This is a genomic window from Escherichia sp. WS3063 (assembly GCF_046486595.1).
GTDB lineage: Bacteria > Pseudomonadota > Gammaproteobacteria > Enterobacterales > Enterobacteriaceae > Escherichia > Escherichia coli.
The window spans coordinates 57672-106538 of the sequence record NZ_JBJQKY010000017.1; the positions used below are offsets into that span (position 1 = coordinate 57672).

At 51.7% G+C, this 48867-nt stretch carries 49 protein-coding genes (1 of these 49 cut by a window edge); 24 read left to right on the forward strand and 25 right to left on the reverse strand.

Going from position 1 to position 48867, the window contains the following annotated elements; all coding sequences use genetic code 11:
• Nucleotides 1-143 carry the start of a phosphodiester glycosidase family protein gene (locus tag ACJHYW_RS16540; RefSeq protein ID WP_000951190.1) on the reverse strand. 622 nt of this gene lie to the left of the window's left edge, so the window shows 143 of its 765 coding nt (coding positions 1-143); its start codon is at nt 141-143; the stop codon falls past the left edge of the window.
• A 161-nt stretch (nt 144-304) separates the two neighbouring features.
• On the opposite strand from ACJHYW_RS16540, the gene ysgD reads away from it, so the two are divergent.
• Nucleotides 305-361 carry a protein YsgD gene (gene ysgD / locus ACJHYW_RS16545; RefSeq protein ID WP_211180520.1) on the forward strand — a complete coding sequence of 19 codons (57 nt, stop codon included), beginning with the start codon at nt 305-307 and terminating at the stop codon, nt 359-361.
• A gap of 151 nt (nt 362-512) precedes the next feature.
• Nucleotides 513-1463 (forward strand): magnesium/cobalt transporter CorA, encoded by a 951-nt coding sequence (gene corA, locus ACJHYW_RS16550; RefSeq protein WP_000947159.1) that lies wholly within the window; start codon nt 513-515, stop codon nt 1461-1463.
• Nucleotides 1464-1498: 35 nt separating this feature from the next.
• On the opposite strand, the gene ACJHYW_RS16555 is transcribed toward corA, so the two are convergent.
• From ACJHYW_RS16555 to yigI, 4 genes are all read right to left on the reverse strand, one after another.
• Entirely contained in the window at nt 1499-1996 is a 498-nt protein-coding gene (locus ACJHYW_RS16555; RefSeq protein WP_000823792.1) for a DUF943 family protein, read from the reverse strand.
• The gene (locus ACJHYW_RS16560; protein ID WP_001059676.1) at nt 1993-2841 is read right to left on the reverse strand and encodes a YPO3983 family protein; all 849 of its coding nucleotides are present in this window, start codon (nt 2839-2841) and stop codon (nt 1993-1995) included. The genes ACJHYW_RS16555 and ACJHYW_RS16560 overlap by 4 nt, the downstream gene beginning before the upstream one ends.
• A 310-nt stretch (nt 2842-3151) precedes the next feature.
• Nucleotides 3152-4042 carry an EamA family transporter RarD gene (rarD, locus tag ACJHYW_RS16565; RefSeq protein ID WP_000339104.1) on the reverse strand — a complete coding sequence of 297 codons (891 nt, stop codon included), beginning with the start codon at nt 4040-4042 and terminating at the stop codon, nt 3152-3154.
• A 51-nt stretch (nt 4043-4093) separates the two neighbouring features.
• A complete protein-coding gene (yigI, locus tag ACJHYW_RS16570; protein WP_001277142.1) occupies nt 4094-4561 on the reverse strand; it encodes an acyl-CoA thioesterase YigI in 468 nt (155 codons plus the stop codon).
• A gap of 164 nt (nt 4562-4725) precedes the next feature.
• Here yigI and pldA point away from each other — a divergent pair, with 164 nt between their 5' ends.
• The 3 genes from pldA to rhtC all read left to right on the forward strand — a co-directional run bounded on the left by pldA (nt 4726) and on the right by rhtC (nt 8233).
• Nucleotides 4726-5595 (forward strand): phospholipase A, encoded by an 870-nt coding sequence (gene pldA / locus ACJHYW_RS16575; protein WP_001259693.1) that lies wholly within the window; start codon nt 4726-4728, stop codon nt 5593-5595.
• A 124-nt stretch (nt 5596-5719) separates the two neighbouring features.
• Nucleotides 5720-7549 (forward strand): ATP-dependent DNA helicase RecQ, encoded by a 1830-nt coding sequence (recQ, locus tag ACJHYW_RS16580; RefSeq protein ID WP_024179510.1) that lies wholly within the window; start codon nt 5720-5722, stop codon nt 7547-7549.
• Nucleotides 7550-7612: 63 nt separating this feature from the next.
• The gene (gene rhtC, locus ACJHYW_RS16585; protein WP_000928839.1) at nt 7613-8233 is read left to right on the forward strand and encodes a threonine export protein RhtC; all 621 of its coding nucleotides are present in this window, start codon (nt 7613-7615) and stop codon (nt 8231-8233) included.
• Nucleotides 8234-8294: 61 nt separating this feature from the next.
• On the opposite strand, the gene rhtB is transcribed toward rhtC, so the two are convergent.
• The gene (gene rhtB / locus ACJHYW_RS16590) at nt 8295-8915 is read right to left on the reverse strand and encodes a homoserine/homoserine lactone efflux protein (protein WP_061093014.1); all 621 of its coding nucleotides are present in this window, start codon (nt 8913-8915) and stop codon (nt 8295-8297) included.
• A gap of 110 nt (nt 8916-9025) precedes the next feature.
• Between rhtB and pldB the strand changes: the two genes are divergently transcribed.
• From pldB to bioP, 3 genes are all read left to right on the forward strand, one after another.
• Nucleotides 9026-10048, forward strand: coding sequence for a lysophospholipase L2 (gene pldB, locus ACJHYW_RS16595; protein WP_000487672.1), 1023 nt, complete (start codon nt 9026-9028; stop codon nt 10046-10048).
• A gap of 7 nt (nt 10049-10055) precedes the next feature.
• Entirely contained in the window at nt 10056-10856 is an 801-nt protein-coding gene (gene yigL, locus ACJHYW_RS16600; RefSeq protein ID WP_000285353.1) for a sugar/pyridoxal phosphate phosphatase YigL, read from the forward strand.
• A 75-nt stretch (nt 10857-10931) separates the two neighbouring features.
• Complete coding sequence (bioP, locus tag ACJHYW_RS16605; RefSeq protein WP_001196248.1) at nt 10932-11831, forward strand: biotin transporter; 900 nt, start codon at nt 10932-10934, stop codon at nt 11829-11831.
• Here the strand turns inward: bioP and metR are convergent.
• A complete protein-coding gene (gene metR, locus ACJHYW_RS16610) occupies nt 11719-12672 on the reverse strand; it encodes an HTH-type transcriptional regulator MetR (protein WP_000573618.1) in 954 nt (317 codons plus the stop codon). The two genes, bioP and metR, sit on opposite strands and share 113 nt — an antisense overlap.
• Nucleotides 12673-12789: 117 nt before the next feature.
• Between metR and metE the strand changes: the two genes are divergently transcribed.
• Nucleotides 12790-15051 (forward strand): 5-methyltetrahydropteroyltriglutamate--homocysteine S-methyltransferase, encoded by a 2262-nt coding sequence (metE, locus tag ACJHYW_RS16615; protein ID WP_000153930.1) that lies wholly within the window; start codon nt 12790-12792, stop codon nt 15049-15051.
• A gap of 93 nt (nt 15052-15144) precedes the next feature.
• Here metE and ACJHYW_RS16620 read toward each other — a convergent pair whose 3' ends face one another.
• The 9 genes from ACJHYW_RS16620 to ACJHYW_RS16660 all read right to left on the reverse strand — a co-directional run bounded on the left by ACJHYW_RS16620 (nt 15145) and on the right by ACJHYW_RS16660 (nt 24398).
• Nucleotides 15145-16041 (reverse strand): LysR substrate-binding domain-containing protein, encoded by an 897-nt coding sequence (locus tag ACJHYW_RS16620; RefSeq protein WP_000470717.1) that lies wholly within the window; start codon nt 16039-16041, stop codon nt 15145-15147.
• Nucleotides 16042-16118: 77 nt separating this feature from the next.
• Entirely contained in the window at nt 16119-17342 is a 1224-nt protein-coding gene (locus ACJHYW_RS16625; protein WP_001227354.1) for a cytosine permease, read from the reverse strand.
• Nucleotides 17343-17367: 25 nt separating this feature from the next.
• On the reverse strand, nt 17368-17757 hold the full coding sequence (locus tag ACJHYW_RS16630; RefSeq protein WP_000214035.1) for a glutamyl-tRNA amidotransferase: 390 nt from the start codon (nt 17755-17757) through the stop codon (nt 17368-17370).
• A gap of 16 nt (nt 17758-17773) precedes the next feature.
• Complete coding sequence (gene arcC, locus ACJHYW_RS16635) at nt 17774-18730, reverse strand: carbamate kinase (RefSeq protein ID WP_000240549.1); 957 nt, start codon at nt 18728-18730, stop codon at nt 17774-17776.
• Nucleotides 18723-20147 (reverse strand): DUF1116 domain-containing protein, encoded by a 1425-nt coding sequence (locus ACJHYW_RS16640; protein WP_001093945.1) that lies wholly within the window; start codon nt 20145-20147, stop codon nt 18723-18725. The genes arcC and ACJHYW_RS16640 overlap by 8 nt, the downstream gene beginning before the upstream one ends.
• Nucleotides 20144-21703 carry an acyl-CoA synthetase FdrA gene (gene fdrA, locus ACJHYW_RS16645; protein WP_000865650.1) on the reverse strand — a complete coding sequence of 520 codons (1560 nt, stop codon included), beginning with the start codon at nt 21701-21703 and terminating at the stop codon, nt 20144-20146. The genes ACJHYW_RS16640 and fdrA overlap by 4 nt, the downstream gene beginning before the upstream one ends.
• A gap of 94 nt (nt 21704-21797) precedes the next feature.
• Nucleotides 21798-22658 carry a DUF2877 domain-containing protein gene (locus ACJHYW_RS16650; protein WP_001361787.1) on the reverse strand — a complete coding sequence of 287 codons (861 nt, stop codon included), beginning with the start codon at nt 22656-22658 and terminating at the stop codon, nt 21798-21800.
• Between the two features lie 5 nt (nt 22659-22663).
• Nucleotides 22664-23332: a cysteine hydrolase family protein gene (locus tag ACJHYW_RS16655; RefSeq protein ID WP_000194414.1), complete on the reverse strand. Its 669-nt coding sequence runs from the start codon at nt 23330-23332 to the stop codon at nt 22664-22666.
• A gap of 256 nt (nt 23333-23588) precedes the next feature.
• The gene (locus tag ACJHYW_RS16660) at nt 23589-24398 is read right to left on the reverse strand and encodes a dienelactone hydrolase family protein (protein ID WP_001361789.1); all 810 of its coding nucleotides are present in this window, start codon (nt 24396-24398) and stop codon (nt 23589-23591) included.
• Nucleotides 24399-24659: 261 nt separating this feature from the next.
• Between ACJHYW_RS16660 and udp the strand changes: the two genes are divergently transcribed.
• The gene (gene udp / locus ACJHYW_RS16665; RefSeq protein ID WP_000045178.1) at nt 24660-25424 is read left to right on the forward strand and encodes a uridine phosphorylase; all 765 of its coding nucleotides are present in this window, start codon (nt 24660-24662) and stop codon (nt 25422-25424) included.
• A gap of 34 nt (nt 25425-25458) precedes the next feature.
• On the opposite strand, the gene ACJHYW_RS16670 is transcribed toward udp, so the two are convergent.
• From ACJHYW_RS16670 to ACJHYW_RS16695, 6 genes are read right to left on the reverse strand one after another with little or no spacing between them, the layout of a single operon-like run.
• Nucleotides 25459-26949, reverse strand: a complete 1491-nt coding sequence (locus ACJHYW_RS16670) for a tripartite tricarboxylate transporter permease (RefSeq protein WP_000463028.1) — start codon at nt 26947-26949, stop codon at nt 25459-25461.
• A 12-nt stretch (nt 26950-26961) separates the two neighbouring features.
• On the reverse strand, nt 26962-27468 hold the full coding sequence (locus ACJHYW_RS16675; protein ID WP_001093393.1) for a tripartite tricarboxylate transporter TctB family protein: 507 nt from the start codon (nt 27466-27468) through the stop codon (nt 26962-26964).
• A gap of 16 nt (nt 27469-27484) precedes the next feature.
• On the reverse strand, nt 27485-28459 hold the full coding sequence (locus ACJHYW_RS16680; RefSeq protein WP_000589800.1) for a Bug family tripartite tricarboxylate transporter substrate binding protein: 975 nt from the start codon (nt 28457-28459) through the stop codon (nt 27485-27487).
• A 24-nt stretch (nt 28460-28483) separates the two neighbouring features.
• Complete coding sequence (locus ACJHYW_RS16685) at nt 28484-29113, reverse strand: 2-dehydro-3-deoxy-6-phosphogalactonate aldolase (RefSeq protein WP_001116471.1); 630 nt, start codon at nt 29111-29113, stop codon at nt 28484-28486.
• Nucleotides 29103-30107 carry a 2-dehydro-3-deoxygalactonokinase gene (locus ACJHYW_RS16690; protein WP_001117528.1) on the reverse strand — a complete coding sequence of 335 codons (1005 nt, stop codon included), beginning with the start codon at nt 30105-30107 and terminating at the stop codon, nt 29103-29105. Before ACJHYW_RS16690 ends, ACJHYW_RS16685 begins: the two co-directional genes overlap by 11 nt.
• A gap of 23 nt (nt 30108-30130) precedes the next feature.
• Nucleotides 30131-30898: an IclR family transcriptional regulator gene (locus ACJHYW_RS16695; protein ID WP_000852398.1), complete on the reverse strand. Its 768-nt coding sequence runs from the start codon at nt 30896-30898 to the stop codon at nt 30131-30133.
• Between the two features lie 216 nt (nt 30899-31114).
• On the opposite strand from ACJHYW_RS16695, the gene rmuC reads away from it, so the two are divergent.
• The 8 genes from rmuC to tatD all read left to right on the forward strand — a co-directional run bounded on the left by rmuC (nt 31115) and on the right by tatD (nt 38118).
• The gene (gene rmuC / locus ACJHYW_RS16700; RefSeq protein WP_000347717.1) at nt 31115-32542 is read left to right on the forward strand and encodes a DNA recombination protein RmuC; all 1428 of its coding nucleotides are present in this window, start codon (nt 31115-31117) and stop codon (nt 32540-32542) included.
• Nucleotides 32543-32636: 94 nt separating this feature from the next.
• Complete coding sequence (gene ubiE, locus ACJHYW_RS16705) at nt 32637-33392, forward strand: bifunctional demethylmenaquinone methyltransferase/2-methoxy-6-polyprenyl-1,4-benzoquinol methylase UbiE (RefSeq protein ID WP_000227958.1); 756 nt, start codon at nt 32637-32639, stop codon at nt 33390-33392.
• Nucleotides 33393-33405: 13 nt separating this feature from the next.
• A complete protein-coding gene (gene ubiJ, locus ACJHYW_RS16710; protein ID WP_001309097.1) occupies nt 33406-34011 on the forward strand; it encodes a ubiquinone biosynthesis protein UbiJ in 606 nt (201 codons plus the stop codon).
• Nucleotides 34008-35648, forward strand: coding sequence for a ubiquinone biosynthesis regulatory protein kinase UbiB (gene ubiB, locus ACJHYW_RS16715; protein WP_000187542.1), 1641 nt, complete (start codon nt 34008-34010; stop codon nt 35646-35648). Before ubiJ ends, ubiB begins: the two co-directional genes overlap by 4 nt.
• A 78-nt stretch (nt 35649-35726) precedes the next feature.
• Complete coding sequence (gene tatA / locus ACJHYW_RS16720) at nt 35727-35996, forward strand: Sec-independent protein translocase subunit TatA (RefSeq protein ID WP_001295260.1); 270 nt, start codon at nt 35727-35729, stop codon at nt 35994-35996.
• Between the two features lie 3 nt (nt 35997-35999).
• Nucleotides 36000-36515, forward strand: a complete 516-nt coding sequence (gene tatB, locus ACJHYW_RS16725; RefSeq protein WP_000459594.1) for a Sec-independent protein translocase protein TatB — start codon at nt 36000-36002, stop codon at nt 36513-36515.
• Between the two features lie 2 nt (nt 36516-36517).
• A complete protein-coding gene (gene tatC / locus ACJHYW_RS16730; RefSeq protein WP_000109943.1) occupies nt 36518-37294 on the forward strand; it encodes a Sec-independent protein translocase subunit TatC in 777 nt (258 codons plus the stop codon).
• A 41-nt stretch (nt 37295-37335) separates the two neighbouring features.
• Nucleotides 37336-38118, forward strand: coding sequence for a 3'-5' ssDNA/RNA exonuclease TatD (gene tatD / locus ACJHYW_RS16735; protein WP_001361790.1), 783 nt, complete (start codon nt 37336-37338; stop codon nt 38116-38118).
• Here tatD and rfaH read toward each other — a convergent pair.
• Entirely contained in the window at nt 38115-38603 is a 489-nt protein-coding gene (gene rfaH, locus ACJHYW_RS16740) for a transcription/translation regulatory transformer protein RfaH (protein ID WP_001192399.1), read from the reverse strand. The two genes, tatD and rfaH, sit on opposite strands and share 4 nt — an antisense overlap.
• Nucleotides 38604-38769: 166 nt before the next feature.
• On the opposite strand from rfaH, the gene ubiD reads away from it, so the two are divergent.
• Nucleotides 38770-40263: a 4-hydroxy-3-polyprenylbenzoate decarboxylase gene (ubiD, locus tag ACJHYW_RS16745; protein ID WP_000339804.1), complete on the forward strand. Its 1494-nt coding sequence runs from the start codon at nt 38770-38772 to the stop codon at nt 40261-40263.
• A 45-nt stretch (nt 40264-40308) separates the two neighbouring features.
• On the forward strand, nt 40309-41010 hold the full coding sequence (fre, locus tag ACJHYW_RS16750; protein WP_000209826.1) for an NAD(P)H-flavin reductase: 702 nt from the start codon (nt 40309-40311) through the stop codon (nt 41008-41010).
• Between the two features lie 190 nt (nt 41011-41200).
• On the opposite strand, the gene fadA is transcribed toward fre, so the two are convergent.
• On the reverse strand, nt 41201-42364 hold the full coding sequence (gene fadA / locus ACJHYW_RS16755; RefSeq protein WP_000438699.1) for an acetyl-CoA C-acyltransferase FadA: 1164 nt from the start codon (nt 42362-42364) through the stop codon (nt 41201-41203).
• A gap of 9 nt (nt 42365-42373) precedes the next feature.
• Entirely contained in the window at nt 42374-44563 is a 2190-nt protein-coding gene (gene fadB, locus ACJHYW_RS16760; RefSeq protein ID WP_000965915.1) for a fatty acid oxidation complex subunit alpha FadB, read from the reverse strand.
• Between the two features lie 189 nt (nt 44564-44752).
• On the opposite strand from fadB, the gene pepQ reads away from it, so the two are divergent.
• Genes pepQ through hemG form a run of 4 tightly spaced genes read left to right on the forward strand, consistent with a single transcriptional unit; the run spans nt 44753 to nt 48745 of the window.
• Entirely contained in the window at nt 44753-46084 is a 1332-nt protein-coding gene (pepQ, locus tag ACJHYW_RS16765; RefSeq protein ID WP_000444544.1) for a Xaa-Pro dipeptidase, read from the forward strand.
• A complete protein-coding gene (locus ACJHYW_RS16770) occupies nt 46084-46698 on the forward strand; it encodes an IMPACT family protein (protein WP_001296979.1) in 615 nt (204 codons plus the stop codon). Before pepQ ends, ACJHYW_RS16770 begins: the two co-directional genes overlap by 1 nt.
• Nucleotides 46699-46736: 38 nt before the next feature.
• The gene (trkH, locus tag ACJHYW_RS16775) at nt 46737-48188 is read left to right on the forward strand and encodes a Trk system potassium transporter TrkH (RefSeq protein ID WP_000545665.1); all 1452 of its coding nucleotides are present in this window, start codon (nt 46737-46739) and stop codon (nt 48186-48188) included.
• Between the two features lie 11 nt (nt 48189-48199).
• Nucleotides 48200-48745, forward strand: coding sequence for a menaquinone-dependent protoporphyrinogen IX dehydrogenase (gene hemG / locus ACJHYW_RS16780; protein ID WP_000853963.1), 546 nt, complete (start codon nt 48200-48202; stop codon nt 48743-48745).
• The last annotated feature ends 122 nt before the right edge of the window (nt 48746-48867 follow it).

Below are 48867 nucleotides of genomic sequence, written 5' to 3' on the forward strand. Positions count from 1 at the left end.
TACGCCTGTACGGTCAGCGTCGGATCTGAGGGTGCGCAATCATCAGCGGCAACAGCAAACAAGGGAAGTAAGGTGAGGGTGAGAAAAATCCGTTTGAGATTCAAGGTGATCATTCCTTTACCAATGAGTAGCCGATGCGCCATTATAGGTCCTGGATGTGGGATTTTTTTATCCTGTTAGCGACCTTGACGAGTACCAAAAAGCGCGAAGTTCAACTATTGTTCTGTGGTGTTCTGTTGCGTGTTGACGGCAAAATTTTGCTGGCGTAACATGCGCGCACGATCACTCTAAGAGGACATTCGCCTTGGACACACCCAGTAGATACTGGCTCACTATCCTGTCATCCAGGATCAACTCCTAAGGCTATCCCTTTTTGCTGATAGCCTTAGCGGTTGTCAGCGACCTCAATTTTTCCCGTCGCGCTGAGTCAGGCTGTTTAATGGTCTGAAACCCAATTTGTTTCTGTGTGCCCACCGAACTGTCCGATATTTTAAGCATTGGGAGTCCCGGTCATGCTGAGCGCATTTCAACTGGAAAATAACCGACTGACCCGGCTGGAAGTCGAAGAGTCACAACCCCTTGTAAATGCAGTATGGATTGATCTTGTCGAACCGGACGACGACGAGCGACTGCGCGTACAATCTGAACTCGGCCAGAGCCTGGCAACCCGCCCGGAACTGGAAGACATCGAAGCATCGGCACGTTTCTTTGAAGACGATGACGGCCTGCATATTCACTCCTTCTTCTTCTTTGAAGATGCGGAAGATCACGCCGGTAACTCCACTGTGGCATTTACCATCCGTGATGGTCGTCTGTTTACTCTGCGTGAGCGTGAACTGCCTGCATTCCGTCTGTATCGTATGCGTGCCCGTAGCCAGTCGATGGTGGACGGTAATGCCTACGAGCTGCTGCTGGATCTGTTCGAAACTAAAATCGAACAGTTGGCAGATGAAATTGAAAATATCTACAGTGACCTGGAGCAGTTGAGCCGGGTAATTATGGAAGGGCATCAGGGCGATGAGTACGACGAGGCGCTCTCCACGCTGGCGGAACTGGAAGATATCGGCTGGAAAGTTCGCCTGTGTCTGATGGATACCCAGCGTGCGCTGAACTTCCTGGTGCGTAAGGCGCGTTTACCGGGCGGGCAACTGGAGCAGGCGCGTGAAATCCTGCGAGATATCGAATCCCTGCTGCCACATAACGAATCTCTATTCCAGAAGGTGAACTTCCTGATGCAGGCGGCGATGGGTTTTATCAACATCGAGCAGAACCGCATCATCAAAATCTTCTCGGTGGTATCCGTCGTGTTCCTGCCACCGACGCTGGTGGCTTCCAGCTACGGGATGAACTTTGAGTTTATGCCAGAACTGAAGTGGAGCTTCGGCTACCCAGGCGCGATTATCTTTATGATCCTCGCGGGCCTGGCACCGTATCTGTACTTTAAGCGGAAGAACTGGTTGTAATATAAATGCCGGGTAAAGATTGTTCTTTATCCGGCTTATTGCTGAAAATTGTCTTTTTCAAAGTCATGCGGGTTGAACACTCGCTCTATCTTATTTTCCTGGGTTAGTTGATACTCATTGTTATCAGCAATAAAAAAATGAGTATTACGGTAAGGATATTCATTAATAACCATTAAATAGTTTTTTACGATGCAATTATCATTGCTCTTAATCGTTGGGAAACAGTAGAGATCTTCATACGGCCCTTCGATATATTTTTTATAGTCAGTGAAGCCATTACCGATATCAATAACATACCAGGTATGCCAACTACCTTCTGGTAGGGGATGTTGATTTTTAATTTCATTCTGATGCTTCAGATACCAATTTATTTTATCGCTGTCAGTCCATGGCAGATGATCAACGACCAGAAAGACTGAATTGCCAGCATCAGAGTATGTATACAAAATCTGTACAGGACGCAATGTCCATAAATTATAGATGCAGCATAGAAGAAATAAATATAATATAATTTTCTGGAGTTTTCTTTTCATAGATAATTTTCGATTCTTTCGATAGTGTTAAAATTGGTGAAAAAAGGTTTGAAAGCAAAGTCTTTATGCCGTTGTAAAAAGAACCATATGCGAAAAAATCTATACTTGTTGTAAATCTTGTTTTTTATATCAGTCACATCCAAACCAAAGTGGTCTTGTGCTATGAAATGAATGGTAGCGCTCCAGCCCATAGGATATTTTTGAAAATTTAAAAGAGATATTTTTTGAGCTGAGATATCATGAATGCTGATTCCCAGGCCATTAAAATTATCTTTAAAATCATTGAATTTATTTAGTCTTGATGAAAGTAATTCGGTCTTAATCTTTTGTAGGAGAAGAGGCCGGTATCCTATCGTAGGCGTTGAAGAAATATCATTTTCGATACATTCTTTGATTACACGTATTGGGCTATTATAATCATATTTGTTTATTCGTTCATGAAAAGATAAGTTCAATTCCTGGCTATGGAAACTGTTGCCATTTCCATATCTAAAATGATCAATCAGATCCTGGATGAGTGTTTTGTATTGTCCAAAAAAGGAAAACATTTTTGCCAGATCTTTCATTTCTGCAAATAAAATATCAATACATTCACTTTGTGATATTTTTGTTCCAGAAGTTGGAACACTAAAAGCACCATAAGTAGAATTCGGCCCAGGAAAATGGTATTTAATGAGGCGGTAAGGATCAACTTTTGCAGAGATGTCGCTTAAGCCGAGTGAGAGAAAATCTTGTTCTTCCATATCCCCATACTGCATATCATCAGCAGAAAAATCATCGAATAAAGTAATAGTTTCGAAAAGTGTACAGGGCATATTAATTGATGAGCCTAATATGTTGTTCATTTATATTCTCCTTTCTTATAATTAAGGGCAACGTTAATTTGATAAGAAATAATAGGGTAAAAAAATTTTAAAAAAGAAATGCACTTCACATTTTTCATTACATTCTGAAGAGAACTTGGTTAATGATTGGTCTTGCTCATCGCTAATAACATAATGCTGAATTTACCAAAAATGAAATTTATTAAAGCAAATGAAAATATACAACGACGTCTGGAAATTCTGCCTTTCCTTATGTGAGTCTCCTGTCAGCATGGCAATATGCCCACTCTCATGCAAGAGTCGGCATATTTTTTCAGAATATATTTATTTTTTATTTGGACGTTCTACGCTGCGTATAAATCGCATCCATCACAAAAATTGCCAGCGCCACCCAAATAAAGGCGAAGGTCACCATCTTATCGGCACCCGGTTTTTCACCATAAAACGTCACAGCCAGCAGGAACATCAGCGTCGGGCCAATGTACTGAAAAAAGCCTAACGTTGAGAGACGCAGGCGTGTCGCAGCCGCAGTAAAACACAACAGCGGTACGGTAGTGACAATACCGGCGGCGATCAGCAGTAAATTCAGCGACATCGGGTTTTGCCCCATATGGCTGGTTGAGCTGTCGGCAATAGCAAACAGGTAAATCGCCGCCACGGGCAGCAACCACATAGTTTCGATTAACATGCCGGTTTGCGCTTCAACAGCAATCTTCTTGCGTACCAGGCCGTAGAAGGCAAAACTAAACGCCAGCCCCAGCGCGATAATCGGCAGTGAACCAAAAGTCCACAACTGAACCAACACGCCACATATCGCCAGAATCACCGCCAGCCATTGCATCCGGCGGAATCGCTCGCCGAGGAAAATCATCCCCAACACAATGTTCACCAGCGGGTTAATAAAGTAACCAAGGCTCGCTTCCAGCATATGGTGATTGTTCACCGCCCAGATAAACAGTAGCCAGTTGCCACCAATCAGCACGGCAGAGACTGCCAGCATAAAAATTTTCTGTGGCGTCTGAATCAGCGTTTTTAAATAGGACCACTGGCGGCAAATGCTCATCAGCACCACCATAAAGAAAAACGACCAGATCACGCGATGCGTCAGGATCTCATCGGCGGGCACGTAGTAAATCAGTTTGAAGTACGCTGGCGCAATACCCCAAATAAAATAAGCGGCAAGAGCGAGTAATACGCCCTGCCGCGTTTGTTTTGCATCCATCGGGAATACTCATTTTTAATTGGTAACAGCAGTTTACCTGCTTTTACGTTATCAACCTACCATATAGGTGGCGGTAGCGCTGGCAATATAAAGCTGTTCTTCATTGTGTAATTCAACGCGGGCGACGGCGACTTTATTGCCTGCCCGCAACAGGCTACTGGTAGCAGTAAAACGCTCGCCTCTGCCTGGGCGCAGATAATCGACGCGAAGATCAATGGTCCCCATCCGCGATAGCCGCTGGCGTAGTTCATCTTCACTGATGGTTTCGTGGCGGGTTAAGGTACTTCCCACGCACACCAGACCGGCGGCGACATCCAGCGCCGACGCAATGACCCCGCCGTGCAAAATGCTTTGCGCCCAGTTACCCACCATCATTGGCTGATTTTTAAAGGCCAGCTGTGCGAACTCTTTTTCGTAACGCTCCAGTTCCATCCCCAATGCGCGGTTAAATGGCATGTGATAAACAAACATCTCACCCACTAATTTCAGGGCTTGTTCAGCGGTCAGTACGGCAGACATATCATCCTTACACTTCATTGGTTAATGAAATGTTGATTTTATGCTTCTTTGTTGTTGGTTTCTACTTTAGGAAGGGATAACTAACGGCTATGGAGTTAAGTATGTAAAATAGCCCGCAGAAAAATATTCCTCTAATCAATAATTCGTTACGGAGAACACGACCGATGCGGACTCTGCAGGGCTGGTTGTTGCCGGTGTTTATGTTGCCTATGGCAGTATATGCACAAGAGGCAACGGTGAAAGAGGTGCATGACGCGCCAGCGGTGCGTGGCAGTATTATCGCCAATATGCTGCAGGAGCATGACAATCCGTTCACCCTTTATCCTTATGACACCAACTACATCATCTATACCCAAACCAGCGATCTGAATAAAGAAGCGATTGCCAGTTACGACTGGGCGGAAAATGCGCGTAAGGATGAAGTAAAGTTTCAGTTGAGCCTGGCGTTTCCGCTGTGGCGTGGGATTTTAGGCCCGAACTCGGTGTTGGGTGCGTCTTATACGCAAAAATCCTGGTGGCAACTGTCCAATAGCGAAGAGTCTTCACCGTTTCGTGAAACTAACTACGAACCGCAATTGTTCCTCGGTTTTGCCACGGATTACAACTTTGCTGGCTGGACGCTGCGCGATGTGGAAATGGGCTACAACCACGACTCAAACGGGCGTTCAGACCCGACTTCCCGCAGCTGGAACCGCCTTTATACCCGCCTGATGGCAGAAAACGGTAACTGGCTGGTAGAGGTGAAGCCGTGGTATGTGGTGGGGAATACGGACGATAACCCGGACATCACCAAATATATGGGCTATTACCAGCTTAAAATCGGCTATCACCTCGGTGATGCGGTACTGAGCGCGAAAGGGCAGTACAACTGGAACACCGGTTACGGTGGTGCGGAGTTAGGCTTAAGTTACCCGATCACCAAACATGTGCGCCTTTATACTCAGGTTTACAGTGGTTACGGCGAATCGCTCATCGACTATAACTTCAACCAGACCCGCGTTGGTGTGGGAGTTATGCTAAACGACCTGTTTTGATGAATGGTTGGCAAATCTGGAATCCAGCATCCAGGATTACCCTCTCAGAGACTAAAAGCATTGCAGTTTCTCGCGCAGGCGCTGAAAATAGCGCCTGTTTTTATTTCAGGCAATCGGGGTGAATGTGGCGCAGGCGGAAGTGTTGAATCTGGAGTCCGGAGCTAAACAGGTTTTACAAGAAACCTTTGGCTACCAACAGTTTCGCCCCGGCCAGGAAGAAATTATCGACACTGTGCTTTCCGGCCGCGATTGCCTCGTCGTCATGCCCACTGGTGGCGGAAAATCCCTTTGCTATCAAATCCCTGCCTTATTGCTAAACGGCCTTACCGTGGTTGTTTCACCGCTGATTTCGTTGATGAAAGATCAGGTGGATCAACTGCAAGCCAACGGCGTGGCGGCGGCGTGCCTTAACTCGACGCAAACCCGCGAGCAGCAACTTGACGTGATGACAGGCTGTCGCACCGGGCAAATCCGCCTGCTGTATATCGCGCCGGAACGCCTGATGCTGGATAACTTCCTTGAGCATCTGGCGCACTGGAATCCGGTGTTATTAGCCGTTGATGAAGCGCACTGTATCTCCCAATGGGGGCACGATTTCCGCCCGGAATACGCCGCGCTCGGTCAGCTGCGTCAGCGTTTTCCTACTCTGCCGTTTATGGCGCTAACCGCCACCGCCGACGACACCACGCGGCAGGATATCGTGCGCCTGCTGGGGCTGAACGATCCGCTGATTCAAATCAGCAGTTTTGATCGCCCGAACATTCGCTACATGCTGATGGAGAAATTCAAACCGCTCGATCAGTTGATGCGCTACGTGCAGGAACAACGCGGTAAGTCGGGGATTATTTACTGCAACAGCCGGGCGAAAGTAGAAGACACCGCTGCGCGCCTGCAAAGCAAGGGAATTAGCGCGGCGGCCTATCATGCCGGGCTGGAAAATAATATTCGCGTCGACGTGCAGGAAAAATTTCAGCGCGATGACCTGCAAATTGTGGTGGCGACCGTGGCGTTTGGCATGGGCATCAACAAGCCTAACGTCCGCTTCGTGGTCCACTTTGATATTCCGCGCAATATCGAATCCTATTATCAGGAAACCGGTCGCGCCGGGCGTGATGGCCTGCCCGCGGAAGCGATGCTGTTTTACGATCCGGCCGATATGGCGTGGCTACGCCGTTGTCTGGAAGAGAAGCCGCAGGGGCAATTGCAGGATATCGAGCGCCATAAACTCAATGCGATGGGCGCGTTTGCCGAAGCGCAAACTTGCCGTCGTCTGGTGCTGCTGAACTACTTTGGCGAAGGGCGGCAGGAGCCGTGCGGGAACTGCGATATCTGCCTCGATCCGCCGAAACAATACGATGGTTCAACCGATGCTCAGATTGCCCTTTCCACCATTGGTCGTGTGAATCAGCGGTTTGGGATGGGTTATGTGGTGGAAGTGATTCGTGGCGCTAATAACCAGCGTATCCGCGACTATGGTCATGACAAACTGAAAGTCTATGGCATGGGCCGTGATAAAAGCCATGAACATTGGGTGAGCGTGATCCGCCAGCTGATTCACCTCGGCCTGGTGACGCAAAATATTGCCCAGCATTCTGCCCTACAACTGACAGAGGCTGCGCGTCCGGTGCTGCGCGGCGAATCCTCTTTGCAACTTGCCGTGCCGCGTATCGTGGCGCTCAAACCGAAAGCGATGCAGAAATCGTTCGGCGGCAACTATGATCGCAAACTGTTCGCCAAATTACGCAAACTGCGTAAATCGATTGCCGATGAAAGCAATGTCCCGCCGTACGTGGTGTTTAACGACGCAACCTTGATTGAGATGGCTGAACAGATGCCGATCACCGCCAGCGAAATGCTCAGCGTTAACGGCGTTGGGATGCGCAAGCTGGAACGCTTTGGTAAACCGTTTATGGCGCTTATCCGCGCGCATGTCGATGGTGACGACGAAGAGTAGTCAGCAGCATAAAAAAGTGCCAGGATGAAGACTCCGTAAACGTTTCCCCCGCGAGTCTAATGTATGTTGATGTTATTCCTCACCGTCGCCATGGTGCACATTGTGGCGCTTATGAGCCCCGGTCCCGATTTCTTTTTTGTCTCTCAGACCGCTGTCAGTCGTTCCCGTAAAGAAGCGATGATGGGCGTGCTGGGCATTACCTGCGGCGTAATGGTTTGGGCTGGGATTGCGTTGCTTGGCCTGCATTTGATTATCGAAAAAATGGCCTGGCTGCATACGCTGATTATGGTGGGCGGTGGCCTGTATCTCTGCTGGATGGGTTACCAGATGCTACGCGGTGCACTGAAAAAAGAGGTTGTTTCTGCCCCTGCGCCACAAGTCGAACTGGCGAAAAGCGGGCGCAGTTTTCTTAAGGGCTTACTGACCAATCTCGCGAACCCTAAAGCGATTATCTATTTTGGTTCGGTATTCTCATTGTTTGTCGGCGATAACGTCGGCACCACTGAGCGCTGGGGCATTTTCGCGTTGATTATTGTCGAAACACTGGCGTGGTTTACCGTCGTTGCCAGCCTGTTTGCCCTGCCGCAAATGCGCCGTGGTTATCAACGTCTGGCGAAGTGGATTGATGGTTTTGCCGGGGCGTTATTTGCCGGATTTGGCATTCATTTGATTATTTCGCGTTAATGCCAGACGCGTCATCAGAGTAAGTCGGATAAGGCGTTTACGCCGCATCCGACATTATTTTTCACGCATGCCTCGCCGATGCCAACAGCGCTCCCACCAGCATAAATAACGAGCCGAAAATCTTATTCAGCGCCTTCATCTGCTTTGGTCCTTTAATCCATAGAGCAATCCGTTGAGCAAGGGTGGCGTAACCGATCATCACAATAATATCGACCACAATAGTGGTGACGCCGAGCAAGATATACTGCATCAGCTGCGGCTGTTGCGGCATGATGAATTGCGGAAATAGCGCCGCCAGAAACACAATACTTTTGGGATTGGTGAGATTCACAAAAACTGCGCGCTGGAACAAATGTCGGCGCGATTGAGTAGAGGCTAGCGATTTAAGGTCAATTGCACCAGCGGCGCGCCATTGCTGTATTCCCAGCCAAATCAAGTAAGCTGCGCCTGCCCACTTCAACACTTCAAACGCAATCACTGAGCGGGAAAATAGCGTCCCCAACCCCACGCCAACCAGCACAATATGAATCGCCAGTCCGGTCTGAAGCCCAGCAATAGACGCCACCGCGCCGTGATAACCATGGTTGAGCGAGGTGGTCATGGTGTTGATTGCGCCAGAGCCTGGCGACAGGCTTAAAATGATCGATGTCAGCAGGTAGGCAAACCACCATTCTAAGGTCATGATGAACTCCCGGTGTGTCTATTTTTGTGCCACAATACGCTACTGTCGCAGCGTTGTGTCAGGCACGCTTAAAAAAACGATTTTACGTGGTTTAAGAGGCAGATTACCTGATGTTTCAGCAGCAAAAAGACTGGGAAACAAGAGAAAACGCGTTTGCTGCTTTTACCATGGGACCGCTGACTGATTTCTGGCGTCAGCGTGATGAAGCAGAATTTACTGGTGTGGATGACATTCCGGTGCGCTTTGTCCGTTTTAGCGCAAAGCACCATGACCGGGTGGTAGTCATCTGCCCGGGGCGTATTGAGAGCTACGTAAAATATGCGGAACTGGCCTACGATCTGTTCCATTTGGGGTTTGATGTTTTAATCATCGACCATCGCGGGCAGGGACGTTCCGGTCGCCTGTTAGCCGATCCGCATCTCGGGCATGTTAATCGCTTTAATGATTATGTTGATGATCTGGCGGCATTTTGGCAACAGGAGGTTCAGCCCGGTCCGTGGCGTAAACGTTATATACTGGCACATTCGATGGGCGGTGCGATCTCCACATTATTTCTGCAACGTCATCCAGGTGTATGTGACGCCATTGCGCTAACTGCGCCAATGTTTGGGATCGTGATTCGTATGCCGTCATTTATGGCACGGCAGATCCTCAACTGGGCCGAAGCGCATCCACGTTTCCGTGATGGCTATGCAATAGGCACCGGGCGCTGGCGCGCGTTGCCGTTTGCTATCAACGTACTGACCCACAGCAGACAGCGATATCGACGTAACTTACGCTTTTATGCTGATGACCCAACGATTCGCGTCGGTGGGCCGACCTACCATTGGGTACGCGAAAGTATTCTGGCTGGCGAACAGGTGTTAGCCGGTGCGGGTGATGACGCCACGCCAACGCTTCTCTTACAAGCTGAAGAGGAACGCGTGGTGGATAACCGCATGCATGACCGTTTTTGTGAACTCCGCACCGCTGCGGGCCATCCTGTCGAAGGAGGACGGCCGTTGGTAATTAAAGGTGCGTACCATGAGATCCTTTTTGAAAAGGACGCAATGCGCTCAGTCGCGCTCCACGCCATCGTTGATTTTTTCAACAGGCATAACTCACCCAGCGGAAACCGCTCTACAGAGGTTTAAATTTCTTATGTACCAGGTTGTTGCGTCTGATTTAGATGGCACGTTACTTTCTCCCGACCATACGTTATCCCCTTACGCCAAAGAAACTCTGAAGCTGCTCACCGCGCGCGGCATCAACTTTGTGTTTGCGACCGGTCGTCACCACGTTGATGTGGGGCAAATTCGCGATAATCTGGAAATTAAGTCTTACATGATTACTTCCAATGGCGCGCGCGTTCACGATCTGGATGGCAATCTGATTTTTGCTCATAACCTGGATCGCGACATTGCCAGCGATCTGTTTGGCGTAGTCAACGACAATCCGGACATCATTACTAACGTTTATCGCGACGACGAATGGTTTATGAATCGCCATCGCCCGGAAGAGATGCGCTTTTTTAAAGAAGCGGTGTTCAAATATGCGCTGTATGAGCCTGGATTACTGGAGCCGGAAGGCGTCAGCAAAGTGTTCTTCACCTGCGATTCCCATGAACAACTGCTGCCACTGGAGCAAGCGATTAACGCTCGCTGGGGCGATCGCGTCAACGTCAGTTTCTCTACCTTAACCTGCCTGGAAGTGATGGCGGGCGGCGTGTCGAAAGGCCATGCCCTGGAAGCGGTGGCGAAGAAACTGGGCTACAGTCTGAAGGATTGTATTGCGTTTGGTGACGGGATGAACGACGCCGAAATGCTGTCGATGGCGGGGAAAGGCTGCATTATGGGCAGTGCGCACCAGCGTCTGAAAGATCTGCATCCGGAGCTGGAAGTGATTGGTACTAACGCCGAAGACGCAGTGCCGCATTATCTGCGTAAGCTCTATTTATCGTAATCGTTCTTTATTTGGTCAGTTGTCAACCTGATACTTCGCTACAATGGATACTCGTTAATCAAAGAGTTTTCCATTGTGGCGCTACTTATCATCACCACGATTCTGTGGGCCTTCTCCTTTAGCTTTTATGGCGAGTACCTTGCGGGGCACGTCGATAGCTATTTTGCGGTGCTGGTGCGCGTTGGCCTGGCGACACTCGTTTTTCTGCCGTTTCTGCGTACCCGTGGCAATAGCCTGAAAACGGTCGGCCTGTATATGCTGGTGGGCGCGATGCAGCTCGGTGTGATGTATATGCTGAGTTTCCGCGCCTATCTCTACCTGACGGTCTCCGAACTGTTGCTGTTCACCGTACTGACGCCGCTCTACATCACGCTGATTTATGACATCATGAGTAAGCGCCGTCTGCGCTGGGGCTATGCTTTTAGCGCCTTGCTGGCGGTGATTGGTGCCGGGATTATTCGCTATGATCAGGTCACCGACCATTTCTGGACTGGCTTATTGCTGGTGCAACTCTCCAATATCACTTTTGCCATCGGCATGGTGGGTTACAAACGTCTGATGGAAACTCGCCCGATGCCGCAGCATAACGCCTTTGCGTGGTTCTATCTTGGCGCGTTCCTGGTGGCAGTGATTGCATGGTTCTTGCTAGGAAATGCGCAGAAAATGCCGCAAACCACGTTGCAATGGGGCATTCTGGTGTTTCTTGGCGTGGTGGCTTCCGGGATTGGCTACTTTATGTGGAACTACGGCGCGACGCAGGTGGACGCCGGAACGCTGGGCATTATGAATAATATGCACGTTCCGGCAGGGCTGCTGGTAAACCTGGCTATCTGGCACCAACAGCCGCACTGGCCAACGTTTATTACAGGCGCGCTGGTGATCCTGGCCTCACTGTGGGTGCATCGTAAGTGGGTCGCTCCGCGCTCTTCACAAACGGCAGATGATCGCAGGCGTGATTGCGCGCTGAACGAATAAACGCTTCTGTAATCGGCTGACGCTGCTCGCCATCGCGCACGGCGGCGTACAGTCGGCTCCACAAGCCTTCGCCCAGGGTTTTGGTGACCACCAGACCCTGGCGTTCAAAACTCTCCACTACCCAATGCGGTAGTGCGGCAATACCCATCCGTGCGGCAACCATCTGAATCAACAATAAGGTGTTATCGACGCTTTTCAGTGACGGGCTGACGCCTGCTGGCTGAAGAAAATGCCGCCAGACATCCAGTCGGCTACGCTGCACCGGATAAATCAACAGCGTCTCGCTGGCGAGATCTTCCGGTGTAATTCGCGTTTTTGCCGCCAGTGGATGGTCAGGTGCTAACACCAGACGCACTTCATAGTCGAACATCGGCGAATAATGCAGGCCACTGCGCGGCAGAATATCGGACGTCATCACCAGATCCAGCTCGCCCTGTTGCAACGCAGGCTGCGGATCAAACGTTACGCCCGATTTAAAATCCATCTCCACCTGCGGCCAGTTCTTATGGAAATTTTCTAATGCGGGCGTCAGCCACTGAATACAGCTATGGCACTCTATGGCAATGCGCAGGCGCGTCTGCTGCGGTTCATTGCAGGCTTGCAGTGCCTGGCTAATTTGCGGCAGCACCTGATTTGCCAGTTGCAACAGGATTTCTCCCTGCGGTGTAAAGCGAAGCGGCTGGCTTTTACGCACAAATAGCCGGAAGCCAAGGCGTTGTTCCAGATCGCTAAACTGGTGAGACAGGGCGGATTGCGTTTGATGCAACGTCGCCGCAGCGGCTGCGAGTGAGCCGCAGTTCCGCAACGCTTGTAGCGTTTTCAGGTGTTTTACTTCGATCATGAAAGTCCTTCACTTCGGCATGAATAATTTGCGCTTGAGGAATATACAGTAACCGCCAATTATGGATGTGTAAACATCTGGACGGCTAAATACTAAAAATTCCATAAGGGGCATATAATGACAATTCTTAATCACACCCTCGGTTTCCCTCGCGTTGGCCTGCGTCGCGAGCTGAAAAAAGCGCAAGAGAGTTATTGGGCGGGGAACTCCACGCGTGAAGAACTGCTGGCGGTAGGGCGTGAATTACGTGCTCGTCACTGGGATCAACAAAAGCAAGCGGGTATCGACCTGCTGCCGGTGGGCGATTTTGCCTGGTACGATCATGTACTGACCACCAGTCTGCTGCTGGGTAATGTTCCGGCGCGTCACCAGAACAACGATGGTTCGGTAGATATCGACACCCTGTTCCGTATTGGTCGTGGACGTGCACCGACTGGCGAACCTGCGGCGGCAGCGGAAATGACCAAATGGTTTAACACCAACTATCACTACATGGTGCCGGAGTTCGTTAAAGGCCAACAGTTCAAACTGACCTGGACGCAGCTGCTGGAGGAAGTGGACGAGGCGCTGGCGCTGGGCCACAAGGTGAAACCTGTGCTGCTGGGGCCAGTTACCTACCTGTGGCTGGGTAAAGTGAAAGGTGAACAGTTTGATCGCCTGAGCCTGCTGAACGACATTCTGCCGGTTTATCAGCAAGTGCTGGCAGAACTGGCGAAACGCGGCATCGAGTGGGTACAGATTGATGAACCCGCGCTGGTACTGGAACTGCCGCAGGCGTGGCTGGACGCATACAAACCCGCTTACGACGCGCTCCAGGGACAGGTGAAACTGCTGCTGACCACCTATTTTGAAGGCGTAACACCAAATCTCGACACGATTACTGCGCTGCCTGTTCAGGGTCTGCATGTCGATCTTGTACATGGTAAAGATGACGTTGCTGAACTGCACAAGCGTCTGCCTTCTGACTGGCTGCTGTCTGCGGGTCTTATCAATGGTCGTAACGTCTGGCGCGCCGATCTTACCGAGAAATATGCGCAAATTAAGGACATTGTCGGCAAACGTGATTTGTGGGTGGCATCTTCCTGCTCACTGCTGCACAGTCCCATTGACCTGAGTGTGGAAACACGTCTTGATGCAGAAGTGAAAAGCTGGTTTGCCTTCGCCCTGCAAAAATGTCATGAACTGGCATTGCTGCGCGATGCGTTGAACAGTGGTGATACGGCAGCTCTGGCAGCGTGGAGCGCTCCGATTCAGGCGCGTCGTCACTCTACTCGTGTACATAATCCGGCAGTAGAAAAGCGTCTGGCGGCGATCACCGCTCAGGACAGTCAGCGTGCGAATGTCTATGAAGTGCGTGCTGAAGCCCAGCGTGCGCGTTTTAAACTCCCAGCATGGCCGACCACCACGATTGGTTCTTTCCCGCAAACCACGGAGATTCGTACCCTGCGTCTGGATTTCAAAAAGGGTAATCTCGACGCCAACAACTACCGCACAGGCATTGCGGAACATATCAAGCAGGCCATTGTTGAGCAGGAACGTTTGGGACTGGATGTGCTGGTACATGGCGAGGCCGAGCGTAATGACATGGTGGAATACTTTGGCGAGCATCTGGATGGCTTTGTCTTTACGCAAAACGGTTGGGTACAGAGCTACGGTTCCCGCTGCGTGAAGCCACCGATTGTTATTGGTGACGTTAGCCGCCCGGCACCGATTACCGTGGAGTGGGCAAAATATGCGCAATCCCTGACTGATAAACCGGTGAAAGGGATGTTGACCGGCCCGGTGACTATTCTCTGCTGGTCGTTCCCGCGTGAAGATGTCAGCCGTGAAACCATCGCCAAACAAATTGCGCTGGCGCTGCGTGATGAAGTCGCGGACCTGGAAGCCGCTGGAATTGGCATCATTCAGATTGACGAACCGGCATTGCGCGAAGGTTTACCACTGCGTCGCAGCGACTGGGATGCCTATCTCCAGTGGGGCGTGGAGGCTTTCCGTATCAACGCCGCTGTGGCGAAAGATGACACACAAATCCACACTCACATGTGTTACTGCGAGTTCAACGACATCATGGATTCGATTGCGGCGCTGGACGCAGACGTCATCACCATCGAAACCTCGCGTTCCGACATGGAGTTGCTGGAGTCGTTCGAAGAGTTTGATTATCCAAATGAAATCGGTCCTGGCGTCTATGACATTCACTCGCCAAACGTACCGAGCGTGGAATGGATTGAAGCCTTGCTGAAGAAAGCGGCAAAACGCATTCCGGCAGAGCGTCTGTGGGTCAACCCGGACTGTGGCCTGAAAACGCGCGGCTGGCCAGAAACCCGCGCGGCACTGGCGAACATGGTGCAGGCGGCGCAGAATTTGCGTCGGGGATGATGAGTATTAACGAGTCATTGTAAATTGCAGCACAATAATGGCTTCCAACACCGGAAGCCATTTTGCTATGTATGCCAGGTATGATGTGGATCTTCAGGAACAGAAAATTAATTGCGGATTTCTTAAATATTCTATGCACCACTGACAGGCTTTGCCCATACCATCGGAACGAGCGGCAAGAAATAACTTGGTGGCGTGTTTATGTTCGCGCATTGGCTTTTTAAGCAATTTACCGCTGTTCAATAACGGCAATGCCAGATGATGTGGAATATAACCAATACCGACGTTTTGTTCTATTAAGGCGATTGCCGTAGCGAAGTCAGGAACAAAAATGGGTTTTTGTCCTTCCAACAACCAGGCTTGCATCGGGGGGAAGTTAACGGAGGTATCGCGGATACAAACCGCTGGATAATGACGCAATTCACTGTTTTCTAATGGATGCCGCTTCGCTGCCAGTGGGTGGAGTGGGCTGACGACAAAATCCCATTCCATTTGTCCGACCGGTTCGCTAATGATGCCTTCACTGCTTGGCACTGCATGAGGAGCACCGTAGACCAGATCGGCACGCTTACTGTACAGCGCATCCCAGCAGCCGTTGTATACCTCAAGATCTACCGTCAGTGTTGTTGATGTGAATTGCCGTTCAAAATCTCGAATAAATGCCACCAGCAAATCACCAGGAATAATATTGTTTACCGCAATTGTCAGTTCACGCTCAATACCATCGTGAATCAGCACTGTGTTGCGCTTTAATGCTTCCAGGTCGCCAAGAATAGTTTTGCTATGTTCGATGAAGTAACTTCCCGCTGGCGATAATTCAATATAGCGTCCCTTACGAATGAACAGTTCAACGCCCAGGCTCTCTTCCGCTTTCTTGATGGTGTAACTGATGGCGGAAGGGACTTTATTTAACTGCTCGGCTGCGGTGGTAATGCTCTGGTGTCTGGCGACCAGATGAATAACACGAAGCGTTTCGTCTGAGATGAACATAAGGCTTCCTGGTCAGTGGTAAAGTGGCTGAATCTCTCCAGATTCAGCCGTAATCATTGCCTGAGTATACCCAGGAATTAGCGGTGTTGACTTGCCCGACTGAGAATCGCATACGCGATACATGCCACCAGAATCGAGTCTACCGAAGGGATCGTCGTCAGGGTGAATAAGCCTTTTACGGTCATAAAGCCAACCGCTGCGCCTATGATCCATGCTGCGAATGTCAGCACTTTAATCTGTGACTCCTGGGCTAACACTGACTCTTGATAGCCATTACGGCGATAAAAGAAAAAGTCAGCGATATAAATTCCGGCAACGGGTGGCGTGGCGATACCCAGGAACAGCAGAAACGGAATAAACCACGCCATAATATCCATACTGCCTACGATGGCGGAAAGGATACCCAGCGCCACGGTAATCTGCCATTTGGGAAAGCGGGTAAGCAGTGTGGAAACCACCAGCGTGCCCTGGAACATATTGCCCGCGTTACCGGTGACGCAGGCGAAAATCAACAACAGCGCCGCAGGCAGAACCGCACCGAATACCGCCATCGCACCCAGTAAAGATCCCTGACCACTAATGGCGCTCGGCGTTGCACCCGCCCAGTAGAGCAGAGGGTAGGCAACCAGAAACGTCACGCCTGCGGCAATCAGCGCATGTTTGCGGTTATGCACAAAACTACCGAAATCAGGCAGTGTGGCAACCAGCACAATAATGGTGCCAACAACGGTGGAAACGGCGACACCTGTATTCATCTCCACAATCGCCGCTGGTACTGCCACTTCGGTATGGGTTGCCACATAGAGGATGTAACACAGCACCAGCGCGATAACCGGCACGGCAACCTGGGCAATTTTTCCCAGAACGGCAAAGCCAAATGCCGTAGAGGCGACAAAAATGACACAGCCAGCCGCCACTAACAGTGCCAGTGGAACTTCCAGTCCATGTTGAGCCAGTAAGTCATGTACCGAATGACCAAACATATTGGCGGTAACGGCAATCCAGCCGAACAGACTTATCGCCATCAAAATGTTAATGGCGATGGCCCCTTTTTCGCCAAACGAATATTTCACAATGCCATACGTTGGTAGGCGGGCTTTTTCTCCCACGCTAATGGTGATGGCTGAAAGTAAGGTCAGAATGACGCCGCCTAACAATACGACGCTAATTAAACTGCCGCTGGAAAGTTGATTGCCGAGGCTTGAGGATGACAACAGCACAGGTGTGACGGCAATACCCAGCAAAATCATGGCAATACGCAATCCTGATGCCGTATTCAGATTCTCTTCTTTTTTACGCATAGTATGTTCCCTTTATAAATGCGCGTTACACAGTATGAAAATGCCCGGTGTATTTGCGCCAGCTACCCAGTTCTGTAATTTCCCGTTGGCCTTCGGTCAGCCAGTTTTCTGCCAGTACGCCCAGCACTTCGCTACCATCGGCAAGTTTGATTTTGCCAATTGCCAGCCCAGCGGGTTCGCTCATTAACAGAGCGGCAAAACTGGCCAGCGGTAATTGCCAAATTTCTACGTCGACGTGTGTTCCTCCTTCATTCACGCGAATCATTCCCGGATGGCGATCATTAATACTCCACAACCGGTAATGGGCGTCAGTTCGGTCTTCACGGACAAAAATACCGCCCGCTTTTTGCATATTTGGGTTGAGTTCCAGGCCGCGCATCAGCGTTCCGTTAACGGCTAAAAGCGTTGTAGTCATTGTGTTCTCCAGAGAATTAAAGGGTTATCCATGTACCGCTCTGATGCGCCAGGGCTGCTTTTATGGTTTGCGGTGAAGTAATCAGGCCGCTGGCCTGTTTGCCTTGTTGCTGGCTGGCATTGATGAAATCAACAATGGCTTCCACTTTGGGTTGCATACTGCCGACACCAAACTGACCTTCCCGCAACAGCGTTTGCGCTTCGGCAACGCTGATAGCGTCGAGCCACTGTTGTTGTGGTGTACCAAAGTTAATCGCCACTTTTTCTACACCGGTGGGGATCACCAGCAGATCTGCGCCTAACTGACTGGCGAGCAGCGCGGAGGCCAGATCTTTATCGATCACGGCTTCTACACCTTTCAGTTGTTGTCCGTCTCGCACCACCGGAATACCGCCGCCGCCGCAGGCAATAACCAGATATCCCTGGCGCACCAGGTGAGCGATGGTGTCGTGCTCAATAACTTCCAGTGGGGCAGGAGAGGGAACTGTACGCCGCCAACCACGCCCGGCGTCCTCCATCAGCGTCCAGCCGAGTTGTTGTTGGCGTTGTTGGGCCGTTGCTTCATCGAGAAACGCGCCAATTGGTTTACTGGGGCTGGCGAAAGCATCGTCATGTGGGCTGACTCGCGTTTGTGTCACCAGGGCAATTACCGGTTTGTTTATGCCACGGCGAGCCAATTCGTTATGCAGTGCTTTCTGGAACATGTAGCCAATTGCACCTTGTGTATCACCCACGGCGTAATCAAGTGGAACCGGAGAAACTTCGTTACTGGCGAGTTCAGAGCGGCGCAGAATAAAGCCCACCTGCGGGCCATTACCGTGGGTTAGCACCAGGTCCCATCCGGCTTCAACCATATCAACGATATGCTGCACGCTTTCCATCACTGCAACATATTGATCGGGAATACTATTGCGTTGCTCGTCCTGAATGAGCGCATTGCCGCCAACCGCGACGACAGCCAGTGGCTTAACCATGATGGTTCTCCTTTGCGACGATCTCCGCCAGTGCACGTACAGCGGCGACAAAACAGGCCATCGGCGCAGTGGTGATCCCGGCACCAATTTGCCCGACCCCCGCTTGTTTGTGGGCGATACCCGTATTGATGACCGGTAAAATGCCGCGATCGGTCACTTTACGCGCATCAATCCCTGCTGCGGTGGGGGCAAAATTGAGGGCTGGAAGTGTAAATGCGGGGTTACCGCCGAGGGTGACGGCTTGCATCCGACGGCTGTTATTGGTGGCATCGGCAGGGGTGCCTCCCACAAATTTGACGATCGCCGGAGACGACGCCATCGCGAAGCCACCCACACCTGCGGTTTCAGTAATTGCGCTATCACCCAGGTCAGCAGCGGCATCGTCGACGCCAAATCCGGGGAAGAACAGACCTTCAACGGCATTGGCAGGAGCCTGGAACCAGCGATCGCCAGTACCGGAAAGCCGAATACCAAAATTCACCCCGTTACGCGCCATCACCGTAACCATTGAACTGAACGGTACATTGGCGGCGGCATCCATCATTGCTTTACAGGCGGCCATCGAAAGATTGAGGAAGAAGTGATCGTTACCGGTGATAAATGCCACGACGCGCTGGATATGTTCCTGTGGAAGAGAGCAGGCCAGCAATGCCGGGAGCAGGCGCTTAATCAGCAAACCGGTAGCGGCAGCATTGCGGTTATGAACTTCATCCCCCATATGCAGCGCCTGCGCCATTAATGGCTTGAGTTCCAGCTCGCCGTGTTGTGCGATTGCTGCTTTCATTGCCGGCGCCAGTTCATCGCGCATCCAGGCCAGACGATTGAGAACTTCATCGTTATTGGCGCCAAAACGGAGAACCTTACCCAGACCTTCATTGAAATTGCTAAAAGTACGGTGGCCGTTGGTTTTGTTTTCTACCACCCATAACGGCATCGACGGGCTGATGATGCCTGCCATTGGGCCAACCGCGTGATAATGATGACAAGGGGCAAGGTCGATTTCGCCTGCGTTTATTTGGTTTTCAGCGTCTTGCTGGCTGGTGGCCCAACCTTCGTACAGCATGGCACCAATAATCGCCCCTTTTACCGGACCACACATCTCTTCCCAGGCAATCGGCGGGCCAGAGTGCAAAATACGTTTTTGTTCAGCCATTGCTGGAATGGCCTCTTTAGCGAGCATGACATCCACCAGCACGGGCTGTGCTTCGAGATAACGTGTCATGGCGATTTGGTTGGCATTTTCTACCAGGGGATGACGTAGCAACGATGCCAGATCCAATCCAGCGTCAATATCGCCTTGTGCTGGTGGCTGCCAGTTGAGTGCAATTGCGCTTCCCCCGGCATGTTGAATATTGTCAGCAAAACTGTGTAGTCCCGCGTTCACAACCTTCAAAGGCTGATTAAATAAGGTATTCATGCGTTTAGCCCCTTTTTCTGCAACTGAGTCTGTGCAACGGTGCTGGCCCATAACGCCGCCTGTGCATTGCTGCTGGCGATGATGACCCCTGCATTTTGTAGTGCGCTTATCTGCTGACTGCGTATTTGCGGATCAGCTTCCGTTCCGCAAACGTGCGCAATCAGCAACGGTGCGTTATTCATGTCGATGTGTGAAAGTTGGTCCAGTAATTCGCTGGCAGGCGTCGTGGAAGCGCCATAACCAAGTACCAGGTCGAATAACACGACGGCAGTGTGTGAGTCGTTGAGTTCGTTGAGCAGACGTTGATTGCGCAGAGTCGGGTCGATCATTGGATGCGGTTTGCCACGGGTGAAATCATCGTCGCCCATATCGATCAACGTGTGATCTTCGCTTTGCCAGATATTTGCCAGAGCACGATTACCCGCAACTGGCGTATTGGAGGCTGCGCTGAATCCCTTTTGTTGGCAGATAAGTTGCGCTTCGTAGCAGAAGGTTCCTCCGGCGAAAACACCGCGTATCGCCTGGCGATGGGCTGGCAGGCGCTGGCAGGCGTTTTGTAACATTGTGAGATCGTCGCAGGAAATTTCGGTCTCGATAGTCGGAAGTGGTTGATCATTCAGTAACGCCACGGCGATATTTGCGGCGCTGGCAAGTGTGGTGGCCGCGGTGATATTGGGACGTGCCAGATCATGCGGATTCGCACCGAGGAAATTCACCACCACGGGTTTTCCACAAGCCTCGGCACGCTCCAGAATAGTCCGGGCAACGATCGGTGAAGGCGGTTTTGAAATAAGCACAATCACGCGAGTTTCATCGTCTTGCGCCAGCGCATCTAAAGCGAAGAGCATCGATATTCCACCAATCTCTTCACTGAGATCATGTCCGCCTGTTCCCAACGCCTGAGAAATACCCGCTCCGAGCTGGTCGATTCGGCAAGTCACTTCCTGTAGCCCGGTGCCTGACGCGCCAATAACACCAATTGCTCCGCGTTTCACCACATTAGCGAAGCCTAACGGAATGCCGTTAACAATGGCGGTTCCACAGTCAGGTCCCATTACGATGCGCTGACGTTCTCGGGCAAGCGTTTTGATGGATTTTTCCTGCACGATACTGACGTTATCGCTGAACATCATCACGTTCATTCCGAGGTTTAACGCTTTAATTGCTTCGGCGGCGGCGTAGTCTCCCGGTACAGAAATGAGTGCCAGGTTGGCTTCGGGCTCGGCTTCCAGTGCCATTTCCAGGCTGACCTTTTCCGGTGTTTTAATGCCACTATCCGTTTCATCATCGGGTTTGCTGGTCAGACGTTGCTGGGCCAGTACCAGTGCTTCATTGCAAATATCTTCTTCACCCATGACTGCAATCACTAAATCATTGGGACTGGCGTTGATTTCGTTACCCAGACCCGCATCGCTCAATTGCTCGAGATTATTGGGTGTTCCCATGACGACCGAGGCCTGTTGAATACCGGGCAACTTGCTGATTTGCGCGGAAATCTGCATCAGAGAAACTGAGTCCTGATAAAGATTACTGAAAACTTTATATTTAACTTTCATGCTGTTACGCCTGTTTCATTCCGCCCGATAGCAAAATTCGGGCAAAGCATCCCCGTGTAGCCCCATAAACGGGCTACGGGAGAAAAGGTTGAAATCAATTTATGGTGTTCAGGGTTCGAAAGCCATGCAGCATTCCTGCAAGGCAATCTACTCCTGACGTTGCGCCAAATTGCATGACCTGTTCTGCACAGGATGCGATTGTCATTGCCGATGCACTCCCAACCAGTTGTGCGAGTAACTGGCAAATCGGTTCTGAAAAATGTCCCTGAAGCGCACGCTCCAGATAATGACGACTGATATCCGTGGTGTTGTGCGCATGTTGATCAATTACCTGCTGCAACCGGTATTGATGATCGGCAAGTGGTGCAGGGAGTTGCCATAACCAGAGTGCTGCCAGATAGCCCAACAAATAGTCATCTCCATCGGGCGTTAAGCCTTTACCAAAGCCGATCAGTTGTGGCACCTGGCGTTCCAGCGCATCTGGATGCTCCATAATCGCTAATCCCTGGTGCGTGAGACTATCCGGCAGGTGCAATGTGCTTTGAACGTTATGTTCCAGACAAAATAAAAGCCGTTGCGATGCCATCGTTGGGTAGTGCTGGAAAACCAAAGGGAATGCCTCAAGTGTCAGCATTCCCCCCACAAATGGCGACTGCCAGAGCGTTGCGTTTTCGAGCGCCACACAAAATCGAGGTGTCCGCAGTAAGCCTGGGGTTAACTGAATGGGATCTGAATGGGCAATCTCTCTTCGCCAGTCCCAACATTCAGGTAGCCAGACTCTGGCTGCATCAGGGAGATTCAGATACGTTTGCGCACACAACAGAGTGATGAATGTTCCCGCGTCTGAATACAGATTTACCGCATGTTTAAAAGCGCTATGTAGACGTAAATCTTGCGTTTCATTCTGCGGGAAAAGATATCCCAACGACGATGCGCAAAGCGTAACCTGTACCATCGGTGTTAGCCTTCCAGGCCTGCAATAATGGCTTTGGAATCAGTAACCCAACCGAAAATGGCACCTTGTGCTTTGATCATCTCGAGGGCGTATTTCTGGAATTCCGGGAAATAGGAGCCGACACAATCTTCCGGGATAATGCATTCATAGCCACGATCATTTGCTTCGCGCACGGTGGTGGTTACGCAAACTTCGGTTGTAACACCACAAACTATCAGCGTCTTGATACCGTGGTTTTGCAAAATCAGATGTAAGTCGGTTTGATAAAACGCGCCTTTGCCAGGCTTATCAATCACCGGTTCGCCTGCCACCGGGTACAGTTCAGGAATGATGTCATGACCTGCTTCACCTCTGACCAGAATGCGTCCCATCGGTCCTGGTTCACCAATAAAGGTTTTTCCGCCGCGCGTCAGTTTGGCTGGCGGGCAGTCGCTTAAGTCTGCACGATGGCCTTCACGAGTATGAATAACCATAATTCCTTTTTGACGTGCGGCTGCCAGCACCTCTGTACATGGTGCGATAGCCGTGCGTACCAGTGAAACATCATTGCCCAGTGCCTCACCGAAGCCCCCTGCTTCGACAAAGTCACGCTGCATGTCGATCATGACCAGTGCAGTTGTGCGCGGATCAAAAGGTAATTCAAAGGGTTGAGCCTGAAAAATGGATTGCGTCATGGTAAATCTCCTGTCTGATGTTTAAACGATCCAGTTGTTCTGAGAACGAGTATTCAGGAGAAAAGCGGCACAAAACAGGAAAAAAGTTTGCCGCACAGCAACGAAATTTTTGCATTCAGCAGGTGGTGTGATGACGAATGTGAAGGGAGTCAAAGAGTGGCATACAGCAACAAATTTTTTGATGCTGTATGGTTTTGAGATTAAAAAAATCGTTGAAATTGCGTGAGCTTAATCATCAGATTTAGCGACTATGGCGTTACTTTTTAACACCATACTGTGTAAACCATTCCAACATTCGCTGCCAGCCATCTTTCGCAGATTCGGCATGATAGCTCGGGCGATAATCAGCGTTGAACGCATGCTCTGCATCCGGGTACACGATAATCTCTGCTTTCGCGTTTGCTGCCCGCAGCGCCTGGCGCATCGTTTCCACACTCTCTTGCGGAATGCTGTTATCCTGGCCGCCATATAAGCCGAGAACCGGCGCGTTAAGATCGGTTGCGATATCAACAGGTTGTTTCGGTGAATTCAGCGACTTATCGCCCGTCAGTTTGCCGTACCACGCCACTGCGGCTTTTAGCTGTGGATTATGCGCGGCATACAGCCAGGTGATACGTCCACCCCAGCAGAATCCGGTGATCATTAAACGATGAACATCGCCGCCGTTGCGGGAAGCCCAACTGGCGACATGATCGAGATCGGCCAGCACCTGCGAGTCAGGCACTTTTGCTACCAGACCGCTAAGCAGCGTAGGGATATCGGCAAAATCATTCGGATCGCCTTCGCGGAAGTAAAGTTCAGGTGCGATAGCCAGATACCCCTCCAGCGCCAGACGGCGACAAATATCGCGGATATGTTCATGCACGCCAAAAATTTCCTGCACTACAATGACCACTGGCAGTGGGCCATCGCTTTGCTTTGGTCTGGCATGGTAAGCAGGCATGTTATCCCCTTGTGAAGGGATAGAGGTGAAGCCCGCCACAATCGCGTCGTCCGGAGTCTGAACGATGGTCGAAGCGAGAGGCGATGCAGCAGGTGCAAATCCAGATTGTTGTGTTGTTGCCATGGTATTCTCCGTACCCTTATAAAAATGTTGCGCAATGTTAACTATAGTCAGCATGCAACAAATCACATTGCCTGAATCGGCTCATCTTTTATGCAGTCCTGCAGAATGAAGAGTGATTTATGTGATTTGCATCACTTTTGGCGGGTAAATTTATGCAACGCATTTTCGTCATGGTGATGAGTATCACGAAAAAATGTTAAACCCTTCGGTAAAGTGTCTTTTTGCTTCTTCTGACTAAACCGATTCACAGAGGAGTTGTATATGTCCAAGTCTGATGTTTTTCATCTCGGCCTCACTAAAAACGATTTACAAGGGGCTACGCTTGCCATCGTCCCTGGCGACCCGGATCGTGTGGAAAAGATCGCCGCGCTGATGGATAAGCCGGTTAAGCTGGCATCTCATCGCGAATTCACCACCTGGCGTGCAGAGCTGGATGGTAAACCTGTTATCGTCTGCTCTACCGGTATCGGCGGCCCGTCTACCTCTATTGCTGTTGAAGAGCTGGCACAGCTGGGCATTCGCACCTTCCTGCGTATCGGCACAACGGGCGCTATTCAGCCGCATATTAATGTTGGCGATGTCCTGGTTACCACGGCGTCTGTTCGTCTGGATGGTGCGAGCCTGCACTTCGCACCGCTGGAATTCCCGGCTGTCGCTGATTTCGAATGTACGACTGCGCTGGTTGAAGCTGCGAAATCCATTGGCGCGACGACTCACGTTGGCGTGACAGCTTCTTCTGATACCTTCTACCCTGGTCAGGAACGTTACGATACTTACTCTGGTCGCGTAGTTCGTCACTTTAAAGGTTCTATGGAAGAGTGGCAGGCGATGGGCGTAATGAACTATGAAATGGAATCTGCAACCCTGCTGACCATGTGTGCAAGTCAGGGCCTGCGTGCCGGTATGGTAGCGGGGGTTATCGTTAACCGCACCCAGCAAGAGATCCCGAATGCTGAGACGATGAAACAAACCGAAAGCCATGCGGTGAAAATCGTGGTGGAAGCGGCGCGTCGTCTGCTGAAATAAAAAAACGCTCCCCAACTTCGGGGAGCGATATCAGTTACTGACGCCGTAAACGCATTATTTTGCGGATTATTGGCGTCAGTAGCGTAAAGGCTGCCAGAGTTAGCAATGCCAGAGTGACCGGTCGGGTATACAGAAAGTCCAGTGAACCCCCTGAAAGCGACAGCGCACGGCGAAAATTACTTTCTGCCATCGGGCCCATAATCAATGCCAGCACTACGGGTGATGCCGGATATCCTCCTTTCTGCATGAAATAGCCCACCACGCCTGCAATCAGCATAATGCCAACATCAAACAGGCTATTGTTCAACGCATAAGTCCCGACCACACAAAGTGCGAGGATCATCGGTGTGAGAATATTGCCGGGGATCTTCACCACGTTACCGATGACTTTCAAAGAGAGCAGTCCAAGAACTAGCAGCATGAAGTAACAAAAGATCATGCCGACAAACAGTGTATAAACCATATCGCCGTGGTCGGTAAACATCAGCGGGCCTGGTTGCATTCCCTGTAACGTTAACGCGCCCAGCATGATGGCGGTTACCGCATCGCCAGGGATCCCCAGCGTCAGCATAGGTAACAATGCGCCACCGGTGCAGCCATTCGCGCCTGCCTCACAGGAGGCCACAGCTTTAATTTCACCCTTACCAAAGTTTTCTGGTGTCTTACTGAAACGACGAGTTTCGTTATAGGCAACAAAAGCTGCAATATCCGCCCCCGCACCGGGGATCATGCCGATAAAAACCCCTAATCCTGATGAGCGCAAAATGGTTAATGCAATGCGGCGTAGTGTTTGCCAGGGCAGTAACAGACTGCCGATAGCCACCTTCGCCCCCTGACGAATTTGCTGGTTTTGCTCCATAGAGCGGAATGCTTCTGAAGCAGCAAATAAACCAATCATCACCGGGATAAATGGCACATTCATCAGCTCCACAAATCCACCTGTAAACCGTGGAAAACCGCCCATTGGATCAAGGCCTATCGTTGCGATCAGCAATCCGCCAACCCCGGCAATCAGCCCTTTAATCAGCGACTCACCGGAAATACTGGCAATAATGCTCAGTCCGAAGGTTGCCAGGGCGAAGGACTCCGAGGCACTAAATTTCAGCGCCCAACTGGCAAGTACCGGAGAGAGAAACATCAGCACGATAATGCTGAGCGTTCCGCCACTAAAGGAAGAGAACGTGGCGGCACTCAATGCCAGCCCTGCTTTTCCCTGTTTCGTCAGCTCATAACCATCAATAGCGGTGGCTGCGGCGGCAGGCGTTCCGGGAATTTTGAGCAAAATTGCGGTGATAGAACCACCGTAGACGCCACCAAAAAAGACGCCGCAAATCATCAACAAGCCAGAAACAGGCTCCATGCCGTAGGTGAAAGGCAGCAAAATCGCCACACCCATGGTCGCTGTCAGACCAGGCAAAGCGCCAATCACAATACCCAGCATCACCCCAAAAGTGGCAAACAGCAGCGCCTGAGGATTATTGAGTAATGTCGAAAAACCCTGAGTTAAAAGTTCACTTTCAAACATTGCTGGCCCCTGTTATTCGAAAAATGTGCCGACAGGCAATGGCACCTGTAACGCTTCGACAAACAGCAACCAGAGGATTGCCGTTAACAGCAGCGCAATACCCGGTGTGAGTACCCATCGCCTGTAGCCCATCAACGTCATAATGACGATGAGGAAAACAGGAGTAGTAATGAGATAACCGCAGTAGCTCATCGCCACAATATAAAACGCGGTTGCCGCAATTCCTGTTGCCGTTTTCCTGAATGCCGGTTTTTCCTGTGCGTTGGCGCAAGAGGCTGGTTTTGCCTGCAAAAGATCGCGTATCACCAGCAAGACAGCGAGCACAATCAGAGCGCAGGCATAGAAAGTAGGGAAGGCACTTGCACCGGGATCCGTTTCAATGGCCGTTGCTGGAAAATCAGCGGCATTAATCATCACCGCGCCAGCAACCACACAAAGTAACAGCGCCACCACCATCGTTGATGAAAGGCGCTTGCGGTGCGGTACGGCGAGTTGAGCAACAGACTGTTTTGTGTTCATCAACCGTACCTCAGGTTTATTTTTTCAGGCCCAGGCGAGTCAGCAACTCGTCAAAGTACTTTTCCTGTTCGCTGATTTGGGTCTGGAAGCTGGCAGCGTCAAGCCATGCATAGTTGAGATTCAACTTTTGCAGTGCATCCTGGAATGCAGGCTCTTCAGCCGTCTCTTTTGCTGCCTTTGCCAGAACATCCACCACATCCTGCGGCGTTTTTTGCGACACAATCAGGCCGCGCCAGGTGCCGATGGAGAGATCAACGCCTTTCTCTTTTAACGTCGGGACGTCAGGCATGGTTTTCATTCGCTCATCCGCCATCACTACCAGTGTCTTCAGCTTGCCGCCATTCACATGGTTGATAACTTCTCCTGGGCTTACGGAAACCGCTTCAATGTGCCCGCCTAACAGGCCTGTAATGGCAGGGGCTGCGCCGTCATACGGGACATGAGAAAACTTTGCGCCCGTTTTGTCTTCCAGTGCAGCTGCCGCCAGATGCCAGATAGCTCCGGTGCCTGAGTTACCAATGCGTACTTTTCCGGGATTCGCTTTGGCGTAAGTCATAAATTCTTCATAGCTATTCCACGGCGCATCGGCACGGACTGTGATAGCAGCCGGATCCGCATTCAGACGGGCAATGGGTTTAAAGTCGCTGGTTTTAAAACGCACCATTCCGAGGCTGGGAAGGGTGGTCAGTTCAACTGTGCCTAAACCAATTTTGTAACCGCCAGGGCGGGCAGCGGCGATTTCACTCAGGCCGATAGCACCGCCTCCGCCAGGTTTATTGATAACCCCGATGCTGACGGGTAAATGGTTTTTGGCGGCATCAGCAAAGGCACGGGCAACCAGATCCGTACCGCCTCCGGCAGCGTAGGGAACGACTAACTCGATCTGTTTGGTTGGGTAGGAGGCTGCCTGTACAGGCGCAATGCTGAGGGCAGCGCCTGCAAGAAGTACCATTGCAGCCATTTTTTTCGGTAAGGTAAGATGTTTTATCATTGCTTTTATATCCTTATTTATCAGTTAGTTGCTATTTAAATTGTTCCATGCGTTCATAAACAGTACTGCATTTTCATAGACTTGCTCTGGCGTCATGCCGGGGTGATATAGCGCAGAACCGAGGCCAAAGCCGTTTGCGCCGTGGCTCAGATAACGCGCCATGGTTTCCGGTGTGATACCGCCAACCGGTAACATCGGAACGGATTGTGGAATAACCGCACGCCAGGCTTTGGTAACTTCTGGCGTAATTTGTTCAGCTGGGAACAGCTTGATGGCATTAGCACCATGTTCAATGGCAGCAAAGGCTTCGGTGGGCGTGGCGACGCCAGGCGCACAATACATACCCAGCGCACGGGCGCGACGGATCACCGCAGTATCGCAATGCGGCATCACGATAATCTGGCCCCCAGCCTCTTTAACCGCAACCACCTGCTCTACCGAAAGCACAGTTCCGGCTCCGACCAGGCAGTCCTTAGGCAGGGCGTCGCGCAGTAAACTGATACTTTGCAACGCCTCCGGCGAGTTCATAGGAATCTCAATCAGGCGGAATCCGGCGGCGTACAGTTTTTCACCGATGGCGACAATCTCATCCGGTTTCACACCGCGTAAAATGGCGACTAAACCGGTTTTTTGCAAAAGCGTATTAAATGGCATGGGTACATTCCCTGGCGTTGGTGGACAGTAACCCGGCAGCGTGGGCGATTCGCCATAATCCCTGTTCAGTGGCATTGGGAATGGCGTGTATCTGTCTGTCGGGAAAAACGTGGTTGAATGCTTGTGAATAGCGGCTGTTCAGATTTGCGCTACCGATTAAGGCGATCGGTGTTGTGGCGGGTAAATCACGTAGCAAACTGGATGCCAGACCACATAATTCATGGCCTATCAGTAATCCGGAAAGGTAATCCCCCTGCGAGGACGACGTAAGATTACTGGTCAGCAGGCGCGAACGGGTCGAAAACAGCGTCGATAATAATCCGGTCTGATGATGCTCTTGTGCTGCTGTCAGCCCGTGGGTGAAGGCATCCCAGTGCGGTTCATCTCCAGGATGCATGGTGGCACCGAGAATCGAATGGCGGGATAAAACATCAAATAACTCGCCCGTCATAAAGGTTCGGAAATCGGTAATGGTGTTGTTTTCAACTACTGCCCATTTCGCATGTGTGCCGGGTAAGCCTATCAGCACTGGCATACCCTGATGGATCGCGTTTTGCAGGGCCGGTTCCATCGAGATAGCACCGAAGATTTGTGTCTCTTCGCCACGCATCACTTCGGGCATTTCACCTTCTTTAATCACGCCAGGAATGATGTGCAGCATTGTCTGCTGCTGGTGGATAACAGGCGTCAACTGCTTCGCCAGACCCTCGAGAGTGACCGGGCAAGGTAAATAAGCTGCTGGTTGCCACCCTTGCGCACTGCCGAGCATGCCGCAAGCCAGTACCGGGCATGGGGTTTGTGCCAGCCAGTCGCCGCAGACACGTAAAAACGTATCGTGGAAAGCGTCCTCACGTGTTGCTGCCTGGGAGGGTAATTTCATGATCCCCCAGGGGAATTCACGTTTTTCTTGTGGATTTGGTGATTCGCCAAAACGCCATGCCCGAAGCGATGACGTTCCCCAGTCCAGGGCAATAAATGAGGGTGCTCCCGGCATTAGTCGTTTCCTTTAATCATGGTTTATTTATCTTTGCGGACGTGCTTACCCCAGCCCAGTTCAGCGGATATCTCTTCTGCACAGGATTTGACGTAAGGTGCCAGTTCTTCCAGACGCGCCAGCGACATATACGTGGTGGTACTGGCGACAGAAATAGCCGCCACAATTTCATCCCGGGCGTTGTAAACCGGCGCTGCAACGCAACGGATAGTCGGCTCGTTCTCTTCCAGATCAAAAGCAAAACCACTGGCGGCATAACGACGCATGTTCTGAATAAATGCGCCCAGTTTTGTTTCATCACCACAGGTCTTAAACAGCGTGCGCCACTCTTCTTCTGTTCGGTTGAGGATCAATGCCTTGCCGATGCCGGTGATTGCCAGTGGCATGCGATGGCCTGGGCGTGAGCGCATTTCCAGCCCGCGCTGACTGTTGATCTTCTCCAGATACAGCACTTCGTCGCCTTCAACGATCCCCAGATGCACGGTGTCCAGGGTGTAACGGGCAAGGCGTTGCAAAACGGGCTGGGCAATTTCGTACAGCGAGGTGCTTTCCAGTGCTCTGGCACCGAATTCGATCAGTTTGGCACCCAGTTGGTAGCCCTGCGTTGGGACATGGCGCAGGTAGCGTTGTTCCACCAGAACGGTGACTAAACGATGGGTTGTGCTCCGGGTCGTGCCGGTGAACTCGCCGATACTTTTTAGGTCATGGCAGCCGTTATAAACAGCATTAAGAACCGCCAGTCCACGTAATAACGTTTGTGCGCCTGCGGTGGTTGAAGAGGTTTCTGCCATACGTTTCTCCTGATGATATTGCTGAAGTGTTCCACATAATGACGTGGGGAAAAGGTGATATATCCCACAATATAAACTCCATCTCATATTGTGGGATAAAATAATGAAAATTAACGATCGTTTTGCGTAGCGCCTCGCAGGAAACTTCTTTCAAACTGGACGTTTGTACAGCACAATTCTATTTTGTGCGGGTAAGTTGTTGCGTCAGGAGGCGTTGTGGATTTCTCAATCATGGTTTACGCAGTTATTGCGTTGGTGGGTGTGGCAATTGGCTGGCTGTTTGCCAGTTATCAACATGCGCAGCAAAAAGCCGAGCAATTAGCTGAACGTGAAGAGATGGTCGCGGAGTTAAGCGCGGCAAAACAACAAATTACCCAAAGCGAGCACTGGCGCGCTGAGTGCGAGTTACTCAATAACGAAGTGCGCAGCCTGCAAAGTATTAACACCTCGCTGGAGGCCGATCTGCGTGAAGTGACCACGCGGATGGAAGCTGCACAGCAACATGCTGACGATAAAATTCGCCAGATGATTAACAGCGAGCAGCGCCTCAGTGAGCAGTTTGAAAACCTCGCCAACCGTATTTTTGAGCACAGCAATCGCCGGGTTGATGAGCAAAACCGTCAGAGCCTGAACAGCCTGTTGTCGCCGTTGCGTGAACAACTGGACGGTTTCCGCCGTCAGGTCCAGGACAGCTTTGGTAAAGAAGCCCAGGAACGTCATACCCTGACTCACGAAATCCGCAACCTCCAGCAACTCAACGCCCAGATGGCCCAGGAAGCGATCAACCTGACGCGTGCGCTGAAAGGCGACAATAAAACCCAGGGCAACTGGGGCGAGGTAGTATTGACGCGGGTGCTGGAGGCTTCCGGTCTGCGTGAAGGGTATGAATATGAAACCCAGGTCAGCATCGAAAATGACGCCCGCTCGCGGATGCAGCCGGATGTCATCGTGCGGTTGCCGCAGGGAAAAGATGTGGTGATCGACGCCAAAATGACGCTGGTCGCCTATGAACGCTATTTCAACGCCGAAGATGACTACACCCGCGAAAGCGCGCTACAGGAACATATCGCGTCGGTGCGTAACCATATCCGTTTGCTGGGACGCAAAGATTATCAACAGCTGCCGGGGCTGCGAACCCTGGATTACGTTCTGATGTTTATTCCCGTTGAACCCGCTTTTTTACTGGCGCTTGACCGCCAGCCGGAGCTGATCACCGAAGCGTTGAAAAACAATATCATGCTGGTTAGCCCGACTACGCTGCTGGTGGCGCTGCGCACTATCGCCAACCTGTGGCGTTATGAGCATCAAAGCCGCAACGCCCAGCAAATCGCCGATCGTGCCAGCAAGCTGTACGACAAGATGCGTTTGTTCGTCGATGACATGTCAGCGATTGGTCAAAGTCTCGACAAAGCGCAGGATAACTACCGCCAGGCAATGAAAAAACTCTCTTCAGGTCGCGGAAATGTGCTGGCGCAGGCAGAAGCGTTTCGCGGTTTAGGGGTAGAAATTAAACGCGAGATTAATCCGGATTTGGCTGAACAAGCGGTGAGCCAGGATGAAGAGTATCGACTGCGGTCGGTTCCGGAGCAGCCGAATGATGAAGCTTATCAACGCGATGATGAATATAATCAGCAGTCGCGCTAGCCCATTGGGGGTAGTTAAGCCGGGTAGAAATCTAGGGCATCGACGCCCAATCTGTTACACTTCTGGAACAATTTTTTGATGAGCAGGCATTGAGATGGTGGATAAGTCACAAGAAACGACGCACTTTGGTTTTCAGACCGTCGCGAAGGAACAAAAAGCGGATATGGTCGCCCACGTTTTCCATTCCGTGGCATCAAAATACGATGTCATGAATGATTTGATGTCATTCGGTATTCATCGTTTGTGGAAGCGATTCACGATTGATTGCAGCGGCGTACGCCGTGGGCAGACCGTGCTGGATCTGGCTGGTGGCACCGGCGACCTGACAGCGAAATTCTCTCGCCTGGTCGGAGAAACTGGCAAAGTGGTCCTTGCTGATATCAATGAATCCATGCTCAAAATGGGCCGCGAGAAGCTGCGTAATATCGGTGTGATTGGCAACGTTGAGTATGTTCAAGCGAACGCTGAGGCGCTGCCGTTCCCGGATAACACCTTTGATTGCATCACCATTTCGTTTGGTCTGCGTAACGTCACCGACAAAGATAAAGCACTGCGTTCAATGTATCGCGTGCTGAAACCCGGCGGCCGCCTGCTGGTGCTTGAGTTCTCGAAGCCAATTATCGAGCCGCTGAGCAAAGCCTATGATGCATACTCCTTCCATGTGCTGCCGCGTATTGGCTCACTGGTCGCGAACGACGCCGACAGCTACCGTTATCTGGCAGAATCCATCCGTATGCATCCCGATCAGGATACCCTGAAAGCCATGATGCAGGATGCCGGATTCGAAAGTGTCGACTACTACAATCTGACGGCAGGGGTTGTGGCGTTGCATCGTGGTTATAAGTTCTGACAGGAGACCGGAAATGCCTTTTAAACCTTTAGTGACGGCAGGAATTGAAAGTCTGCTCAACACCTTCCTGTATCGCTCACCCGCGCTGAAAACGGCCCGCTCGCGTCTGTTGGGCAAAGTGCTGCGCGTGGAGGTAAAAGGCTTTTCGACGTCATTGATTCTGGTGTTCAGCGAACGCCAGGTTGATGTACTGGGCGAATGGGCAGGCGATGCTGACTGCACCGTTATCGCTTACGCCAGTGTGTTGCCGAAACTTCGCGATCGCCAGCAGCTTGCCGCCCTGATTCGTAGCGGTGAGCTGGAAGTACAGGGCGATATTCAGGTGGTGCAAAACTTCGTTGCGCTGGCAGATCTGGCAGAGTTCGACCCTGCGGAACTGCTGGCCCCTTATACCGGTGATATCGCCGCTGAAGGTATCAGCAAAGCCATGCGCGGAGGCGCAAAGTTCCTGCATCACGGCATTAAGCGCCAGCAACGTTATGTGGCAGAAGCCATTACTGAAGAGTGGCGTATGGCACCCGGTCCGCTTGAAGTGGCCTGGTTTGCGGAAGAGACGGCTGCCGTCGAGCGTGCTGTTGATGCCCTGACCAAACGGCTGGAAAAACTGGAGGCTAAATGACGCCAGGTGAAGTACGGCGCCTATATTTCATCATTCGCACTTTTTTAAGCTACGGACTTGATGAACTGATCCCCAAAATGCGTATCACCCTGCCGCTACGGTTATGGCGATACTCATTATTCTGGATGCCAAATCGGCATAAAGACAAACCTTTAGGTGAGCGACTACGACTGGCCCTGCAAGAACTGGGACCGGTATGGATCAAGTTCGGGCAGATGTTATCAACCCGCCGCGATCTTTTTCCGCCGCATATTGCCGATCAGCTGGCGTTATTGCAGGACAAAGTCGCTCCGTTTGATGGCAAGCTGGCGAAGCAGCAGATTGAAGCTGCAATGGGCGGCTTGCCGGTAGAAGCGTGGTTTGACGATTTTGAAATCAAGCCGCTGGCTTCTGCTTCTATCGCCCAGGTTCATACCGCGCGATTGAAATCGAATGGTAAAGAGGTGGTGATTAAAGTCATCCGCCCGGATATTTTGCCGGTTATTAAAGCGGATCTGAAACTTATCTACCGGCTGGCTCGCTGGGTGCCGCGTTTGCTGCCGGATGGTCGCCGTCTGCGCCCAACCGAAGTGGTGCGCGAGTACGAAAAGACCTTGATTGATGAACTGAATTTGCTGCGGGAATCTGCCAACGCCATTCAGCTTCGGCGCAATTTTGAAGACAGCCCGATGCTCTACATCCCGGAAGTTTACCCTGACTATTGTAGTGAAGGGATGATGGTGATGGAGCGCATTTACGGCATTCCGGTGTCTGATGTTGCGGCGCTGGAGAAAAACGGCACTAACATGAAATTGCTGGCGGAACGCGGCGTGCAGGTGTTCTTCACTCAGGTCTTTCGCGACAGCTTTTTCCATGCCGATATGCACCCTGGCAACATCTTCGTAAGCTATGAACACCCGGAAAACCCGAAATATATCGGCATTGATTGCGGGATTGTTGGCTCGCTAAACAAAGAAGATAAACGCTATCTGGCAGAAAACTTTATCGCCTTCTTTAATCGCGACTATCGCAAAGTGGCAGAGCTACACGTCGATTCTGGCTGGGTGCCGCCAGATACCAACGTTGAAGAGTTCGAATTTGCCATTCGTACGGTCTGTGAACCTATCTTTGAGAAACCGCTGGCCGAAATTTCGTTTGGACATGTACTGTTAAATCTGTTTAATACGGCGCGTCGCTTCAATATGGAAGTGCAGCCGCAACTGGTGTTACTCCAGAAAACCCTGCTCTACGTCGAAGGGGTAGGACGCCAGCTTTATCCGCAACTCGATTTATGGAAAACGGCGAAGCCTTTCCTGGAGTCGTGGATTAAAGATCAGATCGGTATTCCTGCGCTGGTGAGAGCATTTAAAGAAAAAGCGCCGTTCTGGGTCGAAAAAATGCCAGAACTGCCTGAACTGGTTTACGACAGTTTGCGCCAGGGCAAGTATTTACAGCACAGTGTTGATAAGATTGCCCGCGAGCTTCAGTCAAATCATGTACGTCAGGGACAATCGCGTTATTTTCTCGGAATTGGCGCTACGTTAGTATTAAGTGGCACATTCTTGTTGGTCAGCCGACCTGAATGGGGGCTGATGCCCGTCTGGTTAATGGCAGGTGGTCTGATCGCCTGGTTTGTCGGTTGGCGCAAAACACGCTGATTTTTTCATCGCTCAAGGCGGGCTGTGTAACGTATAATGCGGCCTTGTTTAATCATCATCTACCACAGAGGAACATGTATGGGTGGTATCAGTATTTGGCAGTTATTGATTATTGCCGTCATCGTTGTACTGCTTTTTGGCACCAAAAAGCTCGGCTCCATCGGTTCCGATCTTGGTGCGTCGATCAAAGGCTTTAAAAAAGCAATGAGCGATGATGAACCAAAGCAGGATAAAACCAGTCAGGATGCTGATTTTACTGCGAAAACTATCGCCGATAAGCAGGCGGATACGAATCAGGAACAGGCTAAAACAGAAGACGCGAAGCGCCACGATAAAGAGCAGGTGTAATCCGTGTTTGATATCGGTTTTAGCGAACTGCTATTGGTATTCATCATCGGCCTCGTCGTTCTGGGGCCGCAACGACTGCCTGTGGCGGTAAAAACGGTCGCGGGCTGGATTCGCGCGTTGCGTTCACTGGCGACAACGGTGCAGAACGAACTGACCCAGGAGTTAAAACTCCAGGAGTTTCAGGACAGTCTGAAAAAGGTTGAAAAGGCGAGCCTCACTAACCTGACACCCGAACTGAAAGCGTCGATGGATGAATTACGCCAGGCCGCGGAGTCGATGAAGCGTTCCTACGTTGCAAACGATCCTGAAAAGGCGAGCGATGAAGCGCACACCATCCATAACCCGGTGGTGAAAGACAATGAAGCTGCGCATGAAGGCGTAACGCCTGCCGCTGCACAAACGCAGGCCAGTTCGCCGGAACAGAAGCCAGAAACCACGCCAGAGCCGGTGGTAAAACCTGCTGCGGACGCTGAACCGAAAACCGCTGCACCTTCCCCTTCGTCGAGTGATAAACCGTAAACATGTCTGTAGAAGATACTCAACCGCTTATCACGCATCTGATTGAGCTGCGTAAGCGTCTGCTGAACTGCATTATCGCGGTGATCGTGATATTCCTGTGTCTGGTCTATTTCGCCAATGACATCTATCACCTGGTATCCGCGCCATTGATCAAGCAGTTGCCGCAAGGTTCAACGATGATCGCCACCGACGTGGCCTCGCCGTTCTTTACGCCGATCAAGCTGACCTTTATGGTGTCGCTGATTCTGTCAGCGCCGGTGATTCTCTATCAGGTGTGGGCGTTTATCGCCCCAGCGCTGTATAAGCATGAACGTCGCCTGGTGGTGCCGCTGCTGGTTTCCAGCTCTCTGTTGTTTTATATCGGCATGGCGTTCGCCTACTTTGTGGTCTTTCCGCTGGCATTTGGCTTCCTTGCCAATACCGCGCCGGAAGGGGTACAGGTATCCACCGACATCGCCAGCTATTTAAGCTTCGTTATGGCGCTGTTTATGGCGTTTGGTGTCTCCTTTGAAGTGCCTGTGGCAATTGTGCTGCTGTGCTGGATGGGGATTACCTCGCCAGAAGACTTACGCAAAAAACGCCCGTATGTGCTGGTTGGTGCATTCGTTGTCGGGATGTTGCTGACGCCGCCGGATGTCTTCTCGCAAACGCTGCTGGCGATCCCGATGTACTGCCTGTTTGAAATCGGTGTCTTCTTCTCTCGCTTTTACGTTGGTAAGGGTCGAAACCGGGAAGAGGAAAACGACGCTGAAGCAGAAAGCGAAAAAACTGAAGAATAAATTCAACCGCCCGTCAGGGCGGTTGTCATATGGAGTACAGGATGTTTGATATCGGCGTTAATTTGACCAGTTCGCAATTTGCGAAAGACCGTGATGATGTTGTAGCGCGCGCTTTTGACGCGGGAGTTAATGGGCTACTCATCACCGGCACTAACCTGCGTGAAAGCCAGCATGCGCAAAAGCTGGCGCGTCAGTATTCGTCCTGTTGGTCAACGGCGGGCGTACATCCTCACGACAGCAGCCAGTGGCAAGCTGCGACTGAAGAAGCGATTATTGAGCTGGCCGCGCAGCCAGAAGTGGTGGCGATTGGTGAATGTGGCCTCGACTTTAACCGCAACTTTTCGACGCCGGAAGAGCAGGAACGCGCTTTTGTTGCCCAGCTACGCATTGCCGCAGAATTAAACATGCCGGTTTTTATGCACTGTCGCGATGCCCACGAGCGGTTTATGACATTGCTGGAGCCGTGGCTGGATAAACTGCCTGGTGCGGTTCTTCATTGCTTTACCGGCACACGCGAAGAGATGCAGGCGTGCGTGGCGCGTGGAATTTATATCGGCATTACCGGTTGGGTTTGCGATGAACGACGCGGACTGGAGCTGCGGGAACTGTTGCCGTTGATTCCGGCGGAGAAATTGCTGATCGAAACTGATGCGCCGTATCTGCTCCCGCGCGATCTCACGCCGAAACCATCATCCCGGCGCAACGAGCCAGCCCATCTGCCCCATATTTTGCAACGTATTGCGCACTGGCGTGGAGAAGATGCCGCATGGCTGGCTGCCACCACGGATGCCAATGTTAAAACACTGTTTGGGATTGCGTTTTAGAGTTTGCGGAACTCGGTGTTCTTCACACTGTGCTTAATCTCTTTATTGATAAGATTAAGTAACAGCATGGAGCGAGCCTCGCCGTCGGGTTCGGTGAAAATGGCCTGAAAACCTTCGAACGTGCCTTCGGTAATAATCACCTTATCACCCGGATAAGGGGTTGCCGGATCGACAATGTCTTTCGGTTTATATACCGATAGCTGATGAATCACCGCCGATGGGACTATCGCTGGCGACGCGCCAAAGCGCACGAAGTGGCTGACACCGCGGGTCGCGTTGATAGTCGTGGTATGAATCACTTCCGGATCGAACTCCACAAACAAGTAGTTGGGGAACAATGGCTCACTGACTGCAGTACGTTTGCCACGCACGATTTTTTCCAGGGTGATCATCGGTGCCAGGCAATTCACAGCCTGTCTTTCGAGGTGTTCCTGGGCACGTTGAAGTTGCCCGCGCTTGCAGTACAGTAAATACCAGGATTGCATAATGACTCTTATCCGTTTAATCGGGGCGCAAGGATAGCAAAAGCTTTACGCTAAGTTAATTATATTCCCCGGTTTGCGTTATACCGTCAGAGTTCACGCTAATTTAACAAATTTACAGCATCGCAAAGATGAACGCCGTATAATGGGCGCAGATTAAGAGGCTACAATGGACGCCATGAAATATAACGATTTACGCGACTTCTTGACGCTGCTTGAGCAGCAGGGTGAGCTTAAACGTATCACGCTCCCGGTGGATCCGCATCTGGAAATCACTGAAATTGCTGACCGTACTTTGCGTGCCGGTGGGCCTGCGCTGTTGTTCGAAAACCCTAAAGGCTACTCAATGCCGGTGCTGTGCAACCTGTTCGGTACGCCAAAGCGCGTGGCGATGGGTATGGGGCAGGAAGATGTTTCGGCGCTGCGTGAAGTTGGTAAATTATTGGCGTTTCTGAAAGAGCCGGAGCCGCCAAAAGGTTTCCGCGACCTGTTTGATAAACTGCCGCAGTTTAAGCAAGTATTGAACATGCCGACAAAGCGACTGCGTGGTGCGCCCTGCCAACAAAAAATCGTCTCTGGCGATGACGTCGATCTCAATCGCATTCCCATTATGACCTGTTGGCCGGAAGATGCCGCGCCGCTGATTACCTGGGGGCTGACCGTAACGCGCGGTCCGCATAAAGAGCGGCAGAATCTGGGCATTTATCGCCAGCAGCTGATTGGTAAAAACAAACTGATTATGCGCTGGCTGTCGCATCGCGGTGGCGCGCTGGATTATCAGGAGTGGTGTGCGGCGCATCCGGGCGAACGTTTCCCGGTTTCTGTGGCGCTGGGTGCCGATCCCGCCACGATTCTCGGCGCAGTCACCCCCGTTCCGGATACGCTTTCAGAGTATGCGTTTGCCGGATTGCTGCGCGGCACCAAGACCGAAGTGGTGAAGTGTATCTCCAATGACCTGGAAGTGCCCGCCAGTGCGGAGATTGTGCTGGAAGGGTATATCGAACAAGGCGAAACTGCGCCGGAAGGGCCGTATGGCGACCACACCGGTTACTATAACGAAGTCGATAGTTTCCCGGTATTTACCGTGACGCATATTACCCAGCGTGAAGATGCGATTTATCATTCCACCTATACCGGGCGTCCGCCGGATGAACCTGCGGTGCTGGGCGTGGCGTTGAACGAAGTGTTTGTGCCGATTCTGCAAAAACAGTTCCCGGAAATTGTCGATTTTTACCTGCCGCCTGAAGGCTGTTCTTATCGTCTGGCGGTAGTGACGATCAAAAAACAGTACGCCGGACACGCGAAGCGCGTCATGATGGGCGTCTGGTCGTTCTTACGCCAGTTTATGTACACTAAATTTGTGATCGTTTGCGATGATGACGTCAACGCACGCGACTGGAACGATGTGATTTGGGCGATTACCACCCGTATGGACCCGGCGCGGGACACGGTGTTGGTCGAAAATACGCCTATTGATTATCTGGATTTTGCCTCGCCTGTCTCCGGGCTGGGTTCAAAAATGGGGCTGGATGCCACGAATAAATGGCCGGGGGAAACCCAGCGTGAATGGGGACGTCCCATCAAAAAAGATCCAGATGTTGTCGCGCATATTGACGCCATTTGGGATGAACTGGCTATTTTTAACAACGGTAAAAGCGCCTGATGCGCGTTTGTTTTGCCCTATTTATCGATCCGACAGAGAAAGCGCATGACAACCTTAAGCTGTAAAGTGACCTCGGTAGAAGCTATCACGGATACCGTATACCGTGTCCGAATCGTACCAGACGCGGCCTTTTCTTTTCGTGCTGGTCAGTATTTGATGGTAGTGATGGATGAGCGTGACAAACGTCCGTTCTCAATGGCTTCGACGCCGGATGAAAAAGGTTTCATCGAGCTGCATATTGGCGCTTCTGAAATCAACCTTTACGCGAAAGCAGTCATGGACCGCATTCTTAAAGATCATCAAATCGTGGTCGATATTCCGCACGGTGAGGCATGGCTGCGCGATGATGAAGAGCGTCCGATGATTTTGATTGCGGGCGGCACCGGGTTCTCTTATGCCCGCTCGATTTTGCTGACAGCGTTGGCGCGTAACCCAAACCGTGATATCACCATTTACTGGGGTGGGCGTGAAGAGCAGCATCTGTATGATCTCTGCGAGCTTGAGGCGCTTTCGTTGAAGCATCCTGGTCTACAAGTGGTGCCGGTGGTTGAACAACCGGAAGCGGGCTGGCGTGGGCGTACTGGCACCGTGTTAACGGCGGTATTGCAGGATCATGGTACGCTGGCAGAGCATGATATCTATATTGCCGGACGTTTTGAGATGGCGAAAATTGCCCGTGACCTGTTTTGCAGCGAGCGTAATGCGCGGGAAGATCGCCTGTTTGGCGATGCGTTTGCATTTATCTGAGATATAAAAAACCCGCCCCTGACAGGCGGGAAGAACGGCAACTAAAACTTTATACAGTGGCATTTAGATCTATGTCGCATCCGGCAATCGGTGCACGATGCCTGATGCGACGCTGGCGCTTCTTATCAGACCCACATGGGTGCAGGATCGGTAGACCGGATAAGGCGTTCACGCCGCATCCGGCAAGTGGTTAAATCCGCTCAAACACCGTCGCAATACCCTGACCCAGACCGATACACATCGTCGCCAGACCAAACTGGGCATCTTTGCGCTCCATCAGATTCAGCAGCGTGGTGCTGATACGCGCACCGGAACAACCCAGCGGATGACCCAGCGCGATCGCGCCACCGTTGAGGTTGATCTTCTCGTCAATCTGCTCAATCAGTCCCAGATCTTTAATACATGGCAGGATCTGCGCGGCAAAGGCTTCGTTCATCTCAAACACGCCGATATCACTGGCAGAAAGCCCCGCTTTTTTCAGCGCCAGCTTCGAGGCCGGAACCGGACCGTAACCCATAATCGACGGATCACAACCAACGACCGCCATCGAACGCACACGGGCGCGCGGCTTAAGACCTAATTCATGGGCGCGGCTTTCACTCATCACCAGCATGGCAGCTGCGCCATCGGAAAGCGCAGAAGATGTACCCGCCGTTACCGTACCGCTTACTGGATCAAACGCCGGACGCAGCGTGGCGAGGGCTTCCACGGTGGTTTCCGGGCGAATCACTTCGTCGTAATTAAACTGCTTCAGGACGCCGTCGGCATCGTGACCACCGGTCGGGATAATTTCATTTTTAAATGCACCCGACTGCGTGGCAGCCCAGGCGCGGGCGTGTGACCGCGCGGCAAAGGCATCCTGCATTTCACGGCTGATACCGTGCATACGCGCCAGCATTTCTGCCGTTAAGCCCATCATGCCCGCCGCTTTGGCGACATTGCGGCTCAGGCCGGGGTGAAAATCGACGCCGTGACTCATCGGCACATGGCCCATATGCTCCACGCCGCCAACCAGACATGCCTGCGCATCGCCGGTCATGATCATTCGTGCTGCGTCATGTAATGCTTGCATGGATGAACCACACAAGCGATTGACGGTCACCGCCGGGACAGAGTGTGGTACTTCTGCCAACAGCGCCGCGTTACGGGCGATATTAAAACCTTGCTCCAGCGTCTGCTGTACACAGCCCCAGTAAATATCGTCGAGGGCAGCCGCTTCCAGCGCCGGGTTACGCGCCAGCAGGCTACGCATTAAATGAGCGGAGAGATCTTCTGCACGCACGTGACGAAAAGCACCGCCCTTCGAACGGCCCATCGGGGTGCGAATTGCATCGACAATGACAACCTGTTCCATTGTGACTCCTTAAGCCGTTTTCAGGTCGCCAACCGGACGGGCTGGCTCAACCGGGGGATAGTACGGTTCGTTATGACGCGCTTTATTACGCAGACCTTCCGGCACTTCATACAGCGGGCCGAGGTGCTGATATTGTTGTGCCATATCGAGGTATTTTGCGCTACCGAGGGTGTCCAGCCAGCGGAACGCGCCGCCGTGGAATGGAGGGAAGCCCAGGCCATAGACCAGCGCCATATCCGCTTCTGCCGGAGTGGCGATAATGCCTTCTTCCAGACAGCGCACCACTTCGTTGACCATCGGGATCATCATGCGGGCGATAATCTCTTCTTCGCTGAAATCGCGCTTCGGCTGGCTCACTTCTGCCAGCAGGTCGTCAACGACGGCGTCTTCTTCTTTCTTCGGCTTACCTTTGCTGTCTTCTTTATAACGCCAGAAACCGAGGCCGTTCTTCTGACCAAAGCGGTTGGCATCAAACAGCGCGTCGATGGCATCGCGATAATCTTTCTGCATTCGCTGCGGGAAGCCTGCTGCCATGACAGCCTGGGCATGATGCGCGGTGTCAATGCCCACAACGTCCAGCAGATATGCCGGACCCATAGGCCAGCCAAACTGTTTTTCCATCACTTTGTCGATCTTGCGGAAATCCGCGCCGTCGCGCAGCAGCTGGCTGAAACCGGCGAAATAGGGGAACAGCACGCGGTTAACAAAGAAGCCGGGGCAGTCGTTAACCACAATCGGCGTCTTGCCCATCTTGCTCGCCCAGGCGACAACTTTCGCGATGGTTTCGTCGGAGCTTTTCTCGCCGCGAATAATTTCCACCAACGGCATTCGGTGGACCGGGTTAAAGAAGTGCATCCCGCAGAAGTTTTCCGGACGTTCCAGCGCGTTGGCCAGTTCGCTGATAGGAATGGTTGAAGTGTTAGACGCCAGTACGGTATCCGGGCGTACTTTCTGCTCGGTTTCTGCCAGCACGGCTTTTTTCACTTTCGGGTTTTCGACAACCGCTTCTACCACAACATCCACGCGGTCAAAACCAGAGTAATCGAGCGTTGGGTGGATCGTGGAGATCACGCCAGCCAGTTTCAGACCATCGATCTTGCCGCGCTCAAGCTGCTTGTTCAGCAGTTTCGCGGCTTCGGTCATGCCGAGGGTTAACGACTTGTCGTTGATATCTTTCATGACAACCGGTACGCCTTTCCACGCAGACTGGTAAGCGATGCCGCCACCCATAATGCCTGCGCCCAGCACAGCGGCCTGTTTCGGGGTTTCAACGTCTTTGGTGAGTTTCTTCGCTTTGCCTTTTACATATTGATCGTTAAGGAAAATGCCGACCAGTGCGCGAGCTTCGTTGGTATGCGCCAGCGGGACAAAACTTTTGTTTTCCAGGTTTAGGGCTTCTTCACGACCAAAACGGGCCGCAGCTTCAATGGTTTTTACTGCGGTGATGGGGGCCGGATAATGTTTCCCCGCCGTTTGTGCGACCATCCCTTTAGCGATGGTGAAGCTCATGGTGGCTTCAATCTTGCTCAGTTTTAGCGGTTCCAGCTTCGGCTGACGTTTCGCTTTCCAGTCGAGGTCGCCGTTAATGGCCTGGCGTAAAATCGCCATCGCCCCTTCAATCAGTTTTTCTGCTTTGACTACACCATCCACCAGACCGATTTTCAGCGCCTGATCCGCGCCGACATCTTTACCGGCGGCAATGATTTCCAGCGCACTGTCAGCGCCCAGCATACGTGGCATACGTACAGAACCGCCAAAGCCCGGCATGATGCCCAGTTTAGTTTCCGGCAGACCGATGCGCAGATCCGGCGTCGCCAGACGATAATCGGTCGCCAGCACGCATTCGCAGCCACCGCCCAGCGCATAGCCGTTGACAGCAGCAATGGTCGGCACCGGCAGATCCTCCAGGCGATTAAACACGCTATTGGCAAAGTGTAGCCACTGACTTAACTGTTCTTCAGGAACGAGGAACAGGGACAAAAATTCGGTGATATCAGCACCGACGATAAAGGCTGCTTTGTTCGAACGCAGCAGCAGCCCTTTTAGATCTGATTGCTGTTCCAGCACGCCGATGGCCTCGCCGAGGCTGGCGACGGTGGCAGTGTCAAGTTTATTAACTGAACCTGGGGCATCAAATACCAGTTCGGCAATGCCATCTTCCAGCCAGTCAAGGTACAGGGTGTCGCCTTTGTAAAGCATGTCAGTCTCCTGAATCCGCAAGGTGATCTGGTCGTACCAGATGAATCGAAGTGTGTATTTTGTGTTAAAAATATGCAAACAAAAGATTAAAGAAATGCCGATCTGATCACGCTCGGCAGAAATCACGCTCTGGATGAACGATGTGCTAAGATGCGGAGACTTAAGGTCAAAAAAACAGAAGGGTAAAAAATGGAATCACTGGCCTCACTCTATAAAAATCATATAGCTACCTTACAAGAACGGACTCGCGATGCGCTGGCGCGCTTCAAGCTGGATGCGTTACTTATTCACTCCGGCGAACTGTTCAACGTTTTTCTCGACGATCATCCCTATCCGTTTAAAGTGAACCCGCAATTCAAAGCGTGGGTGCCGGTAACTCAGGTGCCAAACTGCTGGCTGCTGGTGGATGGCGTGAACAAGCCGAAACTGTGGTTTTATCTGCCGGTTGATTACTGGCACAACGTCGAACCGCTGCCGAACTCCTTCTGGACTGAAGATGTGGAAGTGATCGCGCTGCTGAAAGCCGATGGCATTGGTAGCCTGCTGCCTGCTGCGCGCGGCAATATCGGTTATATCGGTCCGGTGCCGGAACGTGCGCTGCAACTGGGTATTGAGGCCAGCAACATCAACCCGAAAGGGGTGATCGACTACCTGCATTACTACCGCTCCTTCAAAACCGAGTACGAACTGGCCTGTATGCGCGAAGCGCAGAAAATGGCGGTCAACGGTCATCGCGCGGCAGAAGAAGCGTTCCGTTCTGGCATGAGCGAGTTCGATATCAACATTGCCTATCTGACCGCGACCGGTCATCGTGATACCGACGTACCTTACAGCAACATTGTGGCGCTTAACGAACACGCTGCGGTGTTGCATTACACCAAACTGGACCACCAGGCACCGGAAGAGATGCGCAGCTTCCTGCTGGATGCCGGGGCCGAATATAACGGCTATGCGGCTGACCTGACCCGTACCTGGTCGGCAAAAAGCGACAACGACTACGCACAGCTGGTGAAAGACGTAAATGATGAACAACTGGCGCTGATCGCCACCATGAAAGCAGGCGTCAGCTATGTGGATTATCACATCCAGTTCCATCAGCGCATCGCCAAACTGCTGCGTAAACATCAAATCATCACCGATATGAGTGAAGAAGCGATGGTCGAAAACGATCTCACCGGACCGTTTATGCCGCACGGTATCGGTCATCCGCTGGGCCTGCAGGTGCATGACGTAGCTGGCTTTATGCAAGATGATAGCGGTACGCACCTCGCGGCACCGGCAAAATATCCGTACCTGCGCTGCACCCGTATTCTCCAGCCGGGCATGGTGTTAACCATCGAACCGGGTATCTACTTCATCGAATCGCTGCTGGCACCGTGGCGTGACGGGCAGTTCAGCAAACACTTCAACTGGCAGAAAATTGAAGCACTGAAACCGTTCGGCGGCATTCGTATCGAAGACAACGTGGTGATCCACGAAAACAACGTGGAAAACATGACCCGGGATCTGAAACTGGCGTGATGGAAAGCTGGTTAATTCCTGCGGCACCGGTCACGGTCGTTGAAGAGATCAAAAAGAGCCGCTTCATAACGATGTTAGCGCATACCGATGGCGTTGAGGCGGCGAAAGCGTTTGTTGAATCGGTACGGGCAGAACACCCCGATGCCCGCCACCATTGCGTGGCGTGGGTGGCGGGTGCGCCGGATGATTCTCAACAGCTCGGTTTCTCTGACGACGGGGAACCGGCGGGAACGGCCGGTAAACCGATGCTCGCCCAACTAATGGGCAGCGGCGTCGGGGAAATTACCGCTGTGGTGGTGCGCTACTACGGCGGCATATTGCTTGGTACCGGTGGGTTAGTGAAAGCGTATGGCGGCGGCGTGAATCAGGCGCTGCGCCAGCTAACGACCCAACGCAAGACGCCATTAACCGAATATACTTTGCAATGTGAATATAGTCAGTTAACCGGCATTGAAGCGTTGCTGGGGCAGTGTGACGGCAAAATTATCAACAGTGATTATCAGGCATTCGTTCTGCTGCGGGTGGCGCTTCCGGCGGCGAAAGTGGCTGAATTTTCCGCAAAGCTGGCGGATTTTAGCCGTGGTTCATTGCAATTGTTAGCGATTGAAGAATAATCCCCACTTCGTTTTGCAGAACTAAGGAAGCGGCAGAGATGCATTTTCGCGCCATTACCCGAATCGTTGGACTACTGGTCATCTTATTTTCAGGGACCATGATTATCCCTGGGCTGGTAGCACTCATCTACCGGGATGGAGCGGGCCGCGCTTTTACCCAGACCTTTTTTGTCGCCCTCGCCATTGGCTCTATGCTGTGGTGGCCGAACCGCAAAGAGAAGGGCGAACTGAAATCCCGTGAGGGGTTTCTGATAGTGGTGCTGTTCTGGACCGTGCTGGGTAGCGTCGGTGCGCTCCCTTTTATCTTCTCGGAAAGCCCGAACCTCACGATTACCGATGCGTTTTTTGAGTCTTTCTCTGGCCTGACCACCACGGGGGCCACTACGCTGGTGGGGCTGGATTCGCTCCCTCATGCCATCCTCTTTTATCGCCAGATGCTGCAATGGTTTGGCGGTATGGGGATCATCGTGCTGGCGGTTGCGATACTGCCTATCCTCGGCGTGGGTGGGATGCAGCTCTATCGCGCAGAAATGCCCGGCCCGCTGAAAGATAACAAAATGCGCCCGCGAATTGCGGAAACGGCGAAAACCCTGTGGTTGATTTATGTCTTGCTGACCGTCGCCTGTGCGCTGGCGTTGTGGTTTGCTGGAATGGATGCCTTTGATGCCATCGGCCATAGCTTTGCGACTATCGCTATTGGCGGCTTCTCGACACATGATGCCAGTATCGGTTATTTCGACAGCCCGACTATTAACACTATCATTGCTATCTTCCTGCTGATCTCTGGCTGTAACTACGGTCTGCACTTTTCACTGTTAAGTGGGCGTAGTCTGAAGGTTTATTGGCGCGATCCGGAATTTCGCATGTTTATCGGCGTACAGTTTTCACTGGTGGTTATTTGTACACTCGTACTGTGGTTTCATAATGTCTACAGTTCGGCGCTGATGACAATTAACCAGGCGTTTTTCCAGGTGGTGTCGATGGCGACAACCGCCGGGTTTACAACTGACAGCATTGCCCGCTGGCCGCTCTTTTTGCCGGTACTGCTTTTATGTTCAGCTTTTATCGGCGGTTGCGCCGGGTCAACGGGCGGTGGCCTGAAAGTGATCCGCATCCTGCTGCTGTTTAAGCAGGGGAACCGTGAGCTGAAACGACTGGTGCATCCGAACGCCGTCTATAGCATTAAGCTGGGGAATCGCGCACTGCCGGAACGTATCCTCGAAGCCGTTTGGGGATTTTTCTCCGCCTATGCATTGGTGTTTATTGTCAGTATGCTGGCGATTATCGCCACGGGCGTGGATGACTTTTCTGCTTTTGCCTCGGTTGTTGCGACATTGAATAACCTGGGGCCAGGGCTTGGCGTGGTTGCTGATAACTTTACCAGTATGAACCCGGTGGCTAAATGGATCCTGATTGCCAACATGCTGTTTGGTCGTCTCGAGGTCTTTACATTGCTGGTGCTCTTTACCCCGACTTTCTGGCGTGAATGATGGAGTAATACGTGAAAACATTAATTCTTTTCTCAACAAGGGACGGACAAACGCGCGAGATTGCCTCCTACCTGGCTTCGGAACTGAAAGAACTGGGGATCCAGGCGGATGTCGCCAATGTGCACCGCATTGAAGAACCACAGTGGGAAAACTACGACCGTGTGGTCATTGGTGCTTCTATTCGCTATGGTCACTACCACTCTGCGTTCCAGGAATTTGTCAAAAAGCATGCGACGCGGCTGAATTCGATGCCGAGCGCCTTTTACTCCGTAAACCTTGTGGCGCGTAAACCGGAGAAGCGTACTCCACAGACCAACAGCTACGCGCGGAAGTTTCTGATGAGTTCACAATGGCGTCCCGATCGCTGCGCGGTTATTGCCGGGGCGCTGCGTTATCCACGTTACCGCTGGTACGACCGCTTTATGATAAAACTGATTATGAAGATGTCAGGCGGTGAAACGGATACGCGCAAAGAAGTTGTCTATACCGATTGGGAGCAGGTAGCGAATTTCGCCCGAGAAATCGCCCATTTAACCGACAAACCGACGCTGAAATAAGCATAAAGAATAAAAAATGCGCGGTCAGAAAATTATTTTAAATTTCCTCTTGTCAGGCCGGAATAACTCCCTATAATGCGCCACCACTGACACGGAACAACGGCAAACACGCCGCCGGGTCA

Bases quoted from the DNA above. Each gene is read 5' to 3' on its own strand.
- corA (WP_000947159.1), top strand. From the start codon at position 513: ATGCTGAGCGCATTTCAACTGGAAAATAACCGACTGACCCGGCTGGAA.
- ACJHYW_RS16555 (WP_000823792.1), bottom strand. From the start codon at position 1,996: ATGAAAAGAAAACTCCAGAAAATTATATTATATTTATTTCTTCTATGC.
- ACJHYW_RS16560 (WP_001059676.1), bottom strand. From the start codon at position 2,841: ATGAACAACATATTAGGCTCATCAATTAATATGCCCTGTACACTTTTC.
- rarD (WP_000339104.1), bottom strand. From the start codon at position 4,042: ATGGATGCAAAACAAACGCGGCAGGGCGTATTACTCGCTCTTGCCGCT.
- yigI (WP_001277142.1), bottom strand. From the start codon at position 4,561: ATGTCTGCCGTACTGACCGCTGAACAAGCCCTGAAATTAGTGGGTGAG.
- pldA (WP_001259693.1), top strand. From the start codon at position 4,726: ATGCGGACTCTGCAGGGCTGGTTGTTGCCGGTGTTTATGTTGCCTATG.
- rhtC (WP_000928839.1), top strand. From the start codon at position 7,613: ATGTTGATGTTATTCCTCACCGTCGCCATGGTGCACATTGTGGCGCTT.
- rhtB (WP_061093014.1), bottom strand. From the start codon at position 8,915: ATGACCTTAGAATGGTGGTTTGCCTACCTGCTGACATCGATCATTTTA.
- pldB (WP_000487672.1), top strand. From the start codon at position 9,026: ATGTTTCAGCAGCAAAAAGACTGGGAAACAAGAGAAAACGCGTTTGCT.
- yigL (WP_000285353.1), top strand. From the start codon at position 10,056: ATGTACCAGGTTGTTGCGTCTGATTTAGATGGCACGTTACTTTCTCCC.
- metR (WP_000573618.1), bottom strand. From the start codon at position 12,672: ATGATCGAAGTAAAACACCTGAAAACGCTACAAGCGTTGCGGAACTGC.
- metE (WP_000153930.1), top strand. From the start codon at position 12,790: ATGACAATTCTTAATCACACCCTCGGTTTCCCTCGCGTTGGCCTGCGT.
- ACJHYW_RS16620 (WP_000470717.1), bottom strand. From the start codon at position 16,041: ATGTTCATCTCAGACGAAACGCTTCGTGTTATTCATCTGGTCGCCAGA.
- ACJHYW_RS16625 (WP_001227354.1), bottom strand. From the start codon at position 17,342: ATGCGTAAAAAAGAAGAGAATCTGAATACGGCATCAGGATTGCGTATT.
- ACJHYW_RS16630 (WP_000214035.1), bottom strand. From the start codon at position 17,757: ATGACTACAACGCTTTTAGCCGTTAACGGAACGCTGATGCGCGGCCTG.
- arcC (WP_000240549.1), bottom strand. From the start codon at position 18,730: ATGGTTAAGCCACTGGCTGTCGTCGCGGTTGGCGGCAATGCGCTCATT.
- ACJHYW_RS16640 (WP_001093945.1), bottom strand. From the start codon at position 20,147: ATGAATACCTTATTTAATCAGCCTTTGAAGGTTGTGAACGCGGGACTA.
- fdrA (WP_000865650.1), bottom strand. From the start codon at position 21,703: ATGAAAGTTAAATATAAAGTTTTCAGTAATCTTTATCAGGACTCAGTT.
- ACJHYW_RS16650 (WP_001361787.1), bottom strand. From the start codon at position 22,658: ATGGTACAGGTTACGCTTTGCGCATCGTCGTTGGGATATCTTTTCCCG.
- ACJHYW_RS16655 (WP_000194414.1), bottom strand. From the start codon at position 23,332: ATGACGCAATCCATTTTTCAGGCTCAACCCTTTGAATTACCTTTTGAT.
- ACJHYW_RS16660 (WP_001361789.1), bottom strand. From the start codon at position 24,398: ATGGCAACAACACAACAATCTGGATTTGCACCTGCTGCATCGCCTCTC.
- udp (WP_000045178.1), top strand. From the start codon at position 24,660: ATGTCCAAGTCTGATGTTTTTCATCTCGGCCTCACTAAAAACGATTTA.
- ACJHYW_RS16670 (WP_000463028.1), bottom strand. From the start codon at position 26,949: ATGTTTGAAAGTGAACTTTTAACTCAGGGTTTTTCGACATTACTCAAT.
- ACJHYW_RS16675 (WP_001093393.1), bottom strand. From the start codon at position 27,468: ATGAACACAAAACAGTCTGTTGCTCAACTCGCCGTACCGCACCGCAAG.
- ACJHYW_RS16680 (WP_000589800.1), bottom strand. From the start codon at position 28,459: ATGATAAAACATCTTACCTTACCGAAAAAAATGGCTGCAATGGTACTT.
- ACJHYW_RS16685 (WP_001116471.1), bottom strand. From the start codon at position 29,113: ATGCCATTTAATACGCTTTTGCAAAAAACCGGTTTAGTCGCCATTTTA.
- ACJHYW_RS16690 (WP_001117528.1), bottom strand. From the start codon at position 30,107: ATGCCGGGAGCACCCTCATTTATTGCCCTGGACTGGGGAACGTCATCG.
- ACJHYW_RS16695 (WP_000852398.1), bottom strand. From the start codon at position 30,898: ATGGCAGAAACCTCTTCAACCACCGCAGGCGCACAAACGTTATTACGT.
- ubiE (WP_000227958.1), top strand. From the start codon at position 32,637: ATGGTGGATAAGTCACAAGAAACGACGCACTTTGGTTTTCAGACCGTC.
- ubiJ (WP_001309097.1), top strand. From the start codon at position 33,406: ATGCCTTTTAAACCTTTAGTGACGGCAGGAATTGAAAGTCTGCTCAAC.
- ubiB (WP_000187542.1), top strand. From the start codon at position 34,008: ATGACGCCAGGTGAAGTACGGCGCCTATATTTCATCATTCGCACTTTT.
- tatA (WP_001295260.1), top strand. From the start codon at position 35,727: ATGGGTGGTATCAGTATTTGGCAGTTATTGATTATTGCCGTCATCGTT.
- tatC (WP_000109943.1), top strand. From the start codon at position 36,518: ATGTCTGTAGAAGATACTCAACCGCTTATCACGCATCTGATTGAGCTG.
- tatD (WP_001361790.1), top strand. From the start codon at position 37,336: ATGTTTGATATCGGCGTTAATTTGACCAGTTCGCAATTTGCGAAAGAC.
- rfaH (WP_001192399.1), bottom strand. From the start codon at position 38,603: ATGCAATCCTGGTATTTACTGTACTGCAAGCGCGGGCAACTTCAACGT.
- ubiD (WP_000339804.1), top strand. From the start codon at position 38,770: ATGGACGCCATGAAATATAACGATTTACGCGACTTCTTGACGCTGCTT.
- fre (WP_000209826.1), top strand. From the start codon at position 40,309: ATGACAACCTTAAGCTGTAAAGTGACCTCGGTAGAAGCTATCACGGAT.
- fadA (WP_000438699.1), bottom strand. From the start codon at position 42,364: ATGGAACAGGTTGTCATTGTCGATGCAATTCGCACCCCGATGGGCCGT.
- fadB (WP_000965915.1), bottom strand. From the start codon at position 44,563: ATGCTTTACAAAGGCGACACCCTGTACCTTGACTGGCTGGAAGATGGC.
- pepQ (WP_000444544.1), top strand. From the start codon at position 44,753: ATGGAATCACTGGCCTCACTCTATAAAAATCATATAGCTACCTTACAA.
- ACJHYW_RS16770 (WP_001296979.1), top strand. From the start codon at position 46,084: ATGGAAAGCTGGTTAATTCCTGCGGCACCGGTCACGGTCGTTGAAGAG.
- trkH (WP_000545665.1), top strand. From the start codon at position 46,737: ATGCATTTTCGCGCCATTACCCGAATCGTTGGACTACTGGTCATCTTA.